Origin of the sequence: Burkholderia cenocepacia (assembly GCF_900446215.1) — a bacterium.
GTDB lineage: Bacteria > Pseudomonadota > Gammaproteobacteria > Burkholderiales > Burkholderiaceae > Burkholderia > Burkholderia cenocepacia.
Genome location: NZ_UAQZ01000006.1, coordinates 1 through 57671, shown reverse-complemented (window position 1 = coordinate 57671; position 57671 = coordinate 1). Strand labels below are relative to the sequence as shown.

Below are 57671 nucleotides of genomic sequence, written 5' to 3'. Positions count from 1 at the left end.
CCGCGTCGATCTGCGCGTCGGTCGGCTTGCGGTGGCGCGCAAGCAGCGCGGCCGTCGCCATCACCATCCCCGACTGGCAATAGCCGCATTGCGGCACGTCCTTCTCGATCCACGCGCGCTGCACCGGATGCGAGCGGTCGTGCGACAGCCCTTCGATCGTCGTGATCGCGCGGCCCGCGACGCTCGCCGCCGGCAGCACGCACGCGCGCGCGGCTTCGCCGTCGAGATGCACGGTGCAGGCGCCGCACGCGCCGATGCCGCAGCCGTATTTGGTGCCCGTCAGTCTGGCCGAGTCGCGAATGACCCACAGGAGCGGCGTATCGGGATCGCCGTCGAAATCGAACGGCTGGCCGTTCAGCATGAAGCGCATCGTCTGTCTCCCTGTTGCGCATCGCCCGTTCGTCATCCGGCGGATGACGGCGATGGCTTGACAGGAATTCTTGGCGGCGCAAAAAGCGGCGCCAATGACCTTTGCTCCCGAAAAAGTAGCCGTTCGTCCAGATCGTTTCAGCCGACGAATGGCGCGTGCCGCCCGGTTCGCCGCGGCCCCGGCTTGCGGACGGGCCGCGATCGGCTATCGTGTGTCCATGCCCACCGCCGTCCCCTTCCCGGGAACCCGCCATGAACGTCCAGCTCAACCACACGATCGTCTGGTGCCGCGACAAGCATGCGTCGAGCCGCTTCCTCACCGAACTGCTGGAATTGCCGCCGCCGACGCCGTTCGGCGCGATGCTGGTCGTCGCGCTCGACAATCGCGTGTCGCTCGATTTTTACGAACAGGCGGGGGAGATCCGATCGCAGCATTACGCGTTCCTGATCGACGAGGCCGGCTTCGATCGCGTGCTCGCGCGCCTTCGCGAACGCGGCTTGCCGCACTGGGCCGATCCGGCGAAGCGGCAAGCCGGTGACATCTACCGCCACAACGGCGGACGCGGCGTGTACTTCGACGACCCGGACGGTCACTTCCTCGAAGTGATGACGCAGCCGTACGTGCTGAACGGCTAGCGCGACAGGCCGGCATCGCGCCGGCCCGGACGGCGCGGCGCGGGTGTCGCCCGGTTGCGGACGAAACCCGGACGACTGCCCCGGCTGCCGCCGGCTGCCGTCACTCGGCGGCGGCCGTCGTCTTGCGCGGACGACGCGCGCGCGGCGCCGCCTTGCGGGCCGGCTTCTTCGGCTTGGCGGCAGCCGGTGCTTCGGGAGTCGCGTCGACGGTTGCTTCGACCGGCGCCACGTCGTGCGACGGTTGCGCGGCGTCGTCCCGAGCGCCGGAAGCGCGAGGCGCCGGCTCGGCGTGCCGCTCGTCATGCGCCGCGTCGCGATGCGGTTCGTCCGCATGCTGGCCGTGCGCGTGCGCATCGCCGCCATGCGTCGTGTCGCCCTGCGCGGCGGTGTCCGGCTGGCCGGCCGCGTGGCGACCGGCGCCCTTCGCGGCCGCGCCCTTCTTCGCGCCGGTCTTCTTCGCCGCGCTCTTGCGCGCGCGCTTGCGGCCATCCTTCGCGTCGCCGTGCGCGTCGGCCACCGCGGGTGCTTCGGGTGTCTCGGGCGTGTCGGCCGGCGCCGCGTCGGCGACCTCGGCAAGCTCCGCGTCTTCCGCCTCGACCTGCGCGCTTTCGTGAACGACCGATTCCGCCCGCTGCCCGCGACGGCGCGCCTCGCGGCCGGCCGGTACCGGCTCCGCCGCCCGTGTGCCATGGTGGCCGCCGTGGTGCGCCGCGCCGCCCTCACCACCCGCCGCAACGTGCTCGGCGGCCGCCGACTGGCGGGCCCGCGACACGAACGCGCCCGACTTGTCGTCGCGCCCCACTTCGAGCAGGCCGCGCGCCTGCGCCTCGTCCAGCAGGTTGCCGAACGCGCGGAACCCGTAATACGACTCGTTGAAATCCGGCTTGCGGCGCTTGATCGCGCTCTTGAGCACCGACGCCCAGATCTTGCCGACGTCGTCGCGCTCCGACGCGAGCGCGTCGAAGGTCTCGACCGCCAGCGCGATCGCCTCGGCCTTGCGCGCGTCCATGTCGTGCTTGCGCGACGGCTCGTCCGGCCGCTTCGCGCCGCCGTTGCCCGCGCGCTGCTGCTGTTCGCGCTTCGCGAGCGCACGCTGCTGCTCGCGCACCAGATCGTCGTAGAAGATGAATTCGTCGCAGTTCGCGACCAGCAGGTCCGACGTCGATTTCTTCACGCCGACGCCGATCACCTTCTTCGCGTTCTCGCGCAGCTTCGACACGAGCGGCGAAAAATCCGAATCGCCGCTGATGATCACGAACGTATCGACGTGCGACTTCGTGTAGCAGAGGTCGAGCGCGTCCACGACGAGCCGGATGTCGGCCGAATTCTTGCCCGACTGGCGCACGTGCGGAATCTCGATCAGCTCGAAGCTCGCTTCGTGCATCGACGCCTTGAAGCCCTTGTAGCGATCCCAGTCGCAATAGGCCTTCTTCACGACGATGCTGCCTTTGAGCAGCAGGCGCTCCAGCACGGGCTTGATGTCGAATTTCTCGTACTTCGCGTCGCGCACGCCGAGCGCGACGTTCTCGAAGTCGCAGAACACGGCCATGCTGACGTTGTCCAGGGGTAATGCCATGTGTACTCCAACCGGTGGGCCGCCGCGTTATTCACACGTGGCGGCGAAAAATGCATCGCGCACATGATAGCCGGTCGGCGCGTCATTCCCGCATCCATGTGAATGAATGACCGCCGGCCGCGCGTGCCGGTATGCCCGACGCCGGTACGCCCGATTCCGGTACGCCCCTTATTACGCGCCCGCCGCCGGGTCAATTCGACATTACACTTGAGTTATCGGTCGTCCGTCCCTATCTGGATGGACGACGCATCGAGCAAGGAGCGGTTTCATGACGACGAAGGTACTGCTGATTGGCGCGACCGGCCGGACGGGCCAGGCCTGCGCGGATCTGCTGCTCAAGCAGCCGGAGTTCGAGGTCACGGCGCTCGTGCGCCGGCACGGCTATGCGCTGGCGGGCGCACGGGTCGTCGAGGCCGATCTGACGAACGATTTCTCGCACGCTTTCCAGGGCATCACGCACGTGATCTACGCGGCCGGCTCGGCCGAATCGGACGGCGCGACCGAAGAGGAGCAGGTCGACCGCGACGCGGTGGCCCGCGCGGCCGACTACGCGCTCGCCTACAACGCACAGAAGCTCGTGGTGATCAGCTCGCTGTCCGCGTACCGGCCCGAGCAGGGGCCGGACGCGCTGCACCACTATTCGCAGATGAAGCGCGAAGGCGACGACCGCGTGATCGCATCGGGCGTCGACTACGTGATCCTGCGCCCGGGCCCGCTCACCGACGATCCGGGCGTCGGCAAGATCGCGCTGACCGACACGTGGCTCGATCCCGCGCCGCCCGTGTCGCGCCAGGACGTGGCATGGGCCGCGATCGAGGCGATCAAGCTCGGCATTTCGCGCAAGATCGTCGGCTTCGTCGGCGGCAGCGTGCCGATCGAGCAGGCGTTGCGCGCATAACGGCCCGTTGCGCGCCGCCGGCAGGCGGCACATGCCCGTGCCCGCGGCCCGCACGACGGGCCGTTTTCATGCGCGGGGCAGCCGCTTACTGCTTCGGATGCGCGTCGGCCCACGCCTTCACGGCGGCGAGCGTGTTCTCGACATGCTTGTCGGGCGACAGGCTCGTGTATTCGTAGAGAATCTTTCCTTCCGGCGAAATCACGTAGGACACGCGGTTCGCCCGGTCGAGCGCCGGCAGCTTCGCGTCGTATTCGCGGATGATCTTCGCGTCCGGGTCGGCCGCGACCGGGAATTTGCTGCGGCACTCGCTCACCGAGAACTTCGCCAGCGTGTCGATGTTGTCGGCCGACACGCCGATCACCGTCGCGCCGTAAGCCTTGTAACGGTCGACCGCGTCCGCGAACGCATGCGCCTCGATCGTGCAACCCTTCGTGAACGCCGCCGGATAGAAATACAGCACGACCGGCCCCTGCTTCAGCGCGTCCGCGAGCGAGTACGTGTAAGTCTTGCCGCCCAGCGACGCCTGCGTCGTGAAATCGGGCGCCGCGGCGCCCGGCTTCAGTTCCGCCTGCGCCAGCAGCGCATGGCCGGCCATCAGCGCCGCCATGGCGCCCAGCAACAGTTTTCGCTTCATCTGCGTCCTCATTTCTTATAAAGTCAGCCTCGATGCAGGCCCCTCGGGCGTTCGCCTGACGAACACCTGCCTCGTTGATCCGGACCGCGACAGCCCCGCCCGCGGCCGGCCCGTTAAAGATTTCTGACAGTCTGCCGTTATTCCTTCCGGACAACCGGTTCCAGCCCTTCACGTCAGCGAGAAACATGGAAGCCAACAGGAAACAGACGTCACGCAAGGGCTCCTGGCGCAGCGCCTTGCATACGCTGCGCCGCTTCGCTCGGTCGGGCGGCGCGCTGATGCCCGCGCGCGCCGTCGCGCCGCGCCGCGACGATTCCGTGCGCAACTGGCTGGAACAGACGGTCGGCACGGTGGATTTCCTCGCCCATGTCGACCGCGAGCTGCGCTTTCTGTATGTGTCCGACGCCAGCCTGCGCTTCATCGGCTACCACCGCGACTACCTGCACACGCTGACGCTGCGCGACCTGATCGCCGAACAGGATACCCCGGCGCTCGAAGGGCTGCTTGCACGCGCCGCCCGTTCCGGCCAGGTCGAGAAGGCGACGATGTGCATCGTCAAGTCGCTCACCTACCCGCTGGACGTCGAGATCCGCGCGTTCAAGAGCCGCCACCACGGCGTCGACGGCTTCGCGATCGCGGCGTTCGACGTGTCGTCGTGGCGCGCGCTCGAGGCACGCCTCACGTACGAAATGCACCACGACCCGATGACGGGCCTCGACAACCTGTCCGCGCTCGTGCCGGCGCTGATGCGCGCGCAGCAGACCGCCGACGAGCACGGCACCTGCGCGGCGCTGCTGCTGCTCGACCTCGACGACTACCAGCGGATCAACCGCGCGCTCGGCTACGACGCGGGCGACACGCTGCTGCGCGAGACCGCGCAGCGGCTGAAGGCGCTCGTCACGCCGAACGAACGGCTCGCGCGCGTCGCGAGCGACAAGTTCGCGGTCGTGCTGAACGCACCGGACCGCGCGCAGGCGAGCCAGGCCGCCGACGCGCTCGCGCGCCGGCTGCAGGCCGCGGTGCGCGAGCCCTACGTGTACCACGGGCAGACCGTGCACCTGTCCGCGAGCATCGGCATCGCGCTCTACCCCGACGAACGTGCCGCGCCGCATCGGGCGCAGCACCACAGCCCGCTGCTGCGCCGCGCCGACCACGCGCTCTCGCAGGCGAAGGCGTCGGGCGGCAACGCGCTCGCGTTCCATGCGCCCGTCGACGATCCGGCCGACGCCGAACGCCTCAAGCTCGAAGCCGACCTGTACGACGGCGTGCGCAACGGCGAGTTTTCGCTCCATTTCCAGCCGATCACGCGCAGCCAGTCGGGCGCGGTGGTCGGCGTCGAGGCGCTGATCCGCTGGCGCCATCCGGTGCACGGCCTCGTGCCGCCGGCCACCTTCATCCCGCTCGCCGAATCGATCGGCCTGATCAACTACCTCGGCAACTGGGTGCTCAAGGCCGCGTGCATGCAGCTCGTCGCCTGGGACGGCCAGGGGCTCGCGCTGCAATACGTGGCGGTCAACGTGTCGCCGCAGCAGTTCCGCGATCCGCGCTTCACGCAGAGCGTGCGCGAGGCGATCGCGCTGACGGGCATCGACCCGCGCCGCATCGTGCTCGAAATCACCGAAAGCCTGCTGATGCACGACCCCGCGCACGCGAAGGTGCTGCTCGAGGAGCTGACCGATCTCGGCATCCGCTTCGCGATCGACGATTTCGGCACCGGCTATTCGAGCCTCGCCTATCTGCAGCGCTTCCCGCTCGCGAAGCTGAAGATCGACCGCAGTTTCGTCGAGAACCTGCTGACGTCGCGCAACGATCGCGCGATCGTGTCGGCGGTGGTCGGCCTCGCGCAGACACTGGATCTCGAGCTCGTCGCCGAAGGCGTCGAGACCGAGGCGCAGCGCGAGCTGCTGACGGAGATGGGCTGCAATCACATCCAGGGCTGGCTCGTCTGCCAGGCGCTGCCGTCCGAGGAGCTCGCGCGGCGCTTCGAGGCGCAGCAGCTGCACCTGCACGCCGCCGCCTGACGCGCGGCGAACCGGACAGATCCGTATGTCAACCACCGAATACCTGCCCCGCACCGCGCTGCTCGACAAGCTGTGGGCCCGGATGAACGAACGGGGCGATTTCCCGCTGCTGTCGGAATCGCTGCGCGCGACGATGGCCGCGATGAAGAACGACGACCTCGACTTCACCGCGCTCGTGCGCGTCGTGCTGTCGGACTTCGCGCTCACGCAGAAAGTGTTGCGGCTCGCGAACTCCGCGATGTACATGGCGTTCGGCGGCAACATCACCACCGTGACCCGCGCCCTGATGGTGCTCGGCATGGACGCCGTCGGCCATCTCGTGGTCGGGCTGAAGCTCGTCGACCATTTCCACCAGAGCACGCCGCGGCGCATCGACGCGAAGCTGGAGCTGAACCGCGCGCTGCTGTCCGGCTGCGTCGCGCGCAAGCTCACCGAGCGCGCCGAACTGCGCTCGGGCGAGGAAGCCGTCGTCTGCACGCTGATGCGCCAGGTCGGCAAGCTGCTGGTGGTCTGCTATCTCGACAGCGAGTGGGACCGCATCCGGCGCCGCGCGGCCGAGCTGAACGGCGACGAATCGGCGGCCTGCGTCGACGTGCTCGGCGTCGGCTTCGACGAGATCGGCCTCGAGGCGGCCGCGCGCTGGCGGCTGCCCGACGTGATCCGTGCCGGGATGGCCGACGACGATCACGCGGCGCACGCCGACGCGTTCGACGACGAAGACGATGACGCCCGCCACGCGGAGCCGGCCGCCGACGACGGCCCGGCCGAGCGCATCCGCTGGCTGCGCGCGGTCAGTCGCTGTTCGACCGACGTCGCCGGCGCGCTCGTGATGCCCGCCAGCCCGCAGCGCGACGCGCGCATCGCGGCGCTCGCGCAGCACTACGGCGCCGAGCTGGACATGGAATCCGAGGCGCTCGTCGAGATCGCCGAGCGCCTCGCGCGCGAGGAAGCGAGCGACACCGTGATGCGCGAGATCGTCGAGCTGCGTGCGAACGCCGATGCGATCGCACGCGCGCAGGCCGAACCCGAGGCCTGCCTCGAAGCCGGCCTGGCCGACCTGCGCGCGCTGCCGTCCGAGCACGTGCTGACGCCGGTGCTCGCGCTCGCGTCGGAAAGCCTGCTGGCCGGCCTCGCGTTCACGCGCACCGTGATGTTCGTGCGCCACGACGACGGCACGTTCGCCGCGCGCCTCGGCTTCGGCCCCGGCGTCGATACGACGCTCGACCGGCTACGCTTCGACGAGCGCTTCGAGCCGGACGTGTTTCATCTCGCGATCACGAACTCGGTCGGCATCTTCATCGAGCAGGCGCAGGAGCCGAAGATGGTGAAGCGCCTGCCCGCGTGGTATCTCGACGCGTTCGACGACACGCGCGCGTTCGTGCTGCTGCCCGTGCGGGTCGGCACGACGACCGTCGCGCTGCTGTACGGCGACTGGGCCGGCGCGCAACCCGCGCGCAAGATCTCGCAGCAGGAGATGGCGGTGCTCAACGAACTCGCGCGCGAACTGGGGCGGTTCTTTCCCGCGCCGGCCGGCTGACGGCCGGCGCGCCTCCGGCGTTTTCGCTTCCCCAAAAGCAAACCGGCCGCATCTGAGCTGCACCCCAAAAGTTGGACTAGATCCAACCTTTGGGGTGTTTTTCATGACGAAGTACGACGAACGTTTTCGGCGTCGAGTGGTTCAGGCGTACCTGGCTGGAGAGGCCGGCACCAAGACACTTGCTCACCGTTACGGAGTGGGCAGGACAATGGTGCGACGTTGGGTGGCGAGCTATCGCGAGCATGGTGAACAGGGGCTGCGCAAGAAGCACAGCCACTACGACGCGCGATTCAAATTGTCAGTCCTTCAGCGGATGCGGCGCGATGAACTGTCGTATGCACAGGTGGCAGCGCTGTTCGGCATCCGCAATGAACGAAGCATCCCGATCTGGGAGCGTCTGTATCATGAGGGCGGTATAGATGCGTTGGCGCCTCGTCGCCGAGGGCGCCCTCCGAAAATGATCACCTCACCACCACCGAAATCCCCCGACGATACCGTGCAGAAAGAGCCGAGCCGCGAGGAACTGCTCAAGGAAATCGTGTATTTGCGCGCGGAGGTGGCATACCTAAAAAAGCTCGATGCGCTGCTGCAATCCAAGAAGCAGGCAGCGCCCAGGAAAAAGCGCAAATAGTGCGTGAGCTCAGGCAGTGTCATCCGGTAGCTGCGCTCCTGAAGGCGGCAGGCCTGGCGCGCAGCACGTTCTATTACCAGCTCAAGGCATTGGCTGCCGGCGATCGGTATGCGAATCTCAAAGCGAAGATCCAGACCGTATACGACCACCACAAGGGCCGTTACGGCTATCGGCGAATCACGGCGGCGATCCGGCAGACCGGAGATGCGATCAACCACAAGACCGTGCAACGGTTGATGGGACAGCTGCAATTGAAATCTCTGGTACGCCCAAAGAGATATCGTTCCTGGCGAGGCGAAGTCGGCCGCGTTGCCCCGAATCTACTGCGGCGTCAGTTTGATGCTGAACGCCCGAATCAGAAGTGGGTGACCGACGTGACCGAATTCAATGTAGAGGGCCAAAAGCTCTATCTATCGCCGGTGATGGACTTGTACAACGGGGAGATCGTCGCTTACCAAATGGATGAGCGCCCGAGCTTCGAGTTGGTCAGCTGCATGTTGAAGAAGGCGTTGGCCAAGCTCGATGATGAAGGACGGCCGTTACTGCATTCGGATCAAGGCTGGCAGTATCAGATGCCCGCCTACCGTCGGCTGTTGAAGCAGCATGCGCTCACCCAGAGCATGTCGCGCAGAGGCAACTGCCTTGATAACGCAGCCATGGAGAGCTTCTTCGGCACGCTGAAATCCGAGTGCTATCGGCTGACGCGCTTTGCGAGCGTGGAGCAGTTGCGAGATGCGTTGAGCCGTTACATCCACTACTACAACCACGAACGCATCAAGCTGAAATTAAATGGGCTGAGTCCCGTGCAATACAGGACTCAGCCCTTGGCCGCTTAGCTTTTAACCGTCCAACTTCGTGGGGTCAGTTCAATCAGCGGCCGGTTTTTTTGCAGCATGCGCGCGAACGCAACGCTTACTTGAGCGTGACGGGCACGCTGAAGTACTTCTTCGCGAGGTTGTCGATCGTGCCGTCGGCCTTCAGTTCCTTCAGCGCCTGATCGAGCGCCGTCTTCAGCGCCGCGTCGTTCTTGCGCAGGCCGAAGCCGACGCCCGAGCCGAGGATCTCGGTGTCGCTGACCGTGCCGCCCGCGAACGCGAAACCCTGGCCTTGCGGCTTCGTCAGGAAGCCCTTCGAGCCGGCTTCCGAATCCTGGAAGGTCGCGTCGAGACGGCCCGACTTCAGGTCGGCATACGCCAGATCCTGCGTCTGGTACGGCACGACTTCAACGCCGGCCGGCGCCCACTTCTTCTTCGCGTACGCTTCCTGGATCGTGCCCTGCAGCACGCCGACGCGCTTGCCCTTCAGCGATTGCGGGGTCGGCAGCAGGCCGCTGCCCTGCTTCGCGATCAGCTGGTTCGGAATCGTGTAGATCGGATCGGTGAACGCGATCGCGTGCTTGCGCTGGTCGGTGATCGTCATGTCCGAGTTGATCGCGTCGAACTTGCGCGCCTGCAGCGCCGGGATCAGGCCGTCGAAGTCGTTCTCGACCCACACGCACTTGGTCTTCAGCTTCGCGCACACCGCGTTGCCGATGTCGATGTCGAAGCCGGTCAGCTTGCCGTCGGGCGTCTTGTATTCGAACGGTGCGTACGAGGCCTCGACGCCGAACCGGATCTCCTTCAGATCCGCGGCAAACGCGCTGCCTGCCGCCACGGCCGATGCTGCCACCACCGCATGCGCGGCCACTTTACGCCAATCCAACTTCATCTGGTGTTCTCCTCGATACTCGAATGTTCCGGAACTACGGGCGCTTGCATCATTGCAGGGTCGGATGACCACGACAATGCGGCTGCCGCGCCGTGATGCGGCGCAACAGCCGCAAGGCCGCGATTGTACCAATCCGCGCGGCCCGATATGGCAAAGCGGGCGGCGCGACGCGATGCTGCGCTGCGTGCCCGGCGGCCGCCGCGCGCCCCGTCGAACTTGCAAGACGGTGTCGCAAATACGCAAGCGTGGCGCGTGCGCCGGCCGTGCGGCGTGCGGGCGTTATCGCAAAAAAATGAACGGGCCGCGGAGCGATGCGCAAGCCGAGCGTCGCCACGGCCTGCCGATCGCGCGTCGATCAGACGAGTGCGGCGATCGTCTCGCGTGTCGTATCGATCACGAGCAGGCCCGCGCGCAGGCCCGGCTTCACGGTCGGATTCGGAAAGACGATCCGTTCCTCGTCGTGCGTCACCGTGTAGCGGTAGTCGCCGTCCTGCGCGAGCACCGTTCCGCGCGCGAACGCGGTGAAGTTCGCGACGTCGGCCGCGACGAACAGCTCGAGCGCGTCGCTCTGCTTCGTGATCTGGTCGATCACCGTGAAGACGCGCGGCAGCGACGGATGGCCGCCACCGGCGTCGACTTCCGCCCTCCCACCCGACACGAGCTTGCGCACCGCGCGGTCGGCCGGCGCGAAGCGCGCCAGGTCGTTCTGGCCGAACGGCCGCACCTTGCCGAGTTCCAGCGTGCACGCGAGCGCGCCGCAATGCTCGGCCGTGAAATGCGAATACGTATTGCCCTTCGCCGTGTGCAGCAGCACGGCCGCGATGCGTGCATCGCCGAGCCATTCGATCATCGCGCGCGTCGGAGGCGTGCCCGTGTGCGGCAGCAGCGCGAACTGCTCGAACACCGATGCGCGAATCGCCGTATGCATGTCGATGTGCCAGCGTGCGCTGCCCGCCGGCGCCGCCGCGAAGAACGCGGCCGCGGCCGCTTCGAGCTGCGCGGCGCGCGGCGCTTCGCGGCTCGCGGGCACCTGCGCGTGACGGCCGCTGAACAGGCGGTTCAGGTCGTCGTCGAGATAGCGTTCGCCCGCGCGCATCGCCGGCACGTTGCCGAGCACGACGAGCAGCCGGCATGCGAGCGGCAGCGCACCCGCGGCGAGATCGCGCACCAGCATCGACAGCAGTTCGATCGGCGCCGTCTCGTCGCCATGCACGCCGGCCGACACGAGCACGCTCGCGCGCGCCGCGGCGTCGGCCGCCGCCGGTTCGAACGCGAGCAGCCCGTCGCCGAGCCATTGCCAGCGCACCGCGCCGCCCGCGCAGGCGCCGTCCTGTTCGGCCGGCGCGTCACCGGCCAGCGTGAACGCGAGAAAGTCGTCGAGCAGCGCGGCGGCCGGCATCCGTGCCTCAGCGCTGGAAGTCATACAGCGAACCGACGCGCAGGATCTGCGTGAGCTCGTCGAGCGCCGTGCGCGATTCGTCGAGCAGCGCCGGATCGGCGAGGTCTTCCGGTGCGAGGCGATCGCGATAGTGCTTGTCGATCCACGCGTCGAGCGACGCGAACAGCGTGTCGTTGATCCACACGTTCGACGTGACGGCCGCGCGCTCCGCTTCGTTCAGCACGACGCGCAGGCGCAGGCACGCCGGGCCGCCGCCGTTCTTCATGCTTTCGCGCAGGTCGAACACGAGCACGTCGTGAATCGGGCCGTTGCCGGCGGCAAGCTGGTCGAGATAGGCGGCGACGTTCGCGTTCTCGCGGCACTCCTGCGGCACGACGAGTACCTGCGAGCCGTCCGCGCGCGACAGCAGCTGGCTGTTGAACAGGTACGACGTCACCGCGTCGTTCACGCTCACCGCCGCATCCGGCACTTCGATCACGTTCAGGCGCGCACCGCGTGCGTCGAGCGCGGCGGTCAGCGTGTCGTAGATCGCCTGCTTGTTGACGAACGCGCGTTCGTGGGTGAACAGCGTGTCGCGGTTGCCGACCGAGATCACGTCGTTGTGGAACACGCCCGCGTCGATCACGTCCGGGTCCTGCTGTGCGTACACCGTCGCTTCCTCCGCGAGCCCGTGGCGATGCGCGACCGCGCGGCTCGCCTCGAAGGTCTGGCGGGCCGGGAAACGCTTCGGCTCGGGGCCGCGACGGTATTCGGCGCGGCCGTACACGAAGAATTCGATGCCCGGCTTGCCGTATTCGGCGCAGAAGCGCGTGTGGTTCGCCGCGCCTTCGTCGCCGAGCGCCGGCGTGCCGGTCAGTGCTTCATGCACCGCGAAGTGCGCGGGGTCCGCAAACAGCGTCGACAGCGTGCGGCGCGTCGCTTCGTGCTCGATCGCGCGATGCAGCTTGCTGCACAGGTTCGCCGGCGTGAAGTGCACGCGGCCGTCGCTGGTGTCCGCCGACGGGCTGACGGTGGCCGCGTTCGCGGTCCACATCGCCGACGCCGAGCTCGCCGCGGCGAGCAGTTCGGGCGCCTGCTTCGCGGCCTTCGCGATCACGTCCGCGTCCTTGCCCGAGAAGCCGAGCTCGCGCAACAGGCGCAGCGACGGCCGCTCCTGCGGCGGCAGCACGCCTTGCGCGAAACCGAGATCCGCGAGCTGCTTCATCTTGCGCAGGCCCTGCTTCGCGGCGGCCTTCGGGTTCGCGGCCGACTTCTCGTTGTTCAGCGACGCCACGTTGCCGAACGACAGCCCGGCGTAGTTGTGGGTCGGGCCGACGAGCCCGTCGAAATTGGCTTCTTGTGCGTTCATCGTCGTTCCCTCGATCAGAAATGCAGGCCCGGCGACAGGCTCGCGGGCAAAGTCAGTTGCGTGCTTTCCACCGACGCCATCGGATACGCGCAATAGTCGGCCGCGTAGTACGCGCTCGGGCGATGGTTGCCGGAGCGGCCCGTGCCGCCGAACGGCGCGGCGGACGATGCGCCGTTAGTGGGGCGGTTCCAGTTGACGATCCCGGCGCGGATCGTGCGGCGGAAGTGCTCCCACACCTTCGGGTCGTCGGCCAGCAGGCCGGCGGACAGGCCGAACGCCGTGTCGTTCGCGCGCTCGATCGCGTCGTCGAGCGTCGTGTAGCGGACGACCTGCGCGAGCGGGCCGAAATGTTCTTCGTCGGGCAGGTTCGCGACCCCCGTCACGTCGGCGATCGCCGCGTTCACGAAGCCCAGGCGCGGATCGCGCTGCGTCATCGCGATGATCGGCTTCGCGCCCTGCTCGACGAGGCGCGACTGCGCGTCGACCAGCTTCGCGGCCGCGCGGGCCGAGATCACCGCGCCCATGAACGGCTGCGGATCGGCGTCGAACACGTCGGCCGTGATCTTCGACGTGACGTCGGCGAAACGCGCGAGGAAGCGGTCGCCGAACGCGCCCTGCGGCACGAAGATGCGGCGTGCGCACGTGCAGCGCTGGCCAGCCGACAGGAACGCCGACTGGATCGTGTGATGCACGGCCGCGTCGACGTCCTCGACCTCGCCGATCACGAGCGGGTTGTTGCCGCCCATCTCGAGCGCGAGCACGATTTCCGGACGGCCGCCGAACTGCTTGTGCAGCAGCGTGCCGGTGTCCGAACTGCCGGTGAAGAACAGCCCGTCGATCTGCCGATGATTCGCGAGCGCGATGCCGGTGTCCTTCTCGCCCTGCACGAGGTTCAGCACGCCGGGCGGCAACCCGGCTGCCTGCCACACCTCGACCGTCGCGCGCGCGACGCCCGGCGCAAGTTCGGACGGCTTGAACACGACCGTGTTGCCGGCGATCAGCGCCGGCACGATATGACCGTTCGGCAAGTGGCCGGGGAAGTTGTACGGGCCGAACACCGCGACGACGCCGTGCGGGCGGTGACGCAGCACCGCGACGCCGTCGGCCATGTCCTGGCGCTTCTCGCCGGTGCGCTCCTGATACGCCTGGATCGAGATGCCGACCTTCGCGGCCATCGATGCGACTTCGGTGCGCGCTTCCCACAGCGGCTTGCCCGTCTCGCGGCCGATCGCGGTCGCGATCGCTTCCTTGCGTTCGGTGAGCAACGCGGCGAAGCGCTTGACGATTTCGCAGCGCGCCTCGAAGTCGAGCGCCGACCAGCCGGCGAACGCGCGGCGCGCGCTCGCGACCGCACGGTCGACGTCGGCCGCCGACGCGCTGTCGCCCTGCCAGGCCACAGCGTCGGTGCCCGGGTTGCGCGAAGCGAAGACGGGGCCCGAGCCTGCGACCCAGGCGCCGTCGATGAAGAGTTCCGTCATGATTCGTTTATCCCTGTTTGACTTTGAGCGGCAGCACGCGGACCGGATCGCCGGCCTTCACGTCGAGCGCGACGGCATCGTCGGCCGACAGCACGAACGAGCCGTTCGCGACCACGCCCGGCGCGACGCCGACGCGGAAGTCGCCGAGCGACGTGTTCGACACGAGCGACTTGGGAGCATCGTCCCGCGCGTCGGGCACACCGATCGCGACCGGTACGACGACGCTCTCGCGCACCGTGCGCAGGTCGTTGACGTGGCATTCGAGCACGGGGCCCGCGTCGAAGATGTCGACGTGATTCTGGTAACGCAGCCCTTCCGCTTCGAGCATCTTGCGGGCCGGCAGCGTGTCGCGGTGGGTGAGGCCGACCGCGTCCTGCGCGTCCTGCGGCAGCAGGTCGACGTACACCGGGTAACGCGGCATCAGTTCCGCGAGGAACGACTTGCGGCCGTGCGAGCTGAGGTAATCGGCCGCGTTGAAATCGATCTGGTAGAAGTGCGAACCGACCGCGCGCCAGAACGGCGACGTGCCGTCCTCGTCGAAGTGGCCGCGCAGTTCCGCGCAGATGCGCTCCGGAAAGCGGTCGCGGAATTGCGCGATGAACATGAAGCGCGAGCGCGACAGCAAGCCGCCGACGCCGCCCGTGCGATAGCGCGGGCTCAGGAACAGCGAGCACACTTCCGCGTAGCCCGTCAGGTCGTGCGAGATGTTCAGCGCCGACATCCGCGTCCACACGCCGAGTTCCTGGCTCGCATGCACGACCGTGCTCACGCGGTAGTTGTAGAACGGCTGCTCGAGGCCGACCTGCGTTTCGATCCCGCACACGCCGGCGATGTCGCCCGTCTTCGATTCTTCCATCACGAAGAAGTAGCCGGCCTCGCCCGGTGCGGCCTTGCCCTCGAGCGTGCGGCGCGAGCGTTCGATGCGCGCGGCGAGCGCGTCGCGGTCGGGCTTGAACGTGGTCAGGCCCGGCCCGGTTTCCTGCGCGAGCGACACGAGCGCGTCGACGTCGCCCGTTTGTACGACCCGAACGACGATCATGCTGCGTCTCCCTTCAAATCTTCATCGTCGCGGCGGTGCAGCGGCACGCAGCGCACGACATCGCCTTCCTTCACATCGAGCGCCGCGCGCACGTCGCCGGCCAGCGGCGCGTCGGTGCCGCGCGCGTCGGCCGTGTCGCCCGGCAGGTCGGCCAGCACGCAGCGGAACGACTCGCCGCTGCCCGTCGACACCATGTACGCGACGTCGCCCCGCTGATGCGCGGCCTCGCGCACGACGCGCTCCGACGCCTGCTTCACGCACGCGGTGCGGTCGACCTGGGCGGTCAGCACCGGGCCCGCGTCGAAGATGTCGACGAAGCGGTCTGGCTCGAAGCCTTCCTCGAGATGGATGTCGTACGCGAGCAAGGCCGTTTCGTTCGGCTCGCCGAGCACGCGCTGCGCGGCTTCGGGCAGCAGCGGCACGTAGAGCGGATAGGCCGGCATCACTTCCGCGATGAACGTGCGGCTGCGGCCGCCCGAGGCGATGTCGACGTCGGTGAAATTACGGCCGAAGAACTTGCGGCCCACCGCTTCCCAGAACGGCGATGCGCCGTTGCCGTCGCTCACGCCGAGCAGCAGCGTGAACACTTCCGGCGTGAAGCGGCGGCGGTTCGCGGCGATGTACATCATCCGGGCGCGCGAGATCAGGTGCGCGGCCGCATCGCCGCGCAGCGACGGATCGACGTAGAAGCCCGCGAGCCGGCTCTTGCCGGTCAGCTCGTGCGACATCGTGAGCGCGTGGATCTTGCGGTTCACGTGCAGCTCGCGCGACGCGTGGATCAGCGCGTCGTTGCGGAACGCGTAGAACGGTTCCGAGTAGCCGGCCGCGGCCACGATGCTCGCCGTGCCGAGCAGCTTGCCGGTCGACGAATCCTCGAGCACGAAGAGGTAGAACTCCTCGCCGGCGAAATCGACGTCCGCGCGAAACGAATCCTCGGAGAGCGCCACACGCGCTTCGAGCGCCGCGCGGTCGTGCGGCAGCGAGTGCAGGACCGGCTGCGCGGTGCGCGCCATGTGCGCGAGCGCATCGAGATCCGTGAGTTTGCCGGGGCGAACAAATAGCATCGTCGTTCCTGTCTGCGATGGGCGCGCCGATCAGCGCGCGGTGGCTTCCTGGGCCGCGAGCACCTGCTCGACTGCCTTCTCGAAGCGCTTCACGCCTTCGTCGAGCAGGTCGAACGGAATCACCAGCGACGGGACGAAGCGCAGCACGTTCGGGCCGGCGATCAGCATGATCAGCCCGTTCTCCGCGGCGGCGGTGACGAAGTCCTTCGCGCGGCCGTCGAAGGCGGCGGTGAGTTCCGCGCCGACCAGCAGGCCCTTGCCGCGCACGTCCTTGAAGATGCCGAAGCGTGCGTTGATGCGTTCCAGCGCGCCCTTCAGGCGCACGCTGCGTTCGCGCACGCCTTCGAGCAGTGCCGGGTCGCCGATCAGTTCGACGACCTTGTCCGCGATCGCCGATGCGAGCGGGTTGCCGCCGTACGTCGTGCCGTGCACGCCGACCTTGAAGTGCGCGGCCAGTTCGTTCGTCGTCAGCATCGCGCCGATCGGGAAGCCGTTGCCGAGCGCCTTGGCGGTCGTCAGGATGTCCGGCGTGACGCCCGTGTCCATGTACGCGTAGAACTGGCCCGTGCGGCCGACGCCCGTTTGCACTTCGTCGAAGATCAGCAGTGCGTCGTTGGCATCGCACGCTTCGCGCAGCGCTTTCAGGAACGCCGGATCGGCGGGGATCACGCCGCCCTCGCCTTGCACTGGTTCGACGATCACCGCGCAGGTTTTCGGGCCGATCGCGGCCTTCGCGGCTTCGATGTCGTTGAACGGCAGGTGCTTGATGCCTTGCGGCACCGGGCCGAAGCCTTCCGAGTATTTCGGCTGGCCGCCGACGCTGACCGTGAAGAACGTGCGGCCGTGGAACGACTGGACGAACGACACGATTTCATATTTGTCGGCGCCGTGGCGGTCGAACGCGACGCGGCGTGCGAGCTTCAGTGCGGCTTCATTTGCTTCAGCGCCCGAGTTCGCGAAGAATGCGCGGTCGGCGAAGGTCAGCGATTCGAGGCGCTTCGCGAGGCGCAGCACCGGTTCGTTCGTGTAGCCGTTGCCGATGTGCCAGAGCTTGCGGCCTTGTTCGTCCAGCACCTTCAGCAGTTCCGGGTGGCCGTGGCCGAGCGACGTCACCGCGATGCCGCACGCGAAATCGATGTACTCGCGGCCGGCCGTATCCCACACGCGGGAGCCCTCTGCGCGATCCGGCACGAACGGGGCGGGGGAAAATACCGGCACCATCACTTCGTCGAATGTCTGGCGGGTCACGGTCGAGGTCGTCATGGTCGTTCCTTTCGGTTTCGTAAGAGGGTTCAACAGGATCAAGTTTAGGTAAGGGTGACGCAAGCGTCTTGCGGAATTGCGACGGGTTCTATCGGAAGGTTTTGGTTTTGCCCTTTAGGGCCGGGGGGCGGCTACGCCGTGTCGGTATTTTGGGGCTTTTTCCGGCTTTTCTGTGGTCGGCTTCCGGTCGCGTGAAGCACCTGTGATCGTGTCGGTCTATTAGCGTCGCCCCTGCGCGGGGCAGCGGTCACTTTTCTTTGTCTTGCCAAAGAAAAGTAACCAAAAGAAAGGCGCTCGATAACGCATGACTTCCCGGTGCCACGGCCATCAGAGTGGATCGCACAAAAGTGTCCGCGCCAGTCAGGACACCGGAGTGGTTCGAGCAATGGTTCTGACACCACTGCCTACCCCACGGAGCGGTATACCGCCCGCTAGCTCCGTCCTCGCTTCGCTCGGCCGACAGGTCCATCCCCACCCAATCGCTACCACCAGCCCCCTCACAGGGAACCAACTCTCGATACGCAGGAAATTCGCCACTCGCAAGAAAAATAGGGGGGCAAACAACATCGCTGTCGCGAAAACACCGCTCGTCAAACGATCGAATTACACAAATGCGAGAGCAGAAAAAGTGCCTGGCAGTCTGCGGTTTGTGCAGAACGCAATCGCATGACCTCCCCTGAAGTACCTTGCAGCCGAGCGTAGCGAGGATGGAGCTAGCGGATGGTATACCGCTCCGTGGGGCAGGCAGTGGTGTCAGAACCATTGCTCGAACCACTCCGGTGTCCTGACTGGCGCGGACACTTTTGTGCGATCCACTCTGATGGCCGTGGCACCGGGAAGTCATGCGTTATCGAGCGCCTTTCTTTTGGTTACTTTTCTTTGGCAAGACAAAGAAAAGTGACCGCTGCCCCGCGCAGGGGCGACGCTAATAGACCGACACGATCACAGGTGCTTCACGCCAACCGTGAGCACACCACCAACGAAACCCAAAACCGAACCTCAATCTTTCCCGCGCTCGACGAGCGCCCCCCCACGAGGTTCACTGCCCCCGCCCGTCTGCTTCTCGAGCCAGGCTCGCCGATCCTCCCGAGGCGTAACCCCAAACCTCTCCCGATAAGCATTAGAAAAATGCGCAGCAGAAGAAAACCCGCAAGCAAGACTAACCTGAACCACTGACTTGCTGGTCCTCTGCAACTGGGTCCTTGCCTTGAGCAACCGAAGATTGAGGTAATACTTGGAGGGCATCGCCCCGAGATACTGTCGAAAGAGCCGCTCCAACTGCCGCCGCGACACGCCGACCAACCCGGCGATCTCATCGGTAGTAAGCGGATCCTCGACATTGGCTTCCATCAAAAGCAACGCGTCATTCAACCGAGGATGCCGCTCCCCCGGAGCAGTAACAAAGGGAATCCGCTGCCGCTCCTCGCCGCTGCGCAGCGTGCCGACCCCGAGCGCATCGGCAATCCGCTCCGCGAGATCCGCCCCATGTTCCCGGCCAATCATGGCCAGCATGAAATCGACGGTCGCCTGCCCGCCGGCGCAGGTCGCCCGATCGCGATCGATCTCGAAGATCTGCTGCGTGACGATCGACCGCTCGAACTGCTCGGCGAACTGCTGATACGTCTCCCAGTTCACGCTCACGCGATACCCGGAAAGCTGCCCCGCCATCGCGAGCCACCACACGCCGTGATGAATGCCGGTCACGACCGGCGTGCGCTGCCCGACCCGCGCGAGACTCGCGAGAAACAGCCGGTAATCGGCGAACTGCTGAAACCGCTCGGACACGACGATCAACCAGTCGCACGCGATCGCGTCGTTGAACGCCGCATCGGCATGCCACTGCGCACCACCCGCGAGCGGCACCGGCCGCCCGTCCCACGAACACACCTGCCAGCGGTACAGAAGCCGCCCGTCGATCTCGTTCGCGAGATTCAGCGCATCGACGATCGGCCCCACGCCCGACATCGACACGGGCGGCAATGCAACGATCGCCACCTGCGTCGTGCGGGTGGCGCCTGCGGGACGAGACACCGGTACCACGGCTGAAACCTGCCCTGTCGCGTTACTTGAGACTGCCCGACAGGAATTGCTTGAGCCGCTCGCTCTGCGGCCGCACCAGCACTTCCTTCGGATCGCCCTCTTCCTCGGTCCGCCCCTGATGCAGGAACATCACGTGGTTCGACACGTTGCGCGCGAAACCCATCTCATGCGTGACGACGATCATCGTGCGCCCTTCCTCGGCCAGCTTCTGCATGACCTTCAGCACTTCGCCGACGAGCTCCGGATCGAGCGCGGACGTCGGTTCGTCGAACAGCATCACGTCCGGATGCATCGCGAGCGCCCGCGCGATCGCCACGCGCTGCTGCTGGCCGCCCGACAGATGCGACGGATACTGCTTCTCGACGCGCGGCGGCAGGCCGACCTTCTCCAGGTACTCGCGCGCACGCTCCTCGGCTTCCTTCTTCGAAATGCCGAGCACGTGCACGGGCGCCTCCATCACGTTCTCGAGCACGTTCATGTGCGCCCACAGGTTGAAGTGCTGGAACACCATCGCGAGCTTCGTGCGGATGCGCTGCAACTGCTTGTGATCGGCGACCTCGAGCGCACCGGCGCGGTCGGTCTTGGTACGCACGGCCTCGCCGTCGACGACGATCTGCCCCGCATTCGGCCGCTCGAGAAAATTGATGCAGCGCAGGAACGTACTCTTGCCCGAGCCGCTCGCGCCGATGATGCTGATGACGTCACCGGCCTTCGCATTCAGCGACACGCCCTTGAGCACCTCGTTGTCGCCATAGCGCTTGTGGATATCGACCGCGGCAAGCTTGACGGAAGCGGACGCGCTCGTTTGAGTGATCTCGGCCAACTGGCTCTCCTCGAAGTAATTCAATGACGGGCGGCCGCGAGATACGCGAGCCAGTGGCGCTCCGCGCGGCGAAACGCCGCGACGAGTGCGAACGATACCGCAAGATAGATCAGCGCGGCGATTCCGAACGACTGGAACGCCATGTAGGTCGCGGAATTGGCGTCGCGCGCGACCTTCAGGATGTCCGGCACGGTCGCCGTGAACGCGACGGTGGTCGCGTGCAGCATCAGGATCACCTCGTTGCTGTACAGCGGCAGCGCGCGGCGCAGCGCCGACGGCAGGATCACGCGGCGGTACATCGTGAACGGCGACATTCCGTACGCGCGCGCCGCCTCGACCTCGCCGTGCGGAATCGCGCGGATCGCCCCGGCGAAGATCTCGGTGGTGTACGCGCAGGTGTTCAGCGCGAACGCGAGGATCGCGCAGTTGAAACCGCTGCGGAAAAACGCGTCGAGCAGCGAGTGCGAGCGCACGAACTCGAGGCTGTACATGCCCGTGTACATCAGCAGCAACTGCACGTAGAGCGGCGTGCCGCGGAACACGTACGTGTAGAAGCGCACGGGCATCGACACCCACTTGTTCTTCGATACGCGCGCGACCGCGAGCGGCACCGCGCACACGAAGCCGAGCGAAATCGACGCGACGAGCAGCCACAGCGTCACCGCGAGGCCGGAGAGGCGCTGGCCGTCCCAGAAAAGGAACGCCTTGCCGAATTCCTGGAGGATCTCGATCATAGTTCTGCGTGCCGCACGCCCATGGAATAACGCTTCTCGAGCTGGATCAGCACGAGGTTGGAGACGGTCGTGATCGCAAGATAGATCAGCGCCGCGACGAGGATGAAGAAGAACATGTTGAACGTGCTCTTGCCGGCGTCCTGCGCGGCCTTCACGACGTCCGCGAGGCCGATGATCGACACCAGCGCGGTGGCCTTCACGAGCACCTGCCAGTTGTTGCCGATGCCCGGCAGCGCGAAGCGCATCATCTGCGGAAACATGATCCGCGCGAACACGCGCGCGCCGCTCATCCCGTAAGCCGCGCCGGCTTCGAGCTGGCCGCGCGGCACCGACAGGAACGCGCCGCGAAACGTCTCGGTGAAGTACGCGCCGTAGATGAAGCCGAGCGTCAGCACGCCCGCCACGAACGGATCGATGTCGATCTGGTTCCAGCCGACGAGGTCGGTGAACTGGTTCAGCCAGATCTGGATGCTGTAGAACAGCAGCAGCATCAGCACAAGATCGGGCACCGAGCGGATCAGCGTCGTATAACCGGTCGCGATCGCTCGCAGTACCCGGTTGTGCGACAGCTTCGCCACCGCGCCGATCAGCCCCAGCGCCACCGCAGTGGCGAGCGACAGCACCGACAGCTCGATGGTCTGCACGGTGCCGGCCCAGAGGACCGGACCAAAGCCGTAAAGGAACACGCGCGTCTCCAGAGTTGGAATGAATGCCGACGCGACTGCCTGTCCCGCGCCGGGTTGACGCGGATAGTCGCAAGCGAAATTGATTGCCTCAAATCACCGTACGGGCGATTGCTGCGTCGCAACAATTCATCCCACCATTTGCGCATACGACCTACGCCGCTGTTTCAAAAGGAAAAAACCCGCTCCCTGACAGTCTCATGACACGCCGGGAAGCGGGTTTTTTGCAATTTTCCGGTCGCTTTTTCGATATAGCGCCGGACGGGCCATCGGGCCGAACATGCACGTCCTGGCCCGCCACAGCCTCGGCTGGCAGACGCGCATGAACGACGCGCTGCGCGACCGGCTGAAGAAGCGCCGCGCGTGAACGTCAGCGCCCTTTCAGGATGTCGGAGCGCGACGTCGTATAAACGAGCCCGTCCGGGCCGAAATGGACGTTGAAGAACGCGTCGGTGTTGACGCCGTCCTCGAGCCAGCGCCAGCTCCAGACCGTCTCGGGCTTCAGCGGATACTGCGCGATGTCGCCGGGCTTGCCGAGCAGCCGCCGCACCTCGTCCTCGTCCATCCCCGGGCGCACTTTCGCGAAGTTCTCGGCGGTCAGCACCTGCGTCGCGCCCGTGTAGCGCCCGTTCGCATCGAGATCGACGAACCAGGTCTGGTTGCCCATCGGGCCGCGCGGATATTCGAGACGCTTCGAGCCGTCGGTGAACGTACGCTCGGTCTCGGGCTTGCCCATCGTGCCGCGCACGTCGGCCTCGGTCGATTCGCCGACCTTCAGCCCCTTCAGCAGCAGCGGCGCAGGCTTGATCGCGTTGAAGAAGTCCCTGATACGTTGCACGTCGAGATGGCCTTGGTCGTCACAACCGGTTAGCGCCAGCGCGGCGGCCAGCATCGTCACGGAAAGCAGCCGGAAACGGAAAATCATCGGAAGGGTTGCGCGTCGAGAAAACACGCGGCAAGGATACCCGCGCGACGCCAAAAGCGCGAGACGGGCCGTGTGGCCCGTCCCGGATTCAATGCGTCGTTTCGGTTTCGGTCCGGGTTTCGGTCGCCCGGTTCGCCGGCGGCGCCGTGCGCGGCCCGGCCGGCGATCCGCCCAGCCGGCGGCGCGTGCGCACCAGCTCGGCAAGCTGCCACGAGCCCAGCGCGAGGCAGCCGAACAGCACTTCGCGGCCGCGCTTGACGACCGCGAGCGACAGCGCCGTCTCGCGATCGACGCCGAACATCTGCGCGAGCAGCACGACGGTCGCTTCCTGCACGCCCAGTCCGCCCGGCACCATGAACGCCGCGTGCCGCACCGCCTGCGTCATCGCCTCGATCGCGATCGCGCCGCCGATCGACACCGGATGGCCGAGCAGCGCGAGCGCCCAGTAAATCTCGAGCGCGCCGAGCACGTAGCCGGCCAGTTGCCAGAAGAAGGCGCTGAACAGCAGGCCCGTGCGCGACATCAGCGAATCGATGTCGGCGTCGAGCCGGCGGCCGTCGACACCCTGCAGCAGCCGGTGCGAATCGCCGAGCAGGCGGCCCGCGAAACGCTCGATCGCGTGGAAGATGCCGCCGCGCCGCATCAGCACGACGCCCAACACCGGCAACGGCAGCGTCAGCAGCAGCGCGAGGCCGATCGTGCCGCCGCCCATGTTGTCGGTCGTCGCGAGCAGCAGCACGAGGCCGAGCGCCGCGAACGCATACTGCACCACGATCGTCACCAGCACCTCGACGATCACCGACGCGGTCACGCGGCTCGCGTCGGGCACCTGCCAGCGCGCGAGCCGGATGCCGACGATCTCGCCGCCGATCCCGACCACGGGCAGCAGCCGGTTCACGGCCTCGCGCACGGTCGCGATCCACCACAGGAACGGCAGCGAACTGCGCCGGTCGAGCAGCAGGTGCCATGCGTATGCATCGAGCAGCAGCGGCAGCGCGTGGAACGGCACGAGCCACAACAGCGCGTAGCCGGCGCGCGCGAGCATCTGCGACACGTCGCCGACGCCTTCGTGCAGCCCCAGCGCGAGCAGGATGCCGATGCCGACCGGCCAGCCGAGCCACTTGATCCACTTGCTCATGACGGCTGCGCTCCCGGTGCGCGCGACGCCTGCGCGCCGCGTCGCGCCGCCGGCCCGCCGAACACGTCGGCAAACCCGCCGGTCGCGACGCCCGCCGCCTTCAGCGCGGCCGCGACGCGCGGCGACAGCAGCGCCTCGAGCTCGTCGACCGGACGGTAATCGGCCATCGTCGGCGTGATCGGGCCGTCGCCGGCCTCGGCCGGATGACAGTAGATCTCGCCGACGCCCGCCGGCAGCTTCGCGAGCGCGTCGAGCAGCACGGCCTCGTCCATCGCGCCCGTATGCTCGATCCCGACCACGTAGTCGTTGTGCGCGAGCCCCGCGCGGTCGAGCCGCGCGCGCACCAGCGCGATCCACGGCTTGAGCAGCGCGGGCGCGCTCGTTTCGTACGGCAGCCGCACCGCGCGCAGCCCGTAGTCGCGGCCGATCTCGATGATCATCGACAGCACGGTCGGATGCAGGTGGAAATGCTTGTGCGCGTTCACGTGGTCGAGCGGCAGGCCGCTCGCCGCGAACGCATCGAACTGCGCACGGATCTCGCGGCGCAGTTGCGCGCGCACGTGCGGCAGGAAGAAGAAGCGACAGCCGTCCTTCGCCATCGCGTCGCCGAATCGCCCGTCGCGGCCGACGAGCGCGGGAATCTCATGCGCGGGCAGCGTGGCCGGCCCGTCCGCGAGCACCAGATGCAGGCCGACCGCGAGCGACGGCAGCCGCCGCGCGCGTTCGATCGCATCCTGCGCGGCGCTCGCGCCGACCATCAGGCTGGCGGCGTTCAGCACGCCGTCGCGGTGCGCACGCTCGACCGCCGCGTTGACGCGCGGGTGCAGCCCGAAGTCGTCCGCGGTGAAGATCAGCGCCCGCGCCGCCCGCTGCGTCGCCACCGATCAGGCCTCGTGTGCGCGCAGGAAACGGAAGAACTCGACGCCTTCGCGCAGGCGGCGCTTCATCATGTCCCAGCTCGTCAGCATCTCGCGCACGATTTCCCAGATCTTCGACGGACGGAAGTAGAACTGGCGATAGAACTGCTCGAGGTGGTGATAGATCTCGTCGCGCGACAGGTGCGCATAGCCGATCGCCGCGAGCTGCACGCCTTCCTTGCTCACCAGGTTGATGGTCTTGTTCTCTTCCATCCAGCCGTTTTCGACGGCCTGCTTGTAGAGCGTCGTGCCCGGATACGGCGCGGCGAGCGACACCTGGATCGTGTGCGGATTGATTTCCTTCGCGTACTCGATCGTCTTCTTGATGGTCTCCTGCGTCTCGCCCGGCAGGCCGAGGATGAAGGTGCCGTGGATCTTGATGCCGAGCTTCTTGCAGTCCGCGCTGAAGCGGCGCGCGAAATCGGTGCGCACGCCCTTCTTGATATTCACGAGAATCTGGTCGTCGCCCGATTCGAAGCCGACCAGCAGCAGGCGCAGGCCGTTTTCCTTCATCACCTTCAGCGTCTTGTACGGCACGTTGGCCTTCGCGTTGCACGACCACGTGATGCCGAGCTTGCCCAGGCCGATGGCGATGGCTTCGGCGCGCGGCAGGTCGTCGGTGAAGGTGTCGTCGTCGAACATCAGCTCCTTCACTTCCGGCATGTTGTCGCGGATCCACTTCGCTTCCGCGAGCACGTTCTCGACCGAGCGCGTGCGGTAGCGATGGCCGCTGACCGTCTGCGGCCACAGGCAGAACGTGCAGCGCGACTTGCAACCGCGGCCCGTGTAGATCGAGACGTACGGATAGTTCAGGTAGCCGATGAAGTAGTTGTCGATCTTCAGATCGCGCTTGTAGACGGGCGCGACGAACGGCAGTTCGTCCATGTTCTCGAGGATCGGACGCGCTTCGTTGTGCTCGATCGAGCCGTCCTTCGCGCGCCAGCTCAAGCCCTTGATCTCCGCGAACGGCTTGCCTTCGGCGAGTTCCTTGCAGGTGAAGTCGAACTCCTCGCGGCACACGAAGTCGATGGCCTCGCTCGCCGTGAGCGAGTTGTGCGGATCGACCATCACCTTCGCGCCGACCATGCCGACCAGCATCGACGGCTTCATCTTCTTGAGATCCTGCGCGAACATCGCGTCGGTCGGGAACGACGGCGTGCTCGTGTGGATGATCACGAGGTCGTAGTCGTTGGCGATCTTCAGCGTCTCCTCGACCGACAGGCCGTCGGCCGGCGCATCGACGACGCGGCTGCCCGGCACGAGCGCGGCCGGCTGCGCGAGCCAGGTCGGGTACCAGAAGGAACGGATTTCGCGCTTCGCCTGATAGCGCGAGCCGGCTCCGCCGTCGAAGCCGTCATACGAAGGGGCCTGCAAGAACAGCGTTTTCATGAATGCTCCGGTAGCCTGCATAGTTCGTTTCGTTACAACGATTCAGTCAAAAAACCGCGGGCCGCCATGCCGGCGCCCGCCTCTCTGTCATGTCGCGCCGCGCGGCTTCGCCGTGCGACGCGTCTCGGCCCGCGGGCCGGGTTCGATCGACGGCCCTAGCGGCCGTCCACTGCTTCCACGGCCGCCGCCGCGCGTTCGCCGCCGACGACCGTCATCCTCGCGCCGCGCCACACGACGTGCGTGCCGAACGCGGCCGCGAGCCACTCCAGCGCGAGCAGCGTGTCGCGCACCGCGACGAGCGGCAGGTCGCGCCAGAACGCACGCCAGCCGTCCTCGCCGCGTGCGTGCAGCACGAGCCGGCCGAATGCGCCGACCGCGGCCGCGCCGCCCGCCAGCGTGCCGGCGACACTGCCGTCGAGGCGCCATGCGAGCGCCGCGCCGATCGCAAGCCACGGCACGGTGAACGTAATGAACAGGAACGCGAAGCCGGCCGGGTTCAGCGAACGGATCGTGCGCAGCCAGCGCGTCTCGCGGTGCCACAGTGGCCCGAACGACGGTTCGATCACGTCGGTCGCGACCTCGACCTCGGACAGCACGGTGCGCCGCCCGAGGCGGCGCGGCAGCTCGGCCAGCCAGAAATCGTCTGCCAGTTCGTCCTTCAGCGCGAAGAGACCGCCGATCCGGTCCAGCGTGTCGCGCGTGAGCGCGAGCGTCGCGCCGAAGCCGAAGCGGCTCGAGCGGCCGAGGTGCGTGATCCGCACCGACGGCGCGAACCAGGCGTCGACGAACTGCGCGCCGATCCGCGTCCAGAAGCCGCCGACGCTGCGCGCATGATACAGGCACGTGACGACCCCGACCGACGCGTCCGCGAGCGGCGCCGTCACGCGCTCCAGATAGTCGGGCTTCACCGCGATGTCGCTGTCCGCGATCACGATGCGGCCGTATTTCGCACGTTCGGCGAGATTGATCAGGTTGCTGACCTTCAGGTTCTTGCCATGCACGCGCGCGTCGATCACGAGCGAGATGTCGCACGCCGGATGATCGGCGCGCAGCCGCTCGACGACCGCGATAGCCGGATCGGCCGACGATGCGACGCCGAACAGCACCTCATAGCGAGGATGGCGCTGCTCGCAGAAAGTCGCGAGGTTTTCGTACAGGTGCGGCTCCGCGCCGCACAGCGGCTTGAGCACGCTGACCGGCTCGAAGCCGCCGCGCACCGCCGTGCGTGGCGTGCGCGGCCGCGGCGCGAAGGCCGCGACGAGCGCATAGCCGGCCGCGGCCAGCGTGAAGACGATCAGGAGCCAGTCGAGCAGCGTGGCGGTGGGCGTCATGCGCAACGCCTCCCGGCGACTTCGGCGCCATGGCGAACGCTTGAGCGTGATTGAGCGTGATGCGGTATTCCGACAGCGACGAACGCGGGCACGACCCGACTCCTTGTTCCAGCAGCGTCTGTAATGGGGAAGGCACGACCCGTTGTTCGGGTGCGGCCATGCCCGGCTTCGCGTGGCGTATCCCCGCGCAGCACCCGGACGGCATGCGGGAAGACTCGAATGGCTCCATTGGCACAACATGGACAGGCGCCGGATTTTAGCAGTCCGCAGCCCCCCGCGCGCGGCGCTACGAGAAACGGACTGGTGCGATTCCGGCAAAGCTGAGCGGTCGACGAACCGGATCGGCTCGGCCACGTTCACATTAGCGTAAGCACTTTGCAGGCGTATTGCAGTCTTTAAAATCAAACGTTTCGTGCAAATTTGTATGTCGATGCGGTTTCACTTCCAATCGCCGTAAAGATTGGTAATTAATCAGCAATTAGATTGATTTTTGCAACGATCACCGCAAGCAACCCTGCACCCCTGTAAGGCGCATGGGTATCCGCGCGCGGCCAGCACGTTCCGGAACCCTTTGGCAAAATCGTTGGCGTCTGTTGCGTCAGCGCATCACCACGCCACCCCGTTTCGAAGGTCTTTCGATGACACCGTTTTCCGTACTCGATCTCGCCCCCATTCCGGCCGGCGCCGACGCCTCGCAGGCGTTCCGCAACACCGTCGATCTCGCGCAGCACGCGGAACGCTGGGGCTACCGGCGCTACTGGCTGGCCGAGCATCACAACATGCCGGGGATCGCGAGTGCGGCCACCGCCGTCGTGATCGGCCACGTCGCGGGCGCGACGCGGACGATCCGGGTCGGCTCGGGCGGCATCATGCTGCCGAACCACGCGCCGCTCGTGATCGCCGAACAGTTCGGCACGCTCGCGTCGCTGTATCCGGGGCGCATCGATCTCGGCCTGGGCCGCGCGCCCGGCACCGACCAGACCACGTCGCGCGCGCTGCGCCGCGACCTGATCGGCAGTGCGGACTCGTTTCCGGACGACGTCGCGGAGCTGCAGCGCTATTTCGCGGAGCCGGTACCCGGCCAGCGCGTGCGGGCGGTACCCGGCGCGGGGCTCGACGTCCCGGTGTGGCTGCTCGGTTCGAGCCTGTTCAGCGCGCAGCTCGCGGCGATGCTCGGGCTGCCGTTCGCGTTCGCGTCGCACTTCGCGCCGGATTATCTGATGCGGGCGCTCGAGATCTACCGCGCGCAGTACCGGCCGTCGGCCGCGTGGCCGAAGCCGCATGCGATGGTCGGCGTCAACGTGTTCGCGGCCGAGACCGACGACGAGGCGCGGCGCCTGTTCACGTCGCTGCAGCAGCAGTTCATCAACCTGCGGCGCGGCACGCCGGGCAAGCTGCCGCCGCCCGTCGACGTGCTCGAGGCGAACGAGCTCGAACTCGCGACCGTCGCGCATTCGCTGTCGTTCGCGGCGGTCGGCTCGCGCGACACGGTGCGCGACAAGCTGCGCGAGCGCATCGCGCTGACGGGCGCCGACGAGCTGATCATCACCGCGCAGATCTACGATCACGCCGCGCGGCTGCGCTCGTTCGAACTGGCCGCGCAGATCCGCGACGAGCTCGCGAACGAAGCGCGCTGACGGCACGCTCGCGCGCCGCCGGCCGCCTGTCCCGCATCACTGCGGGCACGGCCTCCAGCCCGTCGAGCAGCGCCTTGTGGAACGCGTCCGGGTCCTGGATCTGCGGCGCGTGTCCGAGCGCCAGGAATTCGACGAGTTGCGCGCCCGGAATCGCGGCCTGCGTGCGCTTCGCGAGCTCCGGATAGCGGCCGAGCTTCGCGTGCACGTCGGGCGGCGCGACGTCCTTGCCGATCGCGGTCGTGTCCTTGTCGCCGATCATCAGCAGCGTCGGCACGCGGATCGCACCGAATTCGTAGACCACCGGCTGCGTGAGGATCATGTCGTAGATCAGCGCGGAGTTCCACGCGACCGCGTCGCGGCCGGCGCCGCGATACATGCCGGCGAGCATCTGCACCCAGCGCTCGTACGACGGCGACCACTTGCCTGCGTAGTACGTACCCTGCTCGTAGCGGCGGATACCGTCGGCCGTGGTCTTCTGTTCGCGCGCGTACCAGTAGTCGACCGACAGCGGCGGCACGCCGAGCGCCTTCCAGTCCTCGAGGCCGATCGGGTTCACGAGCACGAGCTGGTCGGTCGCTTTCGGATACATCAGCGCGTAGCGGATCGCGAGCATCCCGCCCGTCGAGTGGCCCATGATCGTCGCCGACTTCACGCCGACCGATTCGAGCAGCGCGTGCGTGTTGCGCGCGAGTTGCTGGAAGCTGTACTGGTAGCGCTCGGGCTTCGACGACTTGCAGAAGCCGATCTGGTCCGGCGCGATCACGCGATAGCCGGCGCGGCTCAGCACGCCGATCGTGTCCTCCCAGGTCGCCGCGCAGAAGTTCTTGCCGTGCAGCAGCACGACGGTGCGGCCGTTCGGATGCGCGGGCTGCACGTCGAGGTACGCCATCTCGAGGGTTTCGCGCTGCGACACGAACGCGTACTCGTGCACGGGCGCCGGATACGCGAACCCTTCCAGGCGCGGGCCGTACGCGGGCCCGTCGTTGGCGGCGGGCGTCGCGGCAACGGCCGCCACGGGCAGCGCGCACGCGGCGGCGGCGCTCGCGCCGAGCACGGCGGCGCGCGCGACGGACAACATCTTGCAAATCGAAAGCATGGCGATCACGGTGATTGGAGACGCGCGCGGGCAGCCGGTTGCGGCCGGACGGTCTCGCGCCCCCGCGATTCTACGCGGTCGCGTGACGACGGCGCGCAACACTCCGAGGCCGCGCGACTTCCGCGCGTATGACGAACTCGGGTATCGTGTGACGTGACCCTGAAACGCGTGCAGGCGAATTCCCATGAAAAACGTCCTCAGCATTCAGTCGCACGTCATCTACGGCCATGCCGGCAACAGTGCGGCCGTGTTCCCGATGCAGCGTCTCGGCATCAACGTCTGGCCGCTCAATACCGTCCAGTTGTCGAATCACATGCAGTACGGCCACTGGGCCGGCAGCGCGATCGATGCCGCGAAGATGGAACAGCTCGTCGACGGCGTCGCGGCCATCGGCGCGCTCAAGCGTTGCGACGCGGTGCTTTCCGGCTTCCTCGGCTCGCCGCCGCAGGCGCGCGCGGCGGTCGAGATCGTGCGCTCGGTGAAGGCGATGAATCCGAACGCGTGGTACTTCTGCGATCCGGCGATGGGCCAGACGGGCGGCATCCGGCCCGAGCCCGGTGTCGAGGAATTCATCGTGCAGGAGATGCCCGCGCTCGCGGACGGCATGTCGCCGAACCATACCGAACTGCAGAAGCTCGCCGGCCGGCGCATCGAGACCGTCGCCGAAGCCGTCGACGCGTGCCGCGCGCTGATCCGCCGCGGCCCGCAGATCATCCTCGTCAAGCACCTGCACGACCGCAACAGTCCGGCCGACCGTTTCAACATGCTCGCCGTCACCGAAACCGAAGCGTGGATCGGCCAGCGGCCGCTGTATGCGTTTCCGCGCCATCCGGTCGGCGTCGGCGACCTGACCAGCGCGATCTTCGTCGCATGCCGGCTGCGCGGCGATTCGGTGCGCGCCGCGTTCGAACACACGCTCGCGGCCGTGCACGCGGTCGTTAAGGCCACCTACGACGCACGCCGTTACGAACTCGAACTCGTCGCCGCGCAGGACGAGATCGCCCGCCCGAGCGAATGGTTCGGCGCGTGGGTGACCGACGCCTGACGCGCCGGCACGGCGTTGCGCTGCTCCGCCGCACTGCTTTCCTGCTTTCCCGCTTTCCCGCTTTCCCGCTTTCCCCGTTACACCGCGACCGCTGGCGATGCCTATCCCGATGCCGGTTCGCTGTCCGTGCAAACGTTTCCGGACTTCACATGAATGACACCGATTCCTCGCTATGCTCGCGGCGGCACGAACCGGCGCAGCCGCATCCTGCGACCCGGCGCGCGCCCTTCCCGCAGGTCCCGCCAATCGGCTTCCCCTTTACCGCACGATAACGACCATGACCCGATCGAACCGTCGTGACTTCCTGCGCGTCGCCGCCGGCACTGCCGGCGCCGCCGCGCTGAACCTGTTTCCGCCCGTGATCCGCGATGCGCTCGCGATTCCCGCGAACCGCCGTACCGGCACGATCCGCGACATCGAACACATCGTGATCCTGATGCAGGAGAACCGCTCGTTCGACCACTACTTCGGCACGATGCGCGGTGTCCGAGGCTTCGGCGATCCGCGCCCGCTGCGCCTCGCGAACGGCAAGTCGGTGTTCCATCAGCCGGTCGGCCCGGCCGAACTGCTGCCGTTCCACCCGGGTGCCGACAAGCTCGGCCTGCAGTTCCTGCAGGACCTGCCGCACGGCTGGCAGGACATGCACGCCGCGTGGAACAAGGGCCGCTACGACCAGTGGGTGCCGAACAAGGGCACCACGACGATGGCGTACCTGAAGCGCGACGACATCCCGTTCCACTACCAGCTCGCCGATGCGTTCACGATCTGCGACGCGTACCACTGCGCGATCCCGAGCTCGACCGACCCGAACCGCTACTACATGTGGACGGGCTACGTCGGCAACGACGGCACGGGCGGCGGCCCGGTGCTCGGCAACGAGGAAAAAGGCTACGGCTGGACGACCTATCCGGAAGTGCTCGAACAGGCCGGCGTGTCGTGGAAGATCTACCAGGACGTCGGCACGGGACTCGACGCGAACGGCTCGTGGGGCTGGACGCAGAACCCGTACATCGGCAACTACGGCGACAACTCGCTGCTCTACTTCAACCAGTACCGCACCGCGCTGCCCGGCACGCCGCTGTACGACAAGGCCCGCACCGGCACCAACATCAGCGCCGGCGGCACGCTGTTCGACGTGCTGCAGCAGGACGTGAAGAACGGCACGCTGCCACAGGTGTCGTGGATCTGCGCGCCGGAAGCGTATTCCGAGCACCCGAACTGGCCCGCGAACTACGGCGCGTGGTACATCGAGCAGGTGCTGAAGGCGCTCGTGTCGAATCCCGACGTGTGGAGCAAGACCGCGCTCTTCATCACGTACGACGAAAACGACGGCTTCTTCGACCACGTGCCGCCGCCGTTCGCGCCGCAGTCGCGCGCCAACGGGCTGTCGACGGTCGCGACGACCAACGAGGTGTTCGCCGGCGACGCGTCGCACATGGCCGGCCCGTACGGGCTCGGGCCGCGCGTGCCGATGCTCGTCGTGTCGCCGTGGACCAAGGGCGGCTGGGTCTGCTCGCAGACCTTCGATCACACGTCGCTGCTGCAATTCATCGAGGCGCGGTTCGGCGCGCAGTATCCGGTCACGGCCGCCAACGTGTCGCCGTGGCGCCGCGCGGTGTGCGGCGACCTGACCGCCGCATTCGACTTCGCGACGGCCGACGCCGGCTGGCCGACGCTGCCCGACACGAGCGGCTACGCGCCGCCCGACCGCGTGCGCCATCCCGACTACATCCCGGTGCCGCCGGTGCTGCAGAAGCTGCCGAAACAGGAAGCCGGGCTGCGTCCGGCGCGCGCGCTGCCGTACGAACTGTTCGTGCACGGCCGCGTCGAAGCCGCGAACGGCCAGTTCCGGCTGACCTTCGCGAACACGGGCCGCGCGGGCGCCGCGTTCCAGGTCCAGTCGCGCAACCGCGTCGACGGCCCGTGGGCGTACACGGTCGAAGCCGGCAAACGCGTCGCCGATACCTGGAGCGCCGCCGCGTCGCTCGGCCTGTACGACCTCGACGTGTACGGCCCGAACGGCTTCTACTGCCATTTCCGCGGCCCGTTCGCGACCGGCGTCGGCAGCGCGAACGTGAACCCCGAGGTGATCTACGGCTACGACGTCGCGAACGGCAACATCACGCTGCGCCTGATGAACCGCGGCCACAAGGCCGTGCGGCTCAAGGTCACGAACGCGTACGGCCACGGTCACGCGCGCACGTTCGACCTCGCGCCGGGCGCGCACGTCGACGATTACTGGGATCTGCGCGGCAGCCACGGCTGGTACGACCTGACCGTCAGCGACGGCCGGCTGCTCGGCTTCCTGCGTCGCTTCGCCGGTCACGTCGAAACCGGCCGCCCGAGCACCAGCGACCCGCTGATCCGCACGACCGCGTCGCACGACGACGCCGAAGCCGCGTCGGACGCCCTGTCCGACTGACGTCGCCCCACACGCGGCGCGGCCCCCGGCGGGCCGCGCCGCGTCCTTGCCCCGCGCCGCTCCCCCTCCTTCCCGCCCGTGGCGTTCGCGACGGGAAACTCCCGATACCGGCCACCCGCGCACGCGCGGAAGCTATGCGCAAATCCGCATCGAATGCGCGGCAAATTTCCAAGACCCGCGCATATCGGCGACCTATATATCGAAGCAATCGGGGCTCTTCGCGGAGCCTGACGGGAGATGTTTCCGAGGATCACGATGCCGACCTCCCCGCCCGATCCCGAGAAGCGGTCGAACCGCCCGCCCGTCGCACGCGCCCGGCTCGCCCTGGCGCGCGCGGTACCTACTCGCAGGTGTCGAACAAGAGGAACAACATGAAATTCCGTCATTCCCTGCTGTCGGTGTCGATTGCATCCGCGCTTGCCCTCCTCTCGCAACAGGCCGCCCGGGCTGCCGACGCAACCGACGTGAAGGTCGGCTTCGCCGCGCCGCTCACGGGCGTGAACGCCGGCTACGGCAAGGACCTGCAAAACGGCGTCCAGCTCGCGCTCGACGATGCGGTCGCACAGAAGGTGCAGATCGCCGGCAAGCCGGCCCGCTTCAATCTCGTCGTGCAGGACGACCAGGCCGACCCGCGCATTGGCGTGCAGGCCGCGCAGGCGCTGGTCGACCAGAACGTGTCGGTCGTGGTCGGTCACTTCAACTCGGGGACGACGATCCCGGCGTCGGTGGTCTACGACAAGGCCGGCATTCCGGTGATCGACCCGGCCGCGACCAACCCGACGCTCACGTCGCGCGGGCTCGCGAACATGTTCATGGTGATCGCGACCGACGGCCAGAACGCCGGCAACGCGGGCAAGTACGCGGTCGACGTGACGAAGGCGAAGCGCATCGCGATCATCGACGACCGCACCGCGTTCGGCCAGGGCGAGGCCGACGAATTCGAGAAGGCCGTGAAGGCCGCCGGCGGCAACCTCATCGGGCGCGAGTTCACCAGCAACCAGGCGGTCGATTTCCGCGCGCAGATCACGAGCCTGAAGGCCAAGAATCCCGACCTGATCTTCTTCGGCGGCCTCGATTCGCTCGCGGCGAACTTCATCAAGCAGATGCGCCAGCTCGGGCTGAACGCGCAGTTCGTCGGCGGCGGCGGCGTGAAGGACAACGAGTTCATCAAGATCGCGGGCCCGGCCGCGGAAGGCGCGATGGCATGGGAATACGGCCGGCCGCTCGACGAGCTGCCGCAGGGGAAGGATTTCGAGGCGCGCTTCAAGAAGCGCTTCGGCGTCGACGTGCTGTCGTATGCGCAGTTCGGCTATGACGCGGCGTGGGCGGCGATCAAGGCGATGCAGGCGGCCGGCTCGACCGACCCGAAGGCCTATCGCCCGGCGCTGAAGAAGATCGATTTCGAAGGCGTGACCGGCCGCATCTCGTTCGCGAACGACGGCTCGCTGAAGAGCGGGATGTCGACGCTGTACCAGGTGAAGAACGGCGCGTGGAAGACGATCGTGACGAAGGGAGGCTGATCGGCGAGGCAGGCGGACGGCCGGCGGCGGGAGCGCCGCCTGGCCGGGAGATCGCAGCGGTCATGCCGACCTCGTACGACGACTGATGTTAAAGCAATCCAGGTAGGCCCGCCGTGTCGCGGGCCCTGTCACGCAACGTCAGCCCGCCTCGGCCTCGGCCGCCTCGTGCGCGCGGCGCAGCCGCTCGCGGCTGTTGGTGAGGTGCGTGCGCATCGCGGCGCGGGCGGCTTCCGGGTCGTGGCGCGCGATCGCCTCGTAGATGTCTTCGTGCTCGTGGTTCAGCCGGCCGACGTAGCGCTCGAGATCGTCGCCGGCGAAGCGCGCGGAATTCACGCGGGTGCGCGGGATGATCGACGTGCCGAGCTGCGTCATGATGTCGACGAAATAGCGGTTGCCGGTGGATTGCGCGATCTGCAGGTGGAACTGGAAGTCGAGCTGCGCGGTGTCGCGGCCGCCGCCCGCGCCCGTCGCGATCGCGTCGAGCGCGCGCCGCAGCGCGGCGAGATCGGTATCGTTCGCGCGCTGCGCGGCCAGGCTCGCGCACTCGCTTTCGAGGCTGATGCGCAACTCCAGCACCGCGAGCACGTCGCGCAGCGTCGTGATCGTCGCGGGATCGATGCCGAGCGTCTGGCGGCGCGACGGCTCCAGCACGAAGCTGCCGATGCCGTGGCGCGTCTCGATGAGGCCGCTCGCCTGCATCCGCGAGATCGCCTCGCGCACGACCGTACGGCTCACGCCCTGCGCCGCCATGACTTCGGTTTCGGTCGGCAGCTTGTCGCCGGGACGCAGCGTGCCGTTTTCGATCTGCGCGGTCAGCGCGTCGACGACATCTTGTGCGAGGCTGCGTGCGCGACGGCGCGGCGCTGCGGGAAGCGTAGGCACGGACATGTGGCCGGTTCCTTTTTGAATGATCGTAATGTGAGCCGAGGGTTTACGCGGGGTTTGAGCGAAAGCCGATGATTCATTATACTGCGTCACAAGTCATCCGACGACTGATGATCGGCGCACGGATCTCCTGTCGACCCAGGTCGGCTGTACAGCACCGCCCGGTCCCGTGCGCGACGATCGACCTGCGTTCGCGTTCTGCGCTCCGCTGGCCCGGTTGTCGCTCCCACCCCGTTTCGGGTTGCGTCGACATGCGGGGCTTGCGCGCCACGCACGTCGGTTGTCGAATGATCGCACCTCCCGCCGCGCGCGGCAAAGCTTTTGCCGCACGGCATCGCCCACTCTTTCGCCATCGCCGCCCATGAACGCCGTCACTGCCTCGCCCTCCCCCGACACGCCGCGCATCGTCGACCTGCAAGCGATTCCGGTCGCCGGCCACGACAGCATGCTGCTCAACCTGAGCGGGGCGCACGGCCCGTTCTTCACCCGCAACCTCGTGATCCTGAAGGACAGCGCGGGTCGCACGGGCGTCGGCGAAGTGCCGGGCGGCGAAAGCATCCGCCGCACGCTCGACGACGCGCGGGCGCTCGTCGTCGGCCAGCCGGTCGGCAATTATCATGCGGTGCTCAACGACGTGCGGCGCACCTTCGCCGACCGCGACGCGAGCGGTCGCGGGCTGCAGACCTTCGACCTGCGCACGACGATCCACGCGGTCACCGCGCTCGAGGCCGCGCTGCTCGACCTGCTCGGCCAGCATCTCGGCGTGCCGGTCGCCGCACTGCTCGGCGAAGGCCAGCAGCGCGAGCGGGTCGAAATGCTCGGCTACCTGTTCTACGTCGGCGATCGCACGAAGACCGCGCTCCCGTATCGCGACGGCCGCGGCGCGACCGACGACTGGACGCGCGTGCGCGACGAAGCCGCGCTGACGCCCGAAGCCGTCGTACGGCTTGCCGAGGCCGCGCATGCGCGCTACGGCTTCAACGACTTCAAGCTGAAGGGCGGCGTATTCGCGGGCGCCAGCGAGATCGAAGCCGTGACGGCGCTCGCCGAGCGCTTCCCCGACGCGCGCGTGACGCTCGATCCAAACGGCGCATGGTCGCTCGACGAGGCCGTGCGGCTGTGCCGGGATCAGCATCACGTGCTCGCGTATGCGGAAGATCCGTGCGGTGCGGAGAACGGTTACTCGGGCCGCGAAGTGATGGCCGAATTCCGCCGCGCGACGGGGCTGCCGACGGCGACCAACATGATCGCGACCGACTGGCGGCAGATGGGCCATGCGGTGCAGTTGCACGCCGTCGACATCCCGCTCGCCGATCCGCACTTCTGGACGATGCAGGGCTCGGTGCGGGTCGCGCAGATGTGCCGCGACTGGGGCCTCACGTGGGGTTCGCATTCGAACAACCACTTCGACGTGTCGCTCGCGATGTTCACGCACGTCGCGGCCGCGGCGCCGGGCCAGGTCACCGCGATCGACACGCACTGGATCTGGCAGGACGGCGAACGGCTGACGCGCGAGCCGCTGAAGATCGAGAACGGGCTGGTGGAAGTGCCGAAGCGGCCGGGGCTCGGGATCGACATCGACATGGATGCGGTCGCGCTCGCGCACGAGCTGTACAAGCAGCACGGCCTCGGCGCCCGCGACGACGCGGCGGCGATGCAGTATCTGATCCCGGGCTGGACGTTCAACAACAAGCGCCCCTGCCTCGTGCGCTGAGCGCGGACCGGCCGGGCGGCGACGTCGCCCGGTCACATCTGGCCGGGCGCCCTAGCCGCGCGCCCCTAGCCGGGTGCCCCTAGCCAGGCGCCCCTAGCCGGACGCCCCTAACCGGGCGTCCCTAGCCGGGCGCCCCTATCCCCCGCGCCATCCCCGACGCGGCGAACACGATGACGATCACCAGCACCGCCTGCCAGTGGCCGATCCGCACGTAGGTGCGCGCACGGCCGATATCGGGCAGTTGCTGCCGCCGCGCGGCGATACGCCAGCGGATCAACCCCAGCATCGGCACGATCTCGAGCAGCAGGATCAGCACGAGCGCGGTCATCTTCAGGTGAAAGAGCGGTTCTTGCAGGTAGTACGCGGTCCCTTTCTCGAAACCGCCGAACGCGCGCGCGAGGCCCGTCGCGATCAACACGAGCGCGGACAGTCCCCAGACCGCATCCGCCTTGAACACGCCGGGCAAATCGGCCGCCTGCGCCGATGCGATGAACCGGCGCAACGCGCGGTTACGCCCGGCGATCGCGGCAAACGCGACGCCGAACGCACTGAGATGAATGGCAGCCAGCAACCAACGGACGATCATCCCGCCTCCTTGTCGCCCGCGCCCGGTGCGCGAGCCGTGTCAGACGATCTGCTTGAGCGCCGCGTCGAGCGCGAGCACCGCGACGCGGTCGCCCTCGGTCGCGAGCGGCGTGCGCATCACGATCTGCCGGTTGTGGCCGACAGCCGCCGGCGAATCCCACAGCAGTTCCACCTTCGGGCGATTGAACAGGCTGCCGCGACGCGGCGGCACGACCGCCGGCTGCGCGCCCTGCTCGCCCGCGGCGGGCGTCGCGGCGCGACCGGGCCAACGCACCGACAGTTCGCGCGCATCGTACTGGCCGACCTTGCGGCTTTCCATCCAGACGATCGCGGTGCGCGTCAGCACGTCGAGCGAGATCGCATACCGGCCGACCGCGAAGCGGCGTGCGGCCACGTTGGTCCGCCACAGCGGCCGCGGCCGGCAGATCCATACGATCGCCGCGTACAGCGCCGGCGCGGCGACGAGCCAGCCGTTGGTTGCCGTCACCGCATGCAGCGCGCGGCGCCAGCCGGCCGCCCACGTGAACGCGCCGATCGACCATACGGCGAACAGGAAACCGATCAGCGCGAACACGCGCAGCGCCTGGCGCAGCCACTGCGGCAGCGGATGGAACGGCCGCTCGGCCCGGGCGGCGGCGCCCGGCAGCGCGAGCAGCAGGAAGATCAGGATGAGGTAGATGAATGCCCACGGCGACGACACCATCGCCGACAGCGACGCGCGATAGCCCATCTGGGACATCGAGAACAGCCAGCGCGCGAGCAGCACGAGACCGATCGCGCGCAACGCGAAGATCACGCCGGCGCCGGGGGCCGGCGCTGCGCGCGTGGTTTTCGTTCTCGCCAAGACTGCTCTCCTCTGGATATTCGTACCGGCCGGATTTCACGGCACGGCCATTATAGGGACATTACCGTCTGGACAGACGGCCGGATGGCGTGCCGGGCCGCTTCGAAGGCCGTTCGCGGCGCCGGGCGCGGCGAGAATACAACAGATCCGCGCCGCAGATGTGACAACGCCCCGCCGGAAAACCCGGACGGGGCGTCGTGACGGCCGCGCGCCGCAGTATGGCGGCGGCCCGCGATCAGCTCGCGTTGACTTCGCGGAGCACCGTGCGGCGCTTCTGGCGCAGCAGTTCCTCGTAGCCCTTCACGTAGTTCTGCGCCATCACCTTCGACGAGAAACGGGCTTCGAACGCGGCGCGCACCTTCTCGCGCGGCAGCGTATCGAGGCGCTTGAGCGCGGCGACGGCCGACAGTTCGTCTTCGACGACGAAGCCCGACACGCCGTTGTCGATCACTTCCGGCACCGAGCCGCGCTTGAACGCGATCACCGGGGTGCCGCAGGCCATCGCCTCGATCATCACCAGGCCGAAGGGCTCCGGCCAGTCGATCGGGAACAGCAGCGCATGCGCATTGCCGAGGAATTCGGTCTTTTCCGACTCGCTGATTTCGCCGATGTACTCGACGTGCGGCAGCGCGAACAGCGGCTTGATCTTCTCTTCGTAGTACGCGCGGTCAGCCTTGTCGAGCTTCGCGGCGATCTTGATCGGCAGGCCGGCCTGCTCGGCGATGCGGATCGCCGTGTCGACGCGCTTCTCCGGCGAGATACGGCCGAGGAACGCGAGGTAGCTCGGCTTCACGTTCGGGATCGGCGTCAGCAGGTTTTCCGGCAGGCCGTGGTACACGGTCGACAGCCAGTTCGCCTGCGGCAGCGGGATGCGCTGGTTGTCGGAGATCGACACGACCGGCACGTCGCTGAATGCGTTGAAGATCGGCTGCAGTTCCGGCAGGTCGAGACGGCCGTGCATCGTCGTCAGATGCGGGACCGGCTGGCGCGAGAACAGCGAGAACGGGTAGTAGTCGATGTGGCAGTGCAGGACGTCGAACTCTTCCGCGCGGCGGCGCACCTGCTCGAGGAGCAGCATGTGCGGGGCCATCACGTCGCGGATCGTCGGGTCGAGGCGCAGCGCCTGCGGCCAGCACGCTTCGAGTTTCGCGGAAGTCTGCGAATCGCCGCTCGCGAAGAGCGTGACGTCATGCCCCATCTCGACAAGTGCTTCGGTGAGGTAGGACACCACTCGCTCGGTACCGCCGTACAGTTTCGGGGGCACCGCTTCATGCAACGGAGCGATTTGGGCGATTCGCATGCGTAACTCCTAAAAAATCGGCAAAAAACCAGGTATGGGTCGGCAACCTGCCGGCGGTCCGGGCTGGATGCAGGTCGTCCGAAAGTCGGACGAATCAGCCTGCCGGGGGCGTCGAACCCGCGCTGCTCAAGGAGCGTCGGCGACGCGACAGGCATAGAACGTTTGAAACGAAGACCCGTTGACAGGGGTTCGTAAAAAAACCTGGAATCGAACCCGGAGCCGATTATCTAGGGTTAATCCCGATACGGCGCACAACATTTCAAACACTTTACTTTGTTACAAAGGTGCAACACTTTGCAACCCGCGGACTCGGGTGTCCGTTCTAGAGTGGAAGGCCCTTTTGGCGATCCTCGTTACCCGCCGCTGCCGGCAGCGTGATTCCGGCACCTGCGGCAGGACGGGATGCCGGATTTTATCTCAAAATCGATCGCGAGCCTCTGGCCAAGGCAAGATTCGCGCAGCGCAACGCAGGCCTTGTTTACAATGCCGGATTAGTCAGTCCGGGCGAACGCCGGCCCGCGATCCAGCCGCCACGCTCAATCACCGAATCACCGCACGCATATTTTGGAATCTCTCACCCCCGCCCAGCGCAACGCCTACAACGCGAAGCTGTCGAGCTACGCGCATCGGCCGATCGCGTTCCTGTTCCGCTACATCCGCCGCCACCCGGTCGCGCACCTGGTCGTGCTCTGCAGCGTGCTGGCCGCCGTCGGCTGCGCGCTCGGCTCGCAATACGCGATCAAGCACCTGATCGACGTGCTGGCGACCGGGCGCCATCATCCGGGCCCGCTGTGGAGCGCGTTCGCGCTGCTCGTCGGGCTGATCGCGGCCGACAACCTGCTGTGGCGCGTCGGCGGCTGGGTCGCCGCGCATACGTTCGTCGCGGTCACCGGCGACCTGCGGCGCGACCTGTTCCAGTACCTGATCGGCCATTCGCCGACGTATTACTCGGAGAAGCAGCCGGGTACGCTCGCCAGCCGCATCACGGCCACGTCGAACGCGGTGTACACGTCGGAGAACACGATGGCGTGGAACGTGCTGCCGCCGTGCATCGCGGTGATGGGCGCGATCCTGATGATCATCGTCGTCAATCCGCTGATGGCGGCCGGCCTGCTCGGCTGTTCGGCCGTGCTGTCCGTCATCCTGTTCAAGCTCGCCGGCCGCGGCTCGGCGCGCCACCACGCGTTCGCGGCGAAGGCCGCGGCCGTCGACGGCGAACTCGTCGACGTGATCGGCAACATGGGCCTCGTGCGCGCGTTCGGGATGACGCTGCGCGAACAGAAGCGCTTCGGCGCAACGGTCAAGGCCGAGATGGATGCGCGCCAGCAGAGCCTGCTCTATCTCGAGAAACTGCGGCTGCTGCATGCGGTGATCACCGCGATGCTGTCCGCCGGCCTGCTCGGCTGGGCGCTGTGGCTGTGGGACCAGGGCCGCGCGACGTCGGGCGACATCGTGCTCGTCAGCTCGCTCGGCTTCACGATCCTGCACGGCACGCGCGATCTCGCGGTCGCGCTCGTCGACGTCACGCAGCACGTCGCACGCCTGTCCGAAGCGGTGAAGACGCTGCTCGAACCGCACGGCATGCCGGACCGCTCGGATGCGCAGCCGCTGTCGGCCAAGGGCGGCCGCGTCGACTTCGAGCGCGTGACGTTCGCGTATCCGCACCGCCGCGCGATCCTCGACCACTTCGACCTTCATATCGAGCCGGGCCAGCGTGTCGGGCTGATCGGCAAGTCGGGCGCGGGCAAGTCGACCGTGCTGGCGCTGCTGCAGCGCTTCTACGACACGCAGGACGGCGTCGTGATGGTCGACGGCCAGGACGTGAAGGGCATCACGCAGGACAGCCTGCGCCACGCGATCGCGCTGGTGCCGCAGGACATCTCGCTGCTGCACCGGACGATCTACGACAACATCGCGTACGGCCGCCCCGATGCGACCCGCGACGAAGTGCTCGCCGCCGCGCGCGACGCGCGCTGCGCGGAGTTCATCGAGGCGATGCCGGAAGGCTATGACACGATCGTCGGCGACCGCGGCGTCAAGCTGTCGGGCGGCCAGCGCCAGCGCATCGCGATCGCGCGCGCGATCCTGAAGGATGCGCCGATCCTGCTGCTCGACGAAGCGACGTCGGCGCTCGACAGCGCGTCCGAGGAAGCGATCCAGAGCGCGCTCGATCGCCTGATGGTCGGCCGCACGGTGATCGCGATCGCGCACCGCCTGTCGACGCTGCGCAACTTCGACCGCATCATCGTGATGAACAACGGCAAGGTGATCGACGACGGCCCGCCCGACGTGCTGCGCAGCCGTCCCGGCCTGTATCGCGACCTGCTCGCGAAACAGCACGGCCGCCATCATGCGGACGGCAGCACGCCGACCGGCGAACGCGTGGCCTGACGCGCCGGCATACCGCCGCGCCGACAAAAAAGCCGCCGTGCTTGCTGAACTGAACCCACGAAGTTGGACGGTTACCGGCTAGGCCGGATGAGGCTGAGTCCTGTATTGCACAGGACTCAGCCCTTTCAGTTTGAGCTTGATGCGCTCGTGATTGTAGTACCGGATGTAGCGCTTCAAGCCGATGCGTAGCTGTTCAATGCTGCTGAAGTGGTTCAAGTAGAAGAACTCGGATTTCAGCGTGCCGAAGAAGCTTTCCATGGCAGCGTTGTCCAGGCAATTGCCTTTACGCGACATGCTTTGCGCCAACGAGCGTTGCTCGAGCATGAGCCGCCAGCCGGGCATTTGATAATGCCAGCCTTGATCAGAGTGCAACATGGGTCTTTCGTCGGGTTGCAGGCGACGCAAAGCCTTGCGCAACATGTCAGTAACCATCTGGAAGGCTGGCCGAGTATGCGTCTGGTACGCGATGATCTCCCCGTTGTACAGATCCAGCACTGGTGACAGATACAGCTTTTGGCCACCTACGCTGAACTCGGTGATGTCGGTAACCCACTTCTCGTTCGGACGGGCGGCATGGAACTGGCGCTGGAGCAGATGCGGGGCCGTCTTGCACGTGTTGCCCCTATACGCACGGTACTTCTTGACCCGCACGCAGGACTTCAACTGCATCTTGCGCATCAGGCGTGCAACCGTCTTGTGGTTAATCATCTGCCCCAGACGGCGCAGCGCCAGCGTGATGCGTCGATAGCCATAGCGCCCCTTGTGCTGCTCGAACAGTGCTCGAATTTTCGCTTTCACACTCGCATGCCGATCGGGAGCGGCCAGCGCCTTGCACTGGTAATAAAACGTGCTGCGAGCCAGTCCGGCCACCCGGAGCAAGCCAGCCAGCGGGAATTGTTGCCTTAGCTCAAGCACTATTTGCGCTTTTTGCGCGGTACAGCCTGCGCCTGAACCAAGGCCCTCAGCTTTTTTAGATACGCGTTCTCCATGCGCAGGTAGTTCAGTTCCTGAAGCAGGTCCTCGCGGGTACGGGTATCCGTGCCATCGGTAGGGTTCAGAGGCTGAGCAGGCGGTGTTTTTGGCATTGCGGTTGGGCGGCGGCCTTTGGGCCTCGGCGCGAGGGCAGTCAAACCACCATCATCATAGCGGCGAGCCCATTCGAGCACCGCGCTCGGATTGCGAATATTGAACCGCGCCGCCGCTTCCTTGCTCGACACGCCATGCTCGCGCATGTGCTGAACAACTTTGAGCCTGAACGCCACATCGTATGAGTTGTACTTCCTACGCACGCCGTCCTTACCATGAGCCTGGTATGTGGCGTACCACTGGGAAACCGTCGAGTGACTCAAGCCATGCGTTCGCGCCACCGCGCGTATGGCTTCCCCCCCGATGCACCGCTTCACTACCGATAGCTTGAACTGCTCGGTATATCTCGCCATGAAAAAACCCCAAAAGTTGGCGTCCAACTTTTGGGGTTCAGTTCATTGCGCACGGCGGCTTTTTCAATTGCACCACCAGCAATAGTTCAGACGTGCTGCAGATCGCGCAGGAAATTGTCGCGCCACACCGACACGTTGTTCTCGCGAAGCTGCGCGATCATGTCCGCGTAACGCGCCCGCCGCTCGGCGAGCGGCATCGTCAACGCCTGCGACAGCGCATCGGCCATCCCGTCGATATCGATCGGATTGACGATCAGCGCGCCCGTGAGCTCGCGCGCGGCACCCGCGAAGCGCGACAGCACCAGCACGCCCGGATCGTCCGGATTCTGCGCGGACACGTACTCCTTCGCGACGAGGTTCATCCCGTCGCGCAGCGGCGTCACGAAGCCCACACGCGCAAGGCGGTACAGCGCGGCGAGCACCTGGCGGTCGTACTGACGGTGAATGTAGAGGATCGGCGCCCAGTCGAGCTCCGCGTAGCGCCCGTTGATGCGCCCGGACTCCGCTTCGAGCTGCAGGCGGATGTCCTGGTACGCACGCAAATCCGCGCGCGTCGACGGCGCGATCTGCAGGAACGACACGCGGTTGCGGATCGACGCCTGGTGTTCGAGCAGCTTCTCGAAGGCACGGAAGCGCTCGACGAGCCCCTTCGAATAATCGAGCCGGTCGACGCTCATGATCAGTTGCCGCCCGCGCAGCGACGTCGCGAGCGTGCGCACCGCCTTGCCGTGTTCGCCCGCCTGCGCGAGCGACGCAATCTCGTCCGGATATACGCCGATCGGATAGGCGGCCGCGCGCAGCGTCTGGCCGAACGCCCGGACGTGCACCGTGTGCCCGTCGCGCTCGACGTCGCCGTCCGCCTCGAACTCGACGTAGTCGCAGAACGCGCGCAGATCGGGCTCGGTCTGGAAACCGAGCAGATCGAACGCGCACAGCGACTCGACGAGTTCGCGGTGCGGCGGTACGTTGACGAGCACCTGCGCGGCCGGAAACGGAATGTGCAGGAAGAAGCCGATGCGGTTCTTCACACCGGCGTCGCGCAGCGCGCGCGCGAACGGAATCAGGTGATAGTCGTGCACCCAGATCACGTCGTCGTCCTGCAGCAGCGGCACGAGCTGCTGCGCGAGCCAGACGTTGACGCGGCGATAACCGTCGAACTCGTGGCGATCGTACTGGATCAGGTCCGCGCGGTAATGGAACGCGGGCCACAGCGTCGCGTTCGAGAACCCGCGGTAATACTGGTCGTAATCGCGACGCGACAGCCCGACGGTCGCGAACGTCACGGGCCCGCGCTCCTCGATGCGGATCTGCGGCTGCGGCGCGCCGGACGCGACCACTTCGCCGCTCCAGCCGAACCACATGCCGCCGGTTTCCTTCAGCGCGTCATAGACGCCGATCGCGAGGCCGCCCGCCGCCGGTTCGCCTTCCGAAATCGGCGCGACGCGGTTTGAAACGATGATGAGCCGGCTCATGCGTGCGGCTGCCCCGCGCCGAGCCAGCATGCGATCTGCTCATGCAGTGCGTCGACCGAATCGAGCCGCATGCGCGCGGACGTCTCGCCCGCGCCGACCTTGATCGACAGGCCGCCGCGCGCGTTGACCACCGCGAAACCCTTCTCGTCGGTCAGGTCGTCGCCCGCGAACAGCGGCACGCGGCCCGCAAAGGGCGGCTCGTCGAGGAACGCGGCCAGCGCGCGCCCCTTGTCGACGCCCTTCGGCTTGATCTCGAACACCATCTTGCCCGGTTGCAGCACGTACGCATCCGCATAGTCGGCGACGAGGCGCTCGGCCGCTTCGCGCGCCACCGCCTCGCGCTCGGGCGCGTTGCGAAAGTGCAGCGCGACGGCCGCGCCCTTGATCTCGAGCAGCATGCCAGGATGGCGGTCGACCACGTCCGCGAGCTCGCGCTCGATGCGCAGCAGGCGTTCGTCGTTGAAGCCGATGCGCTGCGTGTCGCCGTTCGCATCGCGGCGCTCCGCGCCGTGCAGGCCGGCGATCGGCAGATCGGGCATCTTCAGGAAAGTGTCGAGGTTGTCGATGCCGCGCCCGGACACGATCGCGACCGCGCCGTGCGAGCGGCGCGACAGCTCGTCGAGCAGCGTCAGCAGCGACGGCGGAACGTGAATGCTGTCGGGGGTCGGCGCGAGCTCGACGAGCGTGCCGTCGAAGTCGAAGAAGAACGCGGTATCGGTCAGGGACAGGGAAGCCGGAACGGATTGCATCGATTCGATAGTCTGAGGGCGACCGGAAAATGCCGGGCCGCCGCTGCGCGAATGGAGTTGTGCGCATCTTACCGCGCCTGCGCCCCCAGATGGGCGAAACCGGGGCCGCGCGAACACCGCGCCGCCCGCCGCGTCAACTGCGACATATTGCCCCGCTCGCCCGCCCCGCAGGGGTTTCGAAAGGACGCAGGCGCGCGAATTGCGCTACAGTCGCAACCGCCTGCCGCGCGGCGCATGGCATCGCGCCCCGGCTATCCATCGTCCGATCGAGCCCCAGGATGTCGTCTGCCCGCCCCGCGCCGCACCGGCGCCTCTCCCGCCTCATCCGCACGGCCGCGGCCCTCGCCGCCGCCGTGGCGCTCGCCGCGTGCACGCACGACGAGCCGCGCTGGAACCTGACCAACGTCACCGGCCACCTGCCCGACCTGTCGTTCAAGCTGACGGGCGGCGACGGCCATCCCGTCGACGCCGATGCATTCCGCGGCCGCGTCGCGCTCGTCTACTTCGGCTACACGCACTGCCCCGATGTCTGCCCCGAAACCCTCGCGCGGCTGATGGAAGTACTGGCGAAGCTCGGCCCGCAGGCGGACGACGTGCGCATCCTGTTCGTCTCCGTCGATCCCGCGCGCGATACGCCGCAGGCGATGCAGTCCTATGTCGCCGCGTTCGACGCCGCGCATGCGCGCGGCCTGACCGGCACCGACGGCCAGATCGAATCGCTGGCCAAGCGCTATCGCGTCGCGTATCAGATGGAAAAACGCGATCCGTCCGGCGGCTACGAAGTGACGCACAGCTCGGCCGTCTACATCTTCGACGCGACCGGCCGCGCGCGCCTGCTCGCGACCGATCGCGATTCGCCCGACGCCATCGCCGCCGATGTGCGCCGGATCATCGACACCGCCTCCACGACCTGAATTCCGCCATGAACACGAAAACGACCCTCAAGACGTTCGCCCTCGTCGCCGCGCTGTGCGCCGGCGCCCATGCGTATGCCGCCGGCGCGATCAGCGCGCAGAACGCGTGGGTGCGCTGGCTGCCGAACAAGCTGCCCGCGGGCGGCTACGTGACGCTCGTGAATACGAGCGACAAGCCGGTCGATCTCGTCGACGTCGACAGCCCCGACTACGGGATGGCCATGCTGCACCAGACGGTCTCGAACGGCTCGACGCAGAAGATGGAGATGGTCGACAAGCTGACGATCCCCGCGCGCGGCAAGGTCGACATCGCGCCGGGCGGCTATCACTTCATGCTCGAGGAGCCGAAGCACGCGATCAAGCCGGGCGACACCGTGCACCTGCGCCTGAAATTCTCCGACGGCGAAACGGTCGATGCACCGTTCCCCGTGAAATCACCGGCCCAGACGAAGTGATGCGCGCGCGATGAACCTCCTGTACTGGCTCGATCCGTGGGAACCGTCGCCGACCGTGGTCATCGCGGTGCTGGCGGCCGCCGTGCTGTTCGCGCGCGGCGTGAAAAAGGCGAAGGTGTCGCCGCTGCGGCAGTTCTCGTTCTGGTTCGGGCTGACGGCGCTCTATATCGCGCTGCATACGCGGCTCGACTATTTCTTCGAGCATGAATTCTTCATGCACCGCGCGCAGCATCTCGTGCTGCATCACCTCGGGCCGTTCTTCATCGCGCTGTCCTATCCGGGCGCGGCGATCCGCGCGGGCATTCCGTTTCGCTGGCGGCAGCGCTTCGTGCGCCCCGCGCTCGCATGGGCGCCGGTGCGCGCGACGCTCGACGTGGTGTTCCATCCGGTCGTCGCGGTCGTGCTGTTCGTCGGGCTGATCTATTTCTGGCTGCTGTCGCCGATCCATTTCATCGCGATGCTCGACTGGCGTCTCTATCGCGTGATGAACTGGAGCATGGTGATCGACGGGCTGCTGTTCTGGTGGCTCGTCGTCGATCCGCGTCCCGCGCCGCCCGCGCGGCTGTCGCCGGGCCGCCGGATCCTGATCGTCGTCGCGGCGATCCCGCCGCAGATCGCGCTCGGCGCGCTGATCTTCTTCACGCCGCACGAGCTGTATCCGATCTACTCGATCTGCGGCCGCGCGTTCACGTGGCTGAGCCCGCTGCGCGACCAGCAGATCGGCGGCCTGCTGCTGTGGATTCCCGGCTCGATGATGAGCGTGATCGGCGCGCTGATCGCGCTGCGGCATTGGCTGCGGCTATCCGCGCGCGGGCGCCTGATCGGCGAGCGCGCCGCGCAGCGCGCGGACAAACCGCCCGTCGCACGCGCCGCGCACTGACTGCGGCGGCGCCCGGCGCGCGTCACGCGCGTGCGCTGCTCATCCACACGTGCGGGATGCCGTCCTCGTCGTGCACGTCCGAACTCGGCGTGAAGCCGAATGCCCCGTAGAACCGCTGCAAGTGAGCCTGCGCATGCAGGCTTACCGGCGTATCCGGCCATTGCGCGCGGATATGCTCGAGCGCGCGCGACAGCAGCCCGTTGCCGAGGCCCGCGCCGCGAAACGCGGCGGTCGTCAGCACGCGGCCGATGCGCACGTCGGTGTGTTGCGCATCGGGCAGCAGCACGCGCAGATAGCCGGCCAGGCGGCCGGCCGGATCGAAGGCGGCCAGGTGCCACGCGGCCTGGTCCGCATCGTCGATGTCGCGATACACGCAATTCTGTTCGACGACGAATACGGCGCTGCGCGCCTCCAGGATCGAATAGATTTCGCGCGCGGTCAGCGCGTCGAAGGATTTCCAGCGCCAGTCGAGATCGGCGGTACGCGGGGATGCGGCAGGTGCGGATGCGTTCATGTGCGGTCCTGATTCGGGCGCGCCGACCGGCGCGCGACAACCGTCGATTATGCCTCGAACCGCCCCACGCGCGCGACCGCGTGCCACGCGCGAAAAAAGGCCCCGCATTGCGCGGGGCCTGCTCGTCACACCGTCATGCCGTCATGCCGGCATCTGGCCGAAGCGGCCGCTGTTGAAGTCCTCGATCGCGGTACGGATCTCCGCTTGCGAGTTCATCACGAACGGACCGTAACCGACGACCGGCTCGTCGATCGGCTCGCCACTCAGGATCAGCAGCTTCGCGTCGCCGTTCGCTTCGATCTCGACGTCGCTACCGTCGCGGCCGAGTTGCACGAACTGCGCCTCGCGGGCCACCGTCTCGCCGTTCACCTGCACGGTGCCGCTCAGCACGACCACCGCGAGCGTCCGCCCTTCGGCGACCGGGAACCGCGCATGGCCGCCGGCCACGAGCCGCACGTCCCACACGTCGATCGGCGTGTGAGTGCGGGCCGGGCCGCGCCGCCCGTCGAGTTCACCGGCGATGATCCGCGCCCGCCCGGCGCCGTCCGGCAGCTCGACCACCGGGATATCGGCGTTCAGCAGCGTCTGGTACCCGGGCGCGCCCATCTTGTCCGCGGCGGGCAGGTTCACCCACAGCTGCACCATCTCGAGCGGGCCGCCCTGCTTCGTGAACGCCTCCGAGTGGAATTCCTCGTGCAGAATCCCGCTCGCGGCCGTCATCCACTGCACGTCGCCCGGGCCGATCGTGCCGCCCGCACCGGTCGAGTCGCGGTGCGCGACTTCGCCGTCGTAAACGATCGTCACCGTTTCGAAGCCGCGGTGCGGATGCTGGCCGACACCGCGCGGCGCGGTCGTCGGTTCGAACGTCGCGGGGCCGGCGTAATCGAGCAGCAGGAACGGGCTCAGATGCGTGCCATGAGACTGGTAGCTGAACATCGAACGCACCGGGAACCCGTCGCCGACCCAATGGCCGCGCGGCGCACTGTACACACCCTGGATCTTCTTCATTGCCCTTCTCCATATTGCGGCGAAACCCGTGTTTCGCATCCATGAGTGACAATATAGAGATGGAACGAACGATCCGGTAGACTGCCGAAATCGCACTCAGCGTTCCATTTCATGAACGATAAAGCGCGGGATCTGAACGATCTCTATTACTTCGTGCAGGTCGTCGAACACGGCGGCTTCGCGCCGGCCGGGCGCGCGCTGGACATGCCGAAATCGAAGCTGAGCCGGCGCATCGCGCTGCTCGAGGCGCGGCTCGGGATGCGGCTGATTCAGCGTTCGACGCGCCGCTTCACGGTCACCGACGTCGGCCAGACCTATTACGCGCATTGCCGCGCGATGCTCGTCGAGGCCGACGCCGCCGACGAGGCGATCGCGCTGCTGCACGAGGAGCCGCGCGGCATCGTGCGTGTCAGTTGCCCGATCGTGCTGCTCGATTCGCTGGTCGGCACGATGATCGCCGCGTTCATGGCCGCGTGCCCGCGCGTCGAGATCCACCTGGAAGCGACCAACCGGCGCGTCGACGTGGTCGGCGAAGGGATCGACGTCGCGATCCGCGTGCGCCCGCCGCCGCTCGAGGACAGCGATCTCGCGCTACGCGTGCTCGCGGAGCGCGGCCAGTGTCTCGTCGCGAGCCCCGCACTGCTGCGCGAGCACGGTGTACCGGCCGTTCCCGCCGATCTCACGCGCCTGCCGAGTCTCGACCACGGCGTGCCGCAGTCCACGCACGTGTGGCGGCTGCGCGGGCCCGACGGCGCGCAGGCGGAAATCCATCACCAGCCGCGCTTCGTGACGGGCGGCATGCTCGCGCTGCGCGCGGCGGCCGTCGCGGGCGTCGGCGTCGTGCAATTGCCGACGATGATGGTGCGCGATGAAGTCGCGCGCGGAGAGCTGACGACCGTCCTGCCGGACTGGGCGCCGCGCCGCGAAATCGTGCACGCGGTGTTCGCGTCGCGCCGCGGGCTGCTGCCGGCGGTGCGGGCGCTGCTCGATTTCCTGGCCGAACGGTTCGCCGAACTCGAACCCGACTGAGTAACCGTCTTCCGAGTCAAGCCCGATGAAGTGAATCGTCCCAAGGCGTGTTGGTTTTGACCATGGCATTGAGCATGGTTAGGAGCTTGCGCATGCAGGCAACAAGCGCGACCTTGGACAGTTTGCCGGCGGCCTTCAGGCGTTGATAGAAGGCTCTGATGGCGGGGTTGTAGCGTGTGGCAGTCAATGTAGCCATGTACAGCACGCGACGGATCGCGAAGCGGCCACCTTGAACCCGTCGTCGCCCATTACGTAAGCCGGAATCGCAAGCAATGGGAGCGACGCCAACGAGGGCTGCAATCTGACGGCGATTGAGCCGGCCCAATTCGGGCAGTTCTGCGATCAGGCAGGCGCTGGATACCGGGCCAATTCCATGTGTGGACTGCAACAGGCGGTCGAGTTCACCGAAGTGCTGGCGTACATGAGCGACCATCTGAGCGTCAATGTCATCGAGTTGTGCCTGGATGGCGGCAATGATAGCCAGCAGACTTGAATGCAGACCAACCGGCGTGATCTGGAGCCGCTGTCGCTCCGAAAGGAGCATGGTGAGTAGTTGGCGCCGTCGGGTCACCAGTGCAGCCAGCCACTGCTGCCGCTCGTCGGGAACGGGACGTAGCAAGCGGGACAGATCGTCCCGACGCAGTAGCACGGAAGCCAGTTCGGCAAGCATACGTGCGTCGATGGCATCGGTTTTCGCCAGACGTCCCATCGAGCGGGCAAAATCGCGTGCTTGCCGAGGGTTGACGACAGCGACCGGCAAACCCGCACCTTGCAAGGCGCACGCCAGCTCGGTCTCGTAGCCACCGGTCGCCTCCATCACGACCAACTGCACGTTCAGCGGCTGAAGGGCAACAGCCAGGGCCGAGTGGCCCTCGGCATCGTTGTTGAATCGACGGATGTCCAGATTGGCACCCAGTACGGAAACATCGACGTGAGCTTTTGCGACGTCAATGCCGACCGTTACGGCAGAAGGAGCAGACATGATCTTCGGATCCCATGCTTGTACATGCGCACTCGATGTAAATGGCGCGCGTAACCGTTCGGGCTTCAGGAAGACCAGCACGGCAACCGTGCGTTTTGTACTCAGTCACGGGCTCCAACACCCAAGCGCGGGGCAAACTGCACGGTCTCGTCTGGCTACCACCAGACTTTACCGTACTGGTCAGTACTGAACATACAAGCGCGCCGCGTCACGCACGACCACACGCTGCAGAGCGCGCGCGGGTGCCGTAGACTGCGGTACGCGCGAGTGCGCATTTCACAACCCCTATCGCTTTCCGCCATGTTCACGCTGTCCAACGACCCTACCGCCTCCAAGGCCGATCAATACGCGACGCTCGTCGAGCAGGCGCGCGCGCTCGTCGAATCCGAACGCGACCTGACCGCGAATGCGGCGAATTTCTCCGCGCTCGTCTATCACTCGCTCGATCGCCTGAACTGGGCCGGCTTCTACTTCTTCGACGGCACCGAGCTCGTGGTCGGACCGTTCCAGGGCAAGCCCGCGTGCGTGCGGATCGCGCTCGGCAAGGGCGTGTGCGGCACGGCCGCGCAGACCCGCGAGACGCAGGTCGTGCGCGACGTGCACGACTTCCCCGGCCATATCGCATGCGATGCGGCGTCCGAATCGGAAATCGTCGTGCCGCTGGTCGCCGGCGACGGCACGCTGATCGGCGTGTGGGACGTCGACAGCCCGGTCGCCGCGCGCTTCGACGACGAAGACCGCCAAGGGATGGAAGCACTCTGTCGCGTGTTCGTCGAACACGCTTGGGAGAAGGCGCGCGGTTAAGCGCCGCGGCGTCGCGGCGCCGGCCGCCGTGAACGACACGGGCCCCGCGAAGGGGCCCGTTTCATTGCAACGCTTCCATTGCAACGCTACGCCGCCGTGCGCGGCGCACCCCTGCCAGTGTCAGGCAGCGTGCGTGCCCGGAAGCGCCGAGAACGCCTGGGGCTTCGCGTCCTCGGTGAGCACCTCGAAACCCGTTTCCGTCACGACGACCATGTGCTCCCATTGCGCGGACAGCGAATGGTCCTTCGTGACGACCGTCCAGCCGTCGGCCAGCACGTGGGTGTCGCGCTTGCCCGCGTTGAGCATCGGCTCGATCGTGAAGATCATCCCCGGCCGCAGCGGCAGGCCGGTGCCCGGGCGACCGTAATGCAGCACCTGCGGCTCGTCGTGATAGACGTCGCCGATGCCGTGCCCGCAATACTCGCGCACCACGCTGAACCCTTCACGATGGGCGACCTGCTGGATCGCATAACCGACGTCGCCGAGCGTCGCGCCGGGACGCACCGCGCGAATGCCGGCGTGCATTGCCTCGTAGGTCGCCGCGACGAGCCGCCGCGCGAGTTCGTTCGGTTCGCCGACGAAGTACATGCGGCTCGTATCGCCGAACCAGCCGTCCTTGATCACCGCGATGTCGAGGTTCACGATGTCGCCGTCGCGCATCGGCCGCGACGTCGGAATGCCGTGACAGACCACGTGGTTGACCGACGTGCACAGCGTCTTCGGATAGCCGTGGTAGCCGATGTTCGCGGGAATCGCGCCCAATTCGTCGATGATGTATTCGCGGCAGCGTGCGTCCAGCTCATCGGTGGTGACGCCCGGCTTCACGTACTCGGTGATCATCGTCAGCACCTGCGACGCGAGCTTCGCGGCTTCGCGCGACTTGGCGATTTCCGCGGCACCGCGGATCGGAATTTCACGTTTCGCCATCACGCCACCTGCTCGATGCCGTGCGCGGCCGTCTCCGCCGGCCCCACGTCGCCGCCCCCGCGCCTCGGCCTCGATCAACATCTTGCAGATATCGCCGTAGGACAGCGCCGGGTTGAGTTCCGCCAGCATCCCGACACGCAGCCAGTGTTCGGCCTGCGCGTTGATCGAACGGCTCAGCGCCGTGCTCGTCGAGCGCAGCCGCTCATGCATGTGCTCGGAAATCTTGATGATGCCCATATATCCCCAATTAAACTAAACGTAGCTGTTTCGTATATTACGCTGCGCAAGACGACCGGGCAAGCCGTTCGTGTCTCGCCTCCTGCCGCCCCGCTGCGGGAAATACCGTTGACATCGAATTCCAGCTTGCTGGACAATAAATCCATTATGAAAGAATCAGCGATCACCGCGGCCGACGATACCGGCATCAACGAGCGCATTGCCCGGCGCGTGCGCGGCCTGCGCGCCGTTCGAGGCTACACGCTCGACACGCTGGCAGCGCGTTCCGGCGTCAGCCGTTCGATGATCTCGCTCATCGAACGCGCGTCGGCCAGCCCGACGGCCGTCGTGCTCGACAAGCTCGCGGCCGGCCTCGGCGTGTCGCTGGCCGGACTGTTCGGCGGCGACCGGGACGACGCGCCCGCCCAGCCGCTCGCACGGGCGCGCGCAGCAGGCCGAATGGCGCGACCCGGCGTCCGGCTATGTGCGCCGCAACCTGTCGCCGGCGGCTGGCCGTCGCCGATCCAGCTCGTCGAGGTCGATTTCCCGCCCGGCGCGCGCGTCGCGTACGACAGCGGCGGGGCGCGAAAGCGCGCTGCATCAGCAGGTGTGGATCATCAGCGGCCGCGTCGACGTCACGTTCGGCGACGTGCTGCACGAACTTCACGAAGGCGACTGTCTGGCCATGCGGCTCGACCAGCCGCTGATCTTCAGCAATCCGTGTCGCATGCCGCGCGCTATGTCGTCGCGATCTGCGATGCCTCCGCCGCCGGCGTGCGGGAGCACGTGACGCGCGCATCGTCTGTGGAACCGATTCAGAGCCAACAGGAAGGAACCCGTATGAATTCCCCGACGCAGCGCGACGACGTGCGCCTGATCGATTGCAGCGAGGCCGAACACGCGGCGGCCATCCTCGAGATCCTGAACGACGCGATCGTGAACTCGACCGCGCTGTACGACTATCGACCGCGCCCGCCGGAAGCGATGGTCACGTGGTTCGCGACGAAACGCGCGGGCGGCTTCCCGGTTTTCGGCGCCGTCGACGCAGCGGGCGAACTGCTCGGCTTCGCGAGCTGGGGTACGTTCCGCGCGTTTCCGGCGTTCAAGTACACGGTCGAACACAGCGTCTACGTGCGCAACGACCAGCGCGGTCGCGGGCTCGGCGAACGGCTGCTGCGCGAAGTGGTCCGGCGGGCCGCCGCGAAGCGCAGGTGCACGTGCTGGTCGGCTGCATCGACGCGACCAATGCCGGCAGCATCGCGCTGCATACGAAACTGGGGTTCGTGCACGCGGGCACGATCGCGGAGGCGGGCTTCAAGTTCGGCCGCTGGCTCGATGCGGCGTTCTATCAGTTGAAGCTCGAGACGCCGGCGCAGCCGGTGGATGGGTGATGATGGCTTGCGACACGTCGCGTGCGCCGTGCGCGACGGCTTCAGGTGATGCAGGAAACCTCTCTTCCGGTCGTCAGGCCGCAGGATCATGAGCTCACCGCCCGGCAATCGCGCGTATGGCCTCCGCAAAGACATCTGGCGCCTCGCGCGGACGAAGTGTCCTATTCCATGCAGCAGGCGGCGTTCATAGTGCCCGGAAAAAGTACCGCTCCTTGTTTTCAGACGTGACGGGCAAATTGTCACGATCTCCGCACCCTGGAGCATGATGGTGTCGACAGGGATCATCGGCGAAGCCGCCAATTGTCGTTCTATCTGCTCGTGCTGACCTGCGCCCGGCGCATCATGCCAGCGCTGTCGGTAAGCATGAAGGCTGATGTCGCCCAGTCGGGGATTGTCGAGAGAGCCGATCATGGGCTTGAAAGTCGCCTCTCCTGTCGGGCCAAGCGGGCGACCAGCTGTGCCACAAGTACTGCACAACCGTTCGCGATCCTCTCGATATATTCCACGTCGTCGCGCGGTCGTTATTTCATAGGGCATTTCGTTGGCCGGCATCGCGGTGGCATAGCCCGCCGCGGCGGTAACCATACCGTTTATTCTTTCGGAAACAGCGCCGCGACGCTACCCCGCGCGCGCTCCCAGTCGGGAGGAGGACGTTCGTCAAATCCAGCGCTTCCACGAACGACAAATCAAGGGTCGGCGCTGCAATTGCGCCGCTGCGCATCGTGTCGCCATTCAAGAAGCGTGTCGGGCCCGATCCACGCAGATAGGGCGCGTAGATTCGGAACTGCTGACCACTCGATCCGAGGTCCAGGATAGTCTTGTCCCAGCACTGAACATCGTCGGGCCATCCGTGGACAAGGACCAGCGGCGGTCCGTCAAGCGGGCCCGATACTTCGTAGGCCACGTCGAGTTCGCCGGTGCGACATGTCAAGAAATTTCGTGGCGATCCGCGTGTGCCCCGCTCATTCGCATCTGAAGTCATATCGATCTCCGGAAAGACGATTCAAAGATGCCGGCAAGCAGCAGCATCGCTCATTCCCGTTCGACATGACTTCCGACCGAATTTCGCGCGCAACGATTCGTCATGGAATCGTGCGTCTACGTAGACGCACCGACATACCCGAGCCCAAAGTAACGTTGAGACTCCTGCTCGGGTCCAATCACCGTCAAATCGACGACTGGAAAGCGGAAACCTTGTTCCGACCGGCTGCCTTCGCGTAATACAACGCCTCGTCGGCCGCCTTGATGACCGCACCGGGATCGCCGTCCTGATCCGGTGTCCAACTCGCCAACCCGATGCTGGCAGTCACACGCCCGTATTCGCTTCCGGCGTGCTCGAGCGCCAGTTCGTTGATCGCCGCGCGTATTCGTTCAGCAGTCTGGGCTGCCCCCGTCGGTGGCGTGTCAGGGAGCAACACGACGAATTCCTCTCCGCCGTAGCGAGCCGCCGTATCGGTCGGTCGGCGAATGTTTTCGCCGATGCAGCAGCGCGCGACTGCAGCCAGCGCATCGTCCCCCGCCTGGTGACCATAGGTGTCGTTGTAGGCTTTGAAACGATCGACATCGACAAACAGCAATGAAAAAACGGAATGGGCTCGTCGCGCACGGCGCCACTCCCGGTCCAGAACTTCCCCAAAACTGCGGCGATTGTTAAGACCGGTGAGCCCGTCGGTGCGTGCCAGCAACTCAAGCTCGGATTCCGCGCGCATCCGACGCCGCAGTTGCACACCGAGAAACACGGATAGCGCAATGAACGCTGCGCCGAACGTCGCAACCAGCAGGCCGATCGTCTCCGCACGACGTCGCCACGCAGCATAAATATCCTGCTCCGCCTCCGCGACCATGATGATCAGAGGCAGCGTCGGCAAATTC

48 protein-coding genes and 3 pseudogenes (1 of these 51 running past the window's edge) are annotated in these 57671 nt (G+C 66.9%); 18 read left to right on the top strand and 33 right to left on the bottom strand.

Going from position 1 to position 57671, the window contains the following annotated elements; genetic code table 11:
- A protein-coding gene (locus DTA15_RS13835) for a (2Fe-2S)-binding protein (RefSeq protein WP_006491242.1) crosses the window boundary here: on the bottom strand, nt 1–370 show its 5' portion. 71 nt of this gene lie to the left of the window's left edge; the window shows 370 of its 441 coding nt (coding positions 1–370); its start codon is at nt 368–370; its stop codon lies beyond the left edge, outside the window.
- A gap of 251 nt (nt 371–621) precedes the next feature.
- Between DTA15_RS13835 and DTA15_RS13830 the strand changes: the two genes are divergently transcribed.
- Complete coding sequence (locus tag DTA15_RS13830) at nt 622–1005, top strand: VOC family protein (protein ID WP_006491250.1); 384 nt, start codon at nt 622–624, stop codon at nt 1003–1005.
- Between the two features lie 100 nt (nt 1006–1105).
- Here the strand turns inward: DTA15_RS13830 and DTA15_RS13825 are convergent, their stop codons facing one another.
- Nucleotides 1106–2581 (bottom strand): NYN domain-containing protein, encoded by a 1476-nt coding sequence (locus DTA15_RS13825; RefSeq protein ID WP_006491243.1) that lies wholly within the window; start codon nt 2579–2581, stop codon nt 1106–1108.
- Nucleotides 2582–2849: 268 nt separating this feature from the next.
- Here DTA15_RS13825 and DTA15_RS13820 point away from each other — a divergent pair, with 268 nt between their 5' ends.
- Nucleotides 2850–3479, top strand: coding sequence for an SDR family oxidoreductase (locus DTA15_RS13820; RefSeq protein WP_006491249.1), 630 nt, complete (start codon nt 2850–2852; stop codon nt 3477–3479).
- Between the two features lie 85 nt (nt 3480–3564).
- Here DTA15_RS13820 and DTA15_RS13815 read toward each other — a convergent pair whose 3' ends face one another.
- Nucleotides 3565–4113: a peroxiredoxin gene (locus DTA15_RS13815; RefSeq protein ID WP_006491247.1), complete on the bottom strand. Its 549-nt coding sequence runs from the start codon at nt 4111–4113 to the stop codon at nt 3565–3567.
- Nucleotides 4114–4391: 278 nt separating this feature from the next.
- On the opposite strand from DTA15_RS13815, the gene cdpA reads away from it, so the two are divergent.
- The 3 genes from cdpA to DTA15_RS13800 all read left to right on the top strand — a co-directional run bounded on the left by cdpA (nt 4392) and on the right by DTA15_RS13800 (nt 9138).
- Nucleotides 4392–6134: a cyclic di-GMP phosphodiesterase CdpA gene (gene cdpA / locus DTA15_RS13810; RefSeq protein WP_012492445.1), complete on the top strand. Its 1743-nt coding sequence runs from the start codon at nt 4392–4394 to the stop codon at nt 6132–6134.
- A gap of 25 nt (nt 6135–6159) precedes the next feature.
- Complete coding sequence (locus DTA15_RS13805; protein WP_006493187.1) at nt 6160–7671, top strand: HDOD domain-containing protein; 1512 nt, start codon at nt 6160–6162, stop codon at nt 7669–7671.
- Nucleotides 7672–7774: 103 nt separating this feature from the next.
- Nucleotides 7775–9138 (top strand): IS3-like element ISBcen10 family transposase gene (locus tag DTA15_RS13800; protein WP_085964348.1). Its coding sequence is split into 2 segments (ribosomal slippage): nt 7775–8237 and nt 8237–9138, totalling 1365 coding nucleotides; the frame shifts between segments, so codons are not numbered across the junction.
- Between the two features lie 76 nt (nt 9139–9214).
- Here the strand turns inward: DTA15_RS13800 and DTA15_RS13795 are convergent.
- The 16 genes from DTA15_RS13795 to hpnI all read right to left on the bottom strand — a co-directional run bounded on the left by DTA15_RS13795 (nt 9215) and on the right by hpnI (nt 27580).
- A complete protein-coding gene (locus DTA15_RS13795; RefSeq protein ID WP_006490898.1) occupies nt 9215–10009 on the bottom strand; it encodes an ABC transporter substrate-binding protein in 795 nt (264 codons plus the stop codon).
- Between the two features lie 355 nt (nt 10010–10364).
- The gene (gene astE / locus DTA15_RS13785) at nt 10365–11408 is read right to left on the bottom strand and encodes a succinylglutamate desuccinylase (RefSeq protein WP_012492443.1); all 1044 of its coding nucleotides are present in this window, start codon (nt 11406–11408) and stop codon (nt 10365–10367) included.
- Nucleotides 11409–11415: 7 nt separating this feature from the next.
- Nucleotides 11416–12756: an N-succinylarginine dihydrolase gene (gene astB, locus DTA15_RS13780; RefSeq protein ID WP_006488742.1), complete on the bottom strand. Its 1341-nt coding sequence runs from the start codon at nt 12754–12756 to the stop codon at nt 11416–11418.
- 14 nt (nt 12757–12770) lie between these two features.
- Nucleotides 12771–14234, bottom strand: a complete 1464-nt coding sequence (astD, locus tag DTA15_RS13775; protein WP_006488740.1) for a succinylglutamate-semialdehyde dehydrogenase — start codon at nt 14232–14234, stop codon at nt 12771–12773.
- A gap of 7 nt (nt 14235–14241) precedes the next feature.
- On the bottom strand, nt 14242–15273 hold the full coding sequence (astA, locus tag DTA15_RS13770; protein WP_006488741.1) for an arginine N-succinyltransferase: 1032 nt from the start codon (nt 15271–15273) through the stop codon (nt 14242–14244).
- On the bottom strand, nt 15270–16337 hold the full coding sequence (gene aruF, locus DTA15_RS13765; RefSeq protein WP_006488738.1) for an arginine/ornithine succinyltransferase subunit alpha: 1068 nt from the start codon (nt 16335–16337) through the stop codon (nt 15270–15272). Before aruF ends, astA begins: the two co-directional genes overlap by 4 nt.
- A gap of 30 nt (nt 16338–16367) precedes the next feature.
- Nucleotides 16368–17600 (bottom strand): aspartate aminotransferase family protein, encoded by a 1233-nt coding sequence (locus tag DTA15_RS13760; RefSeq protein ID WP_006488733.1) that lies wholly within the window; start codon nt 17598–17600, stop codon nt 16368–16370.
- Between the two features lie 999 nt (nt 17601–18599).
- Nucleotides 18600–19640: a GlxA family transcriptional regulator gene (locus DTA15_RS13745; RefSeq protein WP_006488743.1), complete on the bottom strand. Its 1041-nt coding sequence runs from the start codon at nt 19638–19640 to the stop codon at nt 18600–18602.
- Between the two features lie 22 nt (nt 19641–19662).
- The gene (locus tag DTA15_RS13740) at nt 19663–20463 is read right to left on the bottom strand and encodes an ABC transporter ATP-binding protein (RefSeq protein WP_006488736.1); all 801 of its coding nucleotides are present in this window, start codon (nt 20461–20463) and stop codon (nt 19663–19665) included.
- Nucleotides 20464–20483: 20 nt separating this feature from the next.
- A complete protein-coding gene (locus DTA15_RS13735; RefSeq protein ID WP_006488739.1) occupies nt 20484–21197 on the bottom strand; it encodes an ABC transporter permease in 714 nt (237 codons plus the stop codon).
- On the bottom strand, nt 21194–21883 hold the full coding sequence (locus DTA15_RS13730; protein WP_006488734.1) for an ABC transporter permease: 690 nt from the start codon (nt 21881–21883) through the stop codon (nt 21194–21196). Before DTA15_RS13730 ends, DTA15_RS13735 begins: the two co-directional genes overlap by 4 nt.
- Before the next feature lie 367 nt (nt 21884–22250).
- The gene (locus tag DTA15_RS13725) at nt 22251–22805 is read right to left on the bottom strand and encodes a hypothetical protein (RefSeq protein ID WP_006488732.1); all 555 of its coding nucleotides are present in this window, start codon (nt 22803–22805) and stop codon (nt 22251–22253) included.
- 88 nt (nt 22806–22893) lie between these two features.
- Complete coding sequence (locus tag DTA15_RS13720; protein WP_006488735.1) at nt 22894–23943, bottom strand: lysylphosphatidylglycerol synthase domain-containing protein; 1050 nt, start codon at nt 23941–23943, stop codon at nt 22894–22896.
- Nucleotides 23940–24824: a hopanoid biosynthesis-associated protein HpnK gene (gene hpnK, locus DTA15_RS13715; protein WP_006493052.1), complete on the bottom strand. Its 885-nt coding sequence runs from the start codon at nt 24822–24824 to the stop codon at nt 23940–23942. Before hpnK ends, DTA15_RS13720 begins: the two co-directional genes overlap by 4 nt.
- 3 nt (nt 24825–24827) lie before the next feature.
- The gene (gene hpnJ, locus DTA15_RS13710) at nt 24828–26249 is read right to left on the bottom strand and encodes a hopanoid biosynthesis associated radical SAM protein HpnJ (protein WP_006483725.1); all 1422 of its coding nucleotides are present in this window, start codon (nt 26247–26249) and stop codon (nt 24828–24830) included.
- Between the two features lie 155 nt (nt 26250–26404).
- On the bottom strand, nt 26405–27580 hold the full coding sequence (hpnI, locus tag DTA15_RS13705; protein ID WP_020979909.1) for a bacteriohopanetetrol glucosamine biosynthesis glycosyltransferase HpnI: 1176 nt from the start codon (nt 27578–27580) through the stop codon (nt 26405–26407).
- A gap of 638 nt (nt 27581–28218) precedes the next feature.
- Here hpnI and DTA15_RS13700 point away from each other — a divergent pair.
- Nucleotides 28219–29217, top strand: a complete 999-nt coding sequence (locus tag DTA15_RS13700; protein WP_006492947.1) for an LLM class flavin-dependent oxidoreductase — start codon at nt 28219–28221, stop codon at nt 29215–29217.
- Here DTA15_RS13700 and DTA15_RS13695 read toward each other — a convergent pair.
- Nucleotides 29126–30313, bottom strand: coding sequence for an alpha/beta fold hydrolase (locus tag DTA15_RS13695; protein WP_012492438.1), 1188 nt, complete (start codon nt 30311–30313; stop codon nt 29126–29128). The genes DTA15_RS13700 and DTA15_RS13695 overlap by 92 nt on opposite strands.
- A 184-nt stretch (nt 30314–30497) precedes the next feature.
- Between DTA15_RS13695 and pdxY the strand changes: the two genes are divergently transcribed.
- The 3 genes from pdxY (at nt 30498) to DTA15_RS13675 (ending at nt 35300) form a co-directional block, all read left to right on the top strand.
- Nucleotides 30498–31358, top strand: a complete 861-nt coding sequence (gene pdxY, locus DTA15_RS13685; RefSeq protein ID WP_006484315.1) for a pyridoxal kinase PdxY — start codon at nt 30498–30500, stop codon at nt 31356–31358.
- 277 nt (nt 31359–31635) lie between these two features.
- Nucleotides 31636–33780, top strand: coding sequence for a phosphocholine-specific phospholipase C (locus tag DTA15_RS13680; protein WP_006484309.1), 2145 nt, complete (start codon nt 31636–31638; stop codon nt 33778–33780).
- 371 nt (nt 33781–34151) lie between these two features.
- Complete coding sequence (locus DTA15_RS13675; RefSeq protein ID WP_006484314.1) at nt 34152–35300, top strand: branched-chain amino acid ABC transporter substrate-binding protein; 1149 nt, start codon at nt 34152–34154, stop codon at nt 35298–35300.
- A 138-nt stretch (nt 35301–35438) separates the two neighbouring features.
- Here DTA15_RS13675 and DTA15_RS13670 read toward each other — a convergent pair whose 3' ends face one another.
- Complete coding sequence (locus DTA15_RS13670) at nt 35439–36188, bottom strand: FadR/GntR family transcriptional regulator (RefSeq protein ID WP_006484310.1); 750 nt, start codon at nt 36186–36188, stop codon at nt 35439–35441.
- A 358-nt stretch (nt 36189–36546) separates the two neighbouring features.
- Between DTA15_RS13670 and gudD the strand changes: the two genes are divergently transcribed.
- Nucleotides 36547–37899, top strand: coding sequence for a glucarate dehydratase (gene gudD, locus DTA15_RS13660; RefSeq protein WP_006484312.1), 1353 nt, complete (start codon nt 36547–36549; stop codon nt 37897–37899).
- A 121-nt stretch (nt 37900–38020) separates the two neighbouring features.
- On the opposite strand, the gene DTA15_RS13655 is transcribed toward gudD, so the two are convergent.
- From DTA15_RS13655 to DTA15_RS13645, 3 genes are all read right to left on the bottom strand, one after another.
- Complete coding sequence (locus DTA15_RS13655) at nt 38021–38485, bottom strand: DUF2214 family protein (RefSeq protein ID WP_006484311.1); 465 nt, start codon at nt 38483–38485, stop codon at nt 38021–38023.
- 39 nt (nt 38486–38524) lie between these two features.
- The gene (locus DTA15_RS13650; RefSeq protein ID WP_006491691.1) at nt 38525–39328 is read right to left on the bottom strand and encodes a hypothetical protein; all 804 of its coding nucleotides are present in this window, start codon (nt 39326–39328) and stop codon (nt 38525–38527) included.
- Between the two features lie 235 nt (nt 39329–39563).
- Nucleotides 39564–40628, bottom strand: coding sequence for a glycosyltransferase family 4 protein (locus DTA15_RS13645; protein ID WP_006476459.1), 1065 nt, complete (start codon nt 40626–40628; stop codon nt 39564–39566).
- 564 nt (nt 40629–41192) lie between these two features.
- Between DTA15_RS13645 and DTA15_RS13640 the strand changes: the two genes are divergently transcribed.
- Nucleotides 41193–43019, top strand: coding sequence for an ABC transporter ATP-binding protein (locus tag DTA15_RS13640; protein WP_006488673.1), 1827 nt, complete (start codon nt 41193–41195; stop codon nt 43017–43019).
- 78 nt (nt 43020–43097) lie between these two features.
- Here the strand turns inward: DTA15_RS13640 and DTA15_RS13635 are convergent.
- The 3 genes from DTA15_RS13635 to otsB form a co-directional block, all read right to left on the bottom strand.
- A protein-coding gene (locus DTA15_RS13635) for an IS3-like element ISBcen9 family transposase (RefSeq protein ID WP_085964362.1) occupies nt 43098–44458 on the bottom strand; the annotation gives its coding sequence in 2 pieces (ribosomal slippage) (nt 43098–43993 and nt 43993–44458; 1362 coding nt in all).
- An 86-nt stretch (nt 44459–44544) separates the two neighbouring features.
- Nucleotides 44545–45930, bottom strand: a complete 1386-nt coding sequence (gene otsA / locus DTA15_RS13630; protein WP_012492437.1) for an alpha,alpha-trehalose-phosphate synthase (UDP-forming) — start codon at nt 45928–45930, stop codon at nt 44545–44547.
- Nucleotides 45927–46679 carry a trehalose-phosphatase gene (otsB, locus tag DTA15_RS13625; protein ID WP_006488667.1) on the bottom strand — a complete coding sequence of 251 codons (753 nt, stop codon included), beginning with the start codon at nt 46677–46679 and terminating at the stop codon, nt 45927–45929. The genes otsA and otsB overlap by 4 nt, the downstream gene beginning before the upstream one ends.
- A gap of 278 nt (nt 46680–46957) precedes the next feature.
- Between otsB and DTA15_RS13620 the strand changes: the two genes are divergently transcribed.
- From DTA15_RS13620 to DTA15_RS13610, 3 genes are read left to right on the top strand one after another with little or no spacing between them, the layout of a single operon-like run.
- Nucleotides 46958–47593: an SCO family protein gene (locus tag DTA15_RS13620; RefSeq protein WP_006488665.1), complete on the top strand. Its 636-nt coding sequence runs from the start codon at nt 46958–46960 to the stop codon at nt 47591–47593.
- 8 nt (nt 47594–47601) lie between these two features.
- Nucleotides 47602–48048: a copper chaperone PCu(A)C gene (locus tag DTA15_RS13615; protein WP_006488671.1), complete on the top strand. Its 447-nt coding sequence runs from the start codon at nt 47602–47604 to the stop codon at nt 48046–48048.
- Nucleotides 48049–48058: 10 nt separating this feature from the next.
- Complete coding sequence (locus tag DTA15_RS13610) at nt 48059–48928, top strand: cytochrome c oxidase assembly protein (protein WP_006491689.1); 870 nt, start codon at nt 48059–48061, stop codon at nt 48926–48928.
- Between the two features lie 22 nt (nt 48929–48950).
- On the opposite strand, the gene DTA15_RS13605 is transcribed toward DTA15_RS13610, so the two are convergent.
- Together DTA15_RS13605 and DTA15_RS13600 are read right to left on the bottom strand one after the other, a co-directional pair.
- Nucleotides 48951–49442 (bottom strand): GNAT family N-acetyltransferase, encoded by a 492-nt coding sequence (locus DTA15_RS13605; RefSeq protein WP_006482188.1) that lies wholly within the window; start codon nt 49440–49442, stop codon nt 48951–48953.
- Nucleotides 49443–49583: 141 nt separating this feature from the next.
- Complete coding sequence (locus DTA15_RS13600) at nt 49584–50450, bottom strand: pirin family protein (protein WP_006482192.1); 867 nt, start codon at nt 50448–50450, stop codon at nt 49584–49586.
- A gap of 111 nt (nt 50451–50561) precedes the next feature.
- Here DTA15_RS13600 and DTA15_RS13595 point away from each other — a divergent pair, with 111 nt between their 5' ends.
- Nucleotides 50562–51479: a LysR family transcriptional regulator gene (locus DTA15_RS13595; RefSeq protein ID WP_006482198.1), complete on the top strand. Its 918-nt coding sequence runs from the start codon at nt 50562–50564 to the stop codon at nt 51477–51479.
- A 16-nt stretch (nt 51480–51495) separates the two neighbouring features.
- Here the strand turns inward: DTA15_RS13595 and DTA15_RS13590 are convergent, their stop codons facing one another.
- Entirely contained in the window at nt 51496–52461 is a 966-nt protein-coding gene (locus DTA15_RS13590; RefSeq protein WP_006476181.1) for an IS110-like element ISBcen8 family transposase, read from the bottom strand.
- 300 nt (nt 52462–52761) lie between these two features.
- On the opposite strand from DTA15_RS13590, the gene msrC reads away from it, so the two are divergent.
- The gene (gene msrC / locus DTA15_RS13585) at nt 52762–53265 is read left to right on the top strand and encodes a free L-methionine (R)-S-oxide reductase MsrC (RefSeq protein ID WP_006482190.1); all 504 of its coding nucleotides are present in this window, start codon (nt 52762–52764) and stop codon (nt 53263–53265) included.
- A gap of 120 nt (nt 53266–53385) precedes the next feature.
- Here msrC and map read toward each other — a convergent pair whose 3' ends face one another.
- Both map and DTA15_RS39045 read right to left on the bottom strand, forming a co-directional pair.
- A complete protein-coding gene (gene map / locus DTA15_RS13580; RefSeq protein WP_006482199.1) occupies nt 53386–54192 on the bottom strand; it encodes a type I methionyl aminopeptidase in 807 nt (268 codons plus the stop codon).
- 114 nt (nt 54193–54306) lie between these two features.
- Nucleotides 54307–54402 (bottom strand): annotated as a pseudogene (locus tag DTA15_RS39045) (TA system antitoxin ParD family protein); the annotation flags it as partial.
- Nucleotides 54403–54576: 174 nt separating this feature from the next.
- On the opposite strand from DTA15_RS39045, the pseudogene DTA15_RS13575 reads away from it, so the two are divergent.
- Nucleotides 54577–55188: pseudogene (locus DTA15_RS13575) on the top strand (helix-turn-helix domain-containing protein); the annotation flags it as partial.
- A gap of 60 nt (nt 55189–55248) precedes the next feature.
- Nucleotides 55249–55799, top strand: a pseudogene (locus DTA15_RS13570) (GNAT family N-acetyltransferase).
- 1166 nt (nt 55800–56965) lie between these two features.
- Here the strand turns inward: DTA15_RS13570 and DTA15_RS13560 are convergent.
- Nucleotides 56966–57671, bottom strand: a 706-nt coding sequence (locus DTA15_RS13560) for a GGDEF domain-containing protein (RefSeq protein ID WP_146774344.1), incomplete at its 5' end; no start/stop codon positions are given.

Coding starts and splice junctions, on each gene's coding strand:
- astB (WP_006488742.1), bottom strand. CDS start 12,756: ATGAACGCACAAGAAGCCAATTTCGACGGGCTCGTCGGCCCGACCCAC.
- DTA15_RS13725 (WP_006488732.1), bottom strand. CDS start 22,805: ATGATTTTCCGTTTCCGGCTGCTTTCCGTGACGATGCTGGCCGCCGCG.
- DTA15_RS13595 (WP_006482198.1), top strand. CDS start 50,562: ATGAACGATAAAGCGCGGGATCTGAACGATCTCTATTACTTCGTGCAG.
- astE (WP_012492443.1), bottom strand. CDS start 11,408: ATGCCGGCCGCCGCGCTGCTCGACGACTTTCTCGCGTTCACGCTGGCC.
- DTA15_RS13820 (WP_006491249.1), top strand. CDS start 2,850: ATGACGACGAAGGTACTGCTGATTGGCGCGACCGGCCGGACGGGCCAG.
- DTA15_RS13720 (WP_006488735.1), bottom strand. CDS start 23,943: ATGAGCAAGTGGATCAAGTGGCTCGGCTGGCCGGTCGGCATCGGCATC.
- DTA15_RS13830 (WP_006491250.1), top strand. CDS start 622: ATGAACGTCCAGCTCAACCACACGATCGTCTGGTGCCGCGACAAGCAT.
- msrC (WP_006482190.1), top strand. CDS start 52,762: ATGTTCACGCTGTCCAACGACCCTACCGCCTCCAAGGCCGATCAATAC.
- DTA15_RS13590 (WP_006476181.1), bottom strand. CDS start 52,461: ATGTCTGCTCCTTCTGCCGTAACGGTCGGCATTGACGTCGCAAAAGCT.
- DTA15_RS13655 (WP_006484311.1), bottom strand. CDS start 38,485: ATGATCGTCCGTTGGTTGCTGGCTGCCATTCATCTCAGTGCGTTCGGC.
- DTA15_RS13805 (WP_006493187.1), top strand. CDS start 6,160: ATGTCAACCACCGAATACCTGCCCCGCACCGCGCTGCTCGACAAGCTG.
- DTA15_RS13700 (WP_006492947.1), top strand. CDS start 28,219: ATGACACCGTTTTCCGTACTCGATCTCGCCCCCATTCCGGCCGGCGCC.
- DTA15_RS13675 (WP_006484314.1), top strand. CDS start 34,152: ATGAAATTCCGTCATTCCCTGCTGTCGGTGTCGATTGCATCCGCGCTT.
- DTA15_RS13610 (WP_006491689.1), top strand. CDS start 48,059: ATGAACCTCCTGTACTGGCTCGATCCGTGGGAACCGTCGCCGACCGTG.
- pdxY (WP_006484315.1), top strand. CDS start 30,498: ATGAAAAACGTCCTCAGCATTCAGTCGCACGTCATCTACGGCCATGCC.
- hpnI (WP_020979909.1), bottom strand. CDS start 27,580: ATGACGCCCACCGCCACGCTGCTCGACTGGCTCCTGATCGTCTTCACG.
- gudD (WP_006484312.1), top strand. CDS start 36,547: ATGAACGCCGTCACTGCCTCGCCCTCCCCCGACACGCCGCGCATCGTC.
- DTA15_RS13815 (WP_006491247.1), bottom strand. CDS start 4,113: ATGAAGCGAAAACTGTTGCTGGGCGCCATGGCGGCGCTGATGGCCGGC.
- map (WP_006482199.1), bottom strand. CDS start 54,192: ATGGCGAAACGTGAAATTCCGATCCGCGGTGCCGCGGAAATCGCCAAG.
- DTA15_RS13735 (WP_006488739.1), bottom strand. CDS start 21,197: ATGATCGAGATCCTCCAGGAATTCGGCAAGGCGTTCCTTTTCTGGGAC.
- astA (WP_006488741.1), bottom strand. CDS start 15,273: ATGATCGTCGTTCGGGTCGTACAAACGGGCGACGTCGACGCGCTCGTG.
- otsA (WP_012492437.1), bottom strand. CDS start 45,930: ATGAGCCGGCTCATCATCGTTTCAAACCGCGTCGCGCCGATTTCGGAA.
- DTA15_RS13620 (WP_006488665.1), top strand. CDS start 46,958: ATGTCGTCTGCCCGCCCCGCGCCGCACCGGCGCCTCTCCCGCCTCATC.
- DTA15_RS13795 (WP_006490898.1), bottom strand. CDS start 10,009: ATGAAGTTGGATTGGCGTAAAGTGGCCGCGCATGCGGTGGTGGCAGCA.
- hpnJ (WP_006483725.1), bottom strand. CDS start 26,249: ATGAAAACGCTGTTCTTGCAGGCCCCTTCGTATGACGGCTTCGACGGC.
- otsB (WP_006488667.1), bottom strand. CDS start 46,679: ATGCAATCCGTTCCGGCTTCCCTGTCCCTGACCGATACCGCGTTCTTC.
- aruF (WP_006488738.1), bottom strand. CDS start 16,337: ATGCTATTTGTTCGCCCCGGCAAACTCACGGATCTCGATGCGCTCGCG.
- DTA15_RS13600 (WP_006482192.1), bottom strand. CDS start 50,450: ATGAAGAAGATCCAGGGTGTGTACAGTGCGCCGCGCGGCCATTGGGTC.
- DTA15_RS13605 (WP_006482188.1), bottom strand. CDS start 49,442: ATGAACGCATCCGCACCTGCCGCATCCCCGCGTACCGCCGATCTCGAC.
- DTA15_RS13645 (WP_006476459.1), bottom strand. CDS start 40,628: ATGCGAATCGCCCAAATCGCTCCGTTGCATGAAGCGGTGCCCCCGAAA.
- cdpA (WP_012492445.1), top strand. CDS start 4,392: ATGCCCGCGCGCGCCGTCGCGCCGCGCCGCGACGATTCCGTGCGCAAC.
- DTA15_RS13670 (WP_006484310.1), bottom strand. CDS start 36,188: ATGTCCGTGCCTACGCTTCCCGCAGCGCCGCGCCGTCGCGCACGCAGC.
- DTA15_RS13825 (WP_006491243.1), bottom strand. CDS start 2,581: ATGGCATTACCCCTGGACAACGTCAGCATGGCCGTGTTCTGCGACTTC.
- DTA15_RS13680 (WP_006484309.1), top strand. CDS start 31,636: ATGACCCGATCGAACCGTCGTGACTTCCTGCGCGTCGCCGCCGGCACT.
- astD (WP_006488740.1), bottom strand. CDS start 14,234: ATGACGGAACTCTTCATCGACGGCGCCTGGGTCGCAGGCTCGGGCCCC.
- DTA15_RS13760 (WP_006488733.1), bottom strand. CDS start 17,600: ATGACGACCTCGACCGTGACCCGCCAGACATTCGACGAAGTGATGGTG.
- DTA15_RS13695 (WP_012492438.1), bottom strand. CDS start 30,313: ATGCTTTCGATTTGCAAGATGTTGTCCGTCGCGCGCGCCGCCGTGCTC.
- DTA15_RS13615 (WP_006488671.1), top strand. CDS start 47,602: ATGAACACGAAAACGACCCTCAAGACGTTCGCCCTCGTCGCCGCGCTG.